Annotated in this window: 53 protein-coding genes and 1 riboswitch (1 of these 54 running past the window's edge); of the genes, 43 read left to right on the forward strand and 10 right to left on the reverse strand. The window is 39.5% G+C overall.

Annotated elements, in window-relative coordinates:
- Positions 1 to 262 precede the first annotated feature (262 nt).
- The 13 genes from xerC (at position 263) to BMG01_RS02905 (ending at position 14,282) form a co-directional block, all read left to right on the forward strand.
- Positions 263 to 1,165, forward strand: coding sequence for a tyrosine recombinase XerC (gene xerC, locus BMG01_RS02845; RefSeq protein ID WP_004914163.1), 903 nt, complete (start codon positions 263 to 265; stop codon positions 1,163 to 1,165).
- Positions 1,166 to 1,205: 40 nt separating this feature from the next.
- Entirely contained in the window at positions 1,206 to 2,084 is an 879-nt protein-coding gene (locus BMG01_RS02850; protein ID WP_084013426.1) for an aldose 1-epimerase family protein, read from the forward strand.
- A gap of 357 nt (positions 2,085 to 2,441) precedes the next feature.
- Positions 2,442 to 4,367: a transketolase gene (locus BMG01_RS02855; protein WP_036068283.1), complete on the forward strand. Its 1,926-nt coding sequence runs from the start codon at positions 2,442 to 2,444 to the stop codon at positions 4,365 to 4,367.
- Positions 4,364 to 5,188, forward strand: coding sequence for a shikimate dehydrogenase (gene aroE, locus BMG01_RS02860; RefSeq protein WP_036068285.1), 825 nt, complete (start codon positions 4,364 to 4,366; stop codon positions 5,186 to 5,188). The genes BMG01_RS02855 and aroE overlap by 4 nt, the downstream gene beginning before the upstream one ends.
- Positions 5,189 to 5,219: 31 nt before the next feature.
- On the forward strand, positions 5,220 to 6,212 hold the full coding sequence (gene aroF / locus BMG01_RS02865) for a 3-deoxy-7-phosphoheptulonate synthase (protein ID WP_036068287.1): 993 nt from the start codon (positions 5,220 to 5,222) through the stop codon (positions 6,210 to 6,212).
- A complete protein-coding gene (aroB, locus tag BMG01_RS02870) occupies positions 6,209 to 7,273 on the forward strand; it encodes a 3-dehydroquinate synthase (protein WP_036068290.1) in 1,065 nt (354 codons plus the stop codon). Before aroF ends, aroB begins: the two co-directional genes overlap by 4 nt.
- 1 nt (position 7,274) lies before the next feature.
- Positions 7,275 to 8,453: a chorismate synthase gene (gene aroC, locus BMG01_RS02875; protein WP_004910406.1), complete on the forward strand. Its 1,179-nt coding sequence runs from the start codon at positions 7,275 to 7,277 to the stop codon at positions 8,451 to 8,453.
- Between the two features lie 46 nt (positions 8,454 to 8,499).
- Positions 8,500 to 9,804 (forward strand): 3-phosphoshikimate 1-carboxyvinyltransferase, encoded by a 1,305-nt coding sequence (gene aroA, locus BMG01_RS02880; protein ID WP_036068293.1) that lies wholly within the window; start codon positions 8,500 to 8,502, stop codon positions 9,802 to 9,804.
- Complete coding sequence (locus BMG01_RS02885) at positions 9,801 to 10,652, forward strand: prephenate dehydrogenase/arogenate dehydrogenase family protein (protein WP_036068296.1); 852 nt, start codon at positions 9,801 to 9,803, stop codon at positions 10,650 to 10,652. Before aroA ends, BMG01_RS02885 begins: the two co-directional genes overlap by 4 nt.
- Before the next feature lie 13 nt (positions 10,653 to 10,665).
- On the forward strand, positions 10,666 to 11,466 hold the full coding sequence (locus BMG01_RS02890) for a shikimate kinase (protein WP_036068299.1): 801 nt from the start codon (positions 10,666 to 10,668) through the stop codon (positions 11,464 to 11,466).
- 4 nt (positions 11,467 to 11,470) lie between these two features.
- Positions 11,471 to 12,025, forward strand: coding sequence for a hypothetical protein (locus BMG01_RS02895; RefSeq protein ID WP_036068301.1), 555 nt, complete (start codon positions 11,471 to 11,473; stop codon positions 12,023 to 12,025).
- Between the two features lie 41 nt (positions 12,026 to 12,066).
- The gene (aroD, locus tag BMG01_RS02900) at positions 12,067 to 12,954 is read left to right on the forward strand and encodes a type I 3-dehydroquinate dehydratase (RefSeq protein ID WP_036068303.1); all 888 of its coding nucleotides are present in this window, start codon (positions 12,067 to 12,069) and stop codon (positions 12,952 to 12,954) included.
- 152 nt (positions 12,955 to 13,106) lie between these two features.
- Positions 13,107 to 14,282 carry an iron-containing alcohol dehydrogenase gene (locus BMG01_RS02905; protein WP_036068376.1) on the forward strand — a complete coding sequence of 392 codons (1,176 nt, stop codon included), beginning with the start codon at positions 13,107 to 13,109 and terminating at the stop codon, positions 14,280 to 14,282.
- Here the strand turns inward: BMG01_RS02905 and BMG01_RS02910 are convergent.
- A complete protein-coding gene (locus BMG01_RS02910) occupies positions 14,279 to 14,857 on the reverse strand; it encodes a phosphoribosyltransferase family protein (RefSeq protein ID WP_036068384.1) in 579 nt (192 codons plus the stop codon). The two genes, BMG01_RS02905 and BMG01_RS02910, sit on opposite strands and share 4 nt — an antisense overlap.
- A gap of 159 nt (positions 14,858 to 15,016) precedes the next feature.
- Here BMG01_RS02910 and BMG01_RS02915 point away from each other — a divergent pair, with 159 nt between their 5' ends.
- Complete coding sequence (locus BMG01_RS02915) at positions 15,017 to 17,200, forward strand: Tex family protein (RefSeq protein ID WP_036068306.1); 2,184 nt, start codon at positions 15,017 to 15,019, stop codon at positions 17,198 to 17,200.
- Between the two features lie 30 nt (positions 17,201 to 17,230).
- Here BMG01_RS02915 and BMG01_RS02920 read toward each other — a convergent pair whose 3' ends face one another.
- Entirely contained in the window at positions 17,231 to 17,530 is a 300-nt protein-coding gene (locus BMG01_RS02920; RefSeq protein ID WP_004910387.1) for a hypothetical protein, read from the reverse strand.
- Entirely contained in the window at positions 17,530 to 18,387 is an 858-nt protein-coding gene (locus tag BMG01_RS02925) for an N-acetylmuramoyl-L-alanine amidase (RefSeq protein ID WP_036068307.1), read from the reverse strand. The genes BMG01_RS02920 and BMG01_RS02925 overlap by 1 nt, the downstream gene beginning before the upstream one ends.
- A gap of 253 nt (positions 18,388 to 18,640) precedes the next feature.
- On the opposite strand from BMG01_RS02925, the gene BMG01_RS02930 reads away from it, so the two are divergent.
- A complete protein-coding gene (locus tag BMG01_RS02930) occupies positions 18,641 to 19,897 on the forward strand; it encodes an acetate/propionate family kinase (RefSeq protein ID WP_036068309.1) in 1,257 nt (418 codons plus the stop codon).
- Between the two features lie 29 nt (positions 19,898 to 19,926).
- Here BMG01_RS02930 and BMG01_RS02935 read toward each other — a convergent pair whose 3' ends face one another.
- Positions 19,927 to 20,865: a dihydroorotate oxidase gene (locus BMG01_RS02935; RefSeq protein ID WP_036068311.1), complete on the reverse strand. Its 939-nt coding sequence runs from the start codon at positions 20,863 to 20,865 to the stop codon at positions 19,927 to 19,929.
- 267 nt (positions 20,866 to 21,132) lie between these two features.
- Between BMG01_RS02935 and BMG01_RS02940 the strand changes: the two genes are divergently transcribed.
- The 5 genes from BMG01_RS02940 to topA all read left to right on the forward strand — a co-directional run bounded on the left by BMG01_RS02940 (position 21,133) and on the right by topA (position 29,305).
- Positions 21,133 to 22,731 carry a glycosyltransferase gene (locus tag BMG01_RS02940; RefSeq protein WP_036068312.1) on the forward strand — a complete coding sequence of 533 codons (1,599 nt, stop codon included), beginning with the start codon at positions 21,133 to 21,135 and terminating at the stop codon, positions 22,729 to 22,731.
- Between the two features lie 8 nt (positions 22,732 to 22,739).
- On the forward strand, positions 22,740 to 24,263 hold the full coding sequence (locus BMG01_RS02945) for a glycosyltransferase (RefSeq protein ID WP_036068314.1): 1,524 nt from the start codon (positions 22,740 to 22,742) through the stop codon (positions 24,261 to 24,263).
- A gap of 102 nt (positions 24,264 to 24,365) precedes the next feature.
- Positions 24,366 to 26,243, forward strand: a complete 1,878-nt coding sequence (locus BMG01_RS02950) for an ABC-F family ATP-binding cassette domain-containing protein (RefSeq protein ID WP_036068316.1) — start codon at positions 24,366 to 24,368, stop codon at positions 26,241 to 26,243.
- 56 nt (positions 26,244 to 26,299) lie between these two features.
- Positions 26,300 to 27,169 (forward strand): DNA-processing protein DprA, encoded by an 870-nt coding sequence (dprA, locus tag BMG01_RS02955; protein ID WP_036068318.1) that lies wholly within the window; start codon positions 26,300 to 26,302, stop codon positions 27,167 to 27,169.
- A 42-nt stretch (positions 27,170 to 27,211) separates the two neighbouring features.
- A complete protein-coding gene (topA, locus tag BMG01_RS02960; RefSeq protein ID WP_036068320.1) occupies positions 27,212 to 29,305 on the forward strand; it encodes a type I DNA topoisomerase in 2,094 nt (697 codons plus the stop codon).
- Positions 29,306 to 29,346: 41 nt separating this feature from the next.
- Here topA and BMG01_RS02965 read toward each other — a convergent pair whose 3' ends face one another.
- Complete coding sequence (locus BMG01_RS02965) at positions 29,347 to 30,237, reverse strand: YitT family protein (RefSeq protein WP_036068321.1); 891 nt, start codon at positions 30,235 to 30,237, stop codon at positions 29,347 to 29,349.
- 96 nt (positions 30,238 to 30,333) lie between these two features.
- Between BMG01_RS02965 and BMG01_RS02970 the strand changes: the two genes are divergently transcribed.
- The 15 genes from BMG01_RS02970 (at position 30,334) to BMG01_RS03040 (ending at position 43,700) form a co-directional block, all read left to right on the forward strand.
- Complete coding sequence (locus tag BMG01_RS02970) at positions 30,334 to 30,804, forward strand: hypothetical protein (protein WP_036068323.1); 471 nt, start codon at positions 30,334 to 30,336, stop codon at positions 30,802 to 30,804.
- 2 nt (positions 30,805 to 30,806) lie between these two features.
- The gene (locus BMG01_RS02975; protein ID WP_036068385.1) at positions 30,807 to 31,607 is read left to right on the forward strand and encodes a bifunctional hydroxymethylpyrimidine kinase/phosphomethylpyrimidine kinase; all 801 of its coding nucleotides are present in this window, start codon (positions 30,807 to 30,809) and stop codon (positions 31,605 to 31,607) included.
- Positions 31,608 to 31,668: 61 nt separating this feature from the next.
- A complete protein-coding gene (locus BMG01_RS02980; RefSeq protein WP_036068325.1) occupies positions 31,669 to 32,865 on the forward strand; it encodes an isochorismate synthase MenF in 1,197 nt (398 codons plus the stop codon).
- A complete protein-coding gene (gene menD / locus BMG01_RS02985) occupies positions 32,858 to 34,489 on the forward strand; it encodes a 2-succinyl-5-enolpyruvyl-6-hydroxy-3-cyclohexene-1-carboxylic-acid synthase (RefSeq protein ID WP_036068327.1) in 1,632 nt (543 codons plus the stop codon). The genes BMG01_RS02980 and menD overlap by 8 nt, the downstream gene beginning before the upstream one ends.
- A complete protein-coding gene (gene menH, locus BMG01_RS02990; RefSeq protein WP_036068329.1) occupies positions 34,486 to 35,283 on the forward strand; it encodes a 2-succinyl-6-hydroxy-2,4-cyclohexadiene-1-carboxylate synthase in 798 nt (265 codons plus the stop codon). The genes menD and menH overlap by 4 nt, the downstream gene beginning before the upstream one ends.
- Positions 35,270 to 36,370 carry an enolase C-terminal domain-like protein gene (locus tag BMG01_RS02995; RefSeq protein WP_036068330.1) on the forward strand — a complete coding sequence of 367 codons (1,101 nt, stop codon included), beginning with the start codon at positions 35,270 to 35,272 and terminating at the stop codon, positions 36,368 to 36,370. Before menH ends, BMG01_RS02995 begins: the two co-directional genes overlap by 14 nt.
- A gap of 11 nt (positions 36,371 to 36,381) precedes the next feature.
- Positions 36,382 to 37,647: a lipopolysaccharide assembly protein LapB gene (locus tag BMG01_RS03000; protein WP_036068331.1), complete on the forward strand. Its 1,266-nt coding sequence runs from the start codon at positions 36,382 to 36,384 to the stop codon at positions 37,645 to 37,647.
- A 37-nt stretch (positions 37,648 to 37,684) separates the two neighbouring features.
- On the forward strand, positions 37,685 to 38,890 hold the full coding sequence (locus BMG01_RS03005; protein WP_036068333.1) for a CCA tRNA nucleotidyltransferase: 1,206 nt from the start codon (positions 37,685 to 37,687) through the stop codon (positions 38,888 to 38,890).
- Positions 38,877 to 39,374 (forward strand): dihydrofolate reductase, encoded by a 498-nt coding sequence (locus tag BMG01_RS03010; RefSeq protein ID WP_004913075.1) that lies wholly within the window; start codon positions 38,877 to 38,879, stop codon positions 39,372 to 39,374. The genes BMG01_RS03005 and BMG01_RS03010 overlap by 14 nt, the downstream gene beginning before the upstream one ends.
- Before the next feature lie 9 nt (positions 39,375 to 39,383).
- Positions 39,384 to 40,238 carry a DegV family protein gene (locus BMG01_RS03015; RefSeq protein WP_036068334.1) on the forward strand — a complete coding sequence of 285 codons (855 nt, stop codon included), beginning with the start codon at positions 39,384 to 39,386 and terminating at the stop codon, positions 40,236 to 40,238.
- A 98-nt stretch (positions 40,239 to 40,336) separates the two neighbouring features.
- Positions 40,337 to 41,242, forward strand: coding sequence for an SGNH/GDSL hydrolase family protein (locus BMG01_RS03020; RefSeq protein ID WP_036068335.1), 906 nt, complete (start codon positions 40,337 to 40,339; stop codon positions 41,240 to 41,242).
- Positions 41,224 to 41,838 carry a YpmS family protein gene (locus BMG01_RS03025; protein WP_036068336.1) on the forward strand — a complete coding sequence of 205 codons (615 nt, stop codon included), beginning with the start codon at positions 41,224 to 41,226 and terminating at the stop codon, positions 41,836 to 41,838. Before BMG01_RS03020 ends, BMG01_RS03025 begins: the two co-directional genes overlap by 19 nt.
- Positions 41,825 to 42,052: a YozE family protein gene (locus tag BMG01_RS03030; RefSeq protein ID WP_004913088.1), complete on the forward strand. Its 228-nt coding sequence runs from the start codon at positions 41,825 to 41,827 to the stop codon at positions 42,050 to 42,052. The genes BMG01_RS03025 and BMG01_RS03030 overlap by 14 nt, the downstream gene beginning before the upstream one ends.
- 17 nt (positions 42,053 to 42,069) lie before the next feature.
- A complete protein-coding gene (ylqF, locus tag BMG01_RS03035) occupies positions 42,070 to 42,915 on the forward strand; it encodes a ribosome biogenesis GTPase YlqF (RefSeq protein ID WP_036068337.1) in 846 nt (281 codons plus the stop codon).
- Positions 42,912 to 43,700: a ribonuclease HII gene (locus BMG01_RS03040; RefSeq protein WP_036068338.1), complete on the forward strand. Its 789-nt coding sequence runs from the start codon at positions 42,912 to 42,914 to the stop codon at positions 43,698 to 43,700. Before ylqF ends, BMG01_RS03040 begins: the two co-directional genes overlap by 4 nt.
- Here BMG01_RS03040 and BMG01_RS03045 read toward each other — a convergent pair.
- The 4 genes from BMG01_RS03045 to BMG01_RS03060 are packed head-to-tail and all read right to left on the reverse strand — an operon-like array spanning position 43,657 to position 46,577.
- On the reverse strand, positions 43,657 to 44,298 hold the full coding sequence (locus BMG01_RS03045; RefSeq protein WP_036068340.1) for an energy-coupling factor transporter transmembrane protein EcfT: 642 nt from the start codon (positions 44,296 to 44,298) through the stop codon (positions 43,657 to 43,659). The two genes, BMG01_RS03040 and BMG01_RS03045, sit on opposite strands and share 44 nt — an antisense overlap.
- Entirely contained in the window at positions 44,298 to 45,671 is a 1,374-nt protein-coding gene (locus BMG01_RS03050) for an ABC transporter ATP-binding protein (RefSeq protein ID WP_036068343.1), read from the reverse strand. Before BMG01_RS03050 ends, BMG01_RS03045 begins: the two co-directional genes overlap by 1 nt.
- Positions 45,672 to 45,708: 37 nt before the next feature.
- The gene (locus BMG01_RS03055) at positions 45,709 to 46,002 is read right to left on the reverse strand and encodes a thiamine-binding protein (protein ID WP_036068345.1); all 294 of its coding nucleotides are present in this window, start codon (positions 46,000 to 46,002) and stop codon (positions 45,709 to 45,711) included.
- Positions 45,999 to 46,577 (reverse strand): ECF transporter S component, encoded by a 579-nt coding sequence (locus tag BMG01_RS03060; RefSeq protein ID WP_004913103.1) that lies wholly within the window; start codon positions 46,575 to 46,577, stop codon positions 45,999 to 46,001. Before BMG01_RS03060 ends, BMG01_RS03055 begins: the two co-directional genes overlap by 4 nt.
- A 148-nt stretch (positions 46,578 to 46,725) precedes the next feature.
- Positions 46,726 to 46,815, reverse strand: a riboswitch (TPP riboswitch).
- Between the two features lie 159 nt (positions 46,816 to 46,974).
- Here BMG01_RS03060 and BMG01_RS03065 point away from each other — a divergent pair.
- The 4 genes from BMG01_RS03065 (at position 46,975) to pepT (ending at position 50,739) form a co-directional block, all read left to right on the forward strand.
- Positions 46,975 to 47,916 (forward strand): DMT family transporter, encoded by a 942-nt coding sequence (locus BMG01_RS03065; RefSeq protein WP_036068346.1) that lies wholly within the window; start codon positions 46,975 to 46,977, stop codon positions 47,914 to 47,916.
- A gap of 69 nt (positions 47,917 to 47,985) precedes the next feature.
- On the forward strand, positions 47,986 to 48,675 hold the full coding sequence (locus BMG01_RS03070; protein ID WP_036068347.1) for a class I SAM-dependent methyltransferase: 690 nt from the start codon (positions 47,986 to 47,988) through the stop codon (positions 48,673 to 48,675).
- Positions 48,669 to 49,496, forward strand: a complete 828-nt coding sequence (locus BMG01_RS03075) for a Nif3-like dinuclear metal center hexameric protein (RefSeq protein WP_051586150.1) — start codon at positions 48,669 to 48,671, stop codon at positions 49,494 to 49,496. The genes BMG01_RS03070 and BMG01_RS03075 overlap by 7 nt, the downstream gene beginning before the upstream one ends.
- Before the next feature lie 4 nt (positions 49,497 to 49,500).
- Positions 49,501 to 50,739 carry a peptidase T gene (gene pepT / locus BMG01_RS03080; RefSeq protein WP_036068354.1) on the forward strand — a complete coding sequence of 413 codons (1,239 nt, stop codon included), beginning with the start codon at positions 49,501 to 49,503 and terminating at the stop codon, positions 50,737 to 50,739.
- A gap of 52 nt (positions 50,740 to 50,791) precedes the next feature.
- Here the strand turns inward: pepT and BMG01_RS03085 are convergent, their stop codons facing one another.
- Positions 50,792 to 50,989: a YjzD family protein gene (locus BMG01_RS03085; RefSeq protein WP_004913117.1), complete on the reverse strand. Its 198-nt coding sequence runs from the start codon at positions 50,987 to 50,989 to the stop codon at positions 50,792 to 50,794.
- Between the two features lie 119 nt (positions 50,990 to 51,108).
- Between BMG01_RS03085 and BMG01_RS03090 the strand changes: the two genes are divergently transcribed.
- From BMG01_RS03090 to BMG01_RS03105, 4 genes are all read left to right on the forward strand, one after another.
- Positions 51,109 to 54,432, forward strand: a complete 3,324-nt coding sequence (locus BMG01_RS03090; protein ID WP_036068363.1) for a DNA polymerase III subunit alpha — start codon at positions 51,109 to 51,111, stop codon at positions 54,430 to 54,432.
- A gap of 95 nt (positions 54,433 to 54,527) precedes the next feature.
- Positions 54,528 to 55,949, forward strand: a complete 1,422-nt coding sequence (gene pyk, locus BMG01_RS03095; protein WP_004913124.1) for a pyruvate kinase — start codon at positions 54,528 to 54,530, stop codon at positions 55,947 to 55,949.
- A gap of 163 nt (positions 55,950 to 56,112) precedes the next feature.
- Entirely contained in the window at positions 56,113 to 57,312 is a 1,200-nt protein-coding gene (locus tag BMG01_RS03100; protein WP_004913126.1) for an ammonium transporter, read from the forward strand.
- Positions 57,313 to 57,413: 101 nt separating this feature from the next.
- Positions 57,414 to 57,671, forward strand: the 5' end (the start) of a protein-coding gene (locus BMG01_RS03105; protein ID WP_004913129.1) for a PhoH family protein. 735 nt of this gene lie beyond the right edge of the window; only the first 258 of its 993 coding nucleotides appear in the window; it begins with the start codon at positions 57,414 to 57,416; its stop codon lies beyond the right edge, outside the window.

A 57,671-nucleotide genomic window follows, 5' to 3' on the forward strand; every position in this document is an offset into this window, starting at 1 on the left:
TCCAAGCTACAACTGATACTACTCAATATCAGTGGCCAGCATAATCGATACAGCATGTGGTTGGCGATTGCAGTGATTGTCAGGGCGGCAGTCTTTTAAAGTAGTTAAACTACAGGGGGATCAAACCTATACCAGTTGACCAAAGCCAATGACAATTAGAGACTATCATACGGTGTTCAATTAGTGAAGAGAAAACAGTCATAAAAATAAAAAATAATGTAAGTCTTTAAACTTACTATACGAGGCGGGTATAATATGAGATATGACAACGAGAGAACTAGAACTATATCATGATTATTTACAAGCGGAGCGCCAATACTCACCGCAAACCTTAAAAGCGTATCTCACTGATATCACCGAATTTGAAACATATTTATCTGAAAATGGCGGATTTACGCAATTTAAAGACGTTCAGGGACTAGATGTTCGCGTGTTTTTGAATGATCTTTACGAACATAATTTAGCACGAACAACCATTTCGCGTAAAATTAGTAGCCTTCGTATGTTTTATCAATTTTTGATTGCGAATAAATTTGCTTTGGATAATCCATTTGATAACGTGGCATTAAGAAAACATCAAAATCATCTACCTGAGTTTTTTTATGAAAATGAAATGCAGGAGTTATTTGATGTGGCCTATGATCATTCAGATAAACTTTGGCAGCGAAATGCTGCTTTACTGGAGTTTTTATATGCAACTGGCGCCCGTGTGGCGGAGATTGCTAGTTTGCAACTTGAGCAAGTCGATTTTTCGCAACGCTTAGTTTTAATTCATGGGAAAGGTAATAAAGACAGGTATGTACCTTTTGGTCATTTTGCATCAATAGCGCTGTCAACTTATATTGATGGATTACGATCAGATTTGACAGCAGGTATGGATCATCGTGTGGTCTTTGTTAATCATCGTGGGCAACCTATCACAACTGCAGGGATTACTTATATTCTTGATCAGCTCATGAAACAATCATCATTAACTGGCAAAATTCATCCCCACATGTTGCGACACACTTTTGCGACACATTTGTTAAATCACGGTGCTGACATGCGTACGGTGCAAGAATTATTAGGCCATGTCAATCTTTCTACGACGCAAATGTATACACACGTTACGCGAGAAAGCTTGCAAAAAAATTATCAAAATTTTTTTCCACGCGCAAAAAAGTAAACGCTTCACAAATGACAAAAAACAAGGTAGAATTATAGTTATGATAACTCTTGAAAATAAAAACCTAATTGTAAAAATCAATGAAGAAGGTGCTGAACTGACAAGCGTTTGGCATAAAGATGCTGAGTTGGAATACATTTGGATTGCTGATCCCAAATACTGGGGCCGTCACGCTTCTAATCTATTTCCAATTGTTGGTCGCTTACGTGGCGATCAATTTAAAGTGGCTGGGGAAACTTACTACATGAACCAACACGGTTTTGCCCCCAACATGGTCTTTGATGTTGTTGAGCAGAGTGAGAATAAAGTTGTTTTTCGTATTGTTGACACGGAAACAACACATCGTGTTTTTCCTTTTAAATTTCAGCTAGATATTAGTTATGAGTTAGGGGACGATGATACACTACATGTGGCCTATATTGTCCACAATCCGGACACTGAAGAATCATTGTTCTTCAGTGTTGGTGGGCACCCAGCATTCAATTTGCCGCTTGATGGCGGTAAATTCTCCGACTATTATTTGTCAATTGAACCAGAAGTCACGTATGATCGTGTTCGCCTCGTGGGACCATATTCAAATCCTAATAACCCAACGCCGTTTAATGCAAGTATTCCGCTTCGTTTACGACAAGAGGATTATCATGATGACGCGATTATTTTGAAGCTAGATCGTCAGAAAACATCATTTTTGTTAGCGCGATTGGCTAATCAGCACGGTTTACGCATGGTTTTGGATAATGCACAGTATATTGGTGTGTGGACACCAGCCGGCAAACAAGCACCGTTTATTGCACTTGAACCATGGTGGGGTATTGCTGATACAGTTGACGCTAGTGGTAACTTCAAGGAAAAGTTTGGTGTCAATGTTTTGGCAGCAGGTGACACGTTTGAAGGCACTTATAGTCTACAATTCTTTTAAAAAATCAAGACGTTTTAGCAGGTAGAGTTAATTTATTTTTTTATGAGAATTTAATTAGTTGTTGACAACTTTATTAAATTCCGTTATGATAAATAACATCAAATATTAAAGGTTAGGAAAAAATGAACAAAACAATCTTAAACAACAATAGTTATTTTTACTTCTGGTTTATGTAAACCCGTCGCACGCTGCGTGTGTCGGGAACGACGCACTTGGCGACCAGAAGTTTTTAAAGGTTGGGTCACTAGGTTGTAATGAACACTTAGTGACGTTCTATTTTTTCAGATAATGAATTTTCTGTTAAACCGAACTAAGTGTTATGCACTTAGTTCGGTTTTTTATATTACGGAGAATGATATGACAACAAATATTAGTATTGAAACGCAGACAATTAATACGTTGCGATTACTTTCGAATCAAATGATTACCAAGGCTGGCTCAGGGCATCCTGGTATAGCGTTGGGAGCGGCTCCTATTCTGTATGAATTGTATGCTAATCAACTTAAAATTAATCCAGAGAATCCGAAAATGATTAATCGAGATCGTTTTGTCCTCTCTGCTGGACATGGCGCTGCCTTATTATATGCAACTTTGCATCTGGCTGGTTTTAATATTTCTAGTGATGATCTGCAAGCTTTTAGGCAACCTTATTCGATAACTCCGGGCCATCCAGAAGTTGGCGTGACACCTGGTGTTGAAGCAACAACTGGTCCCTTGGGACAAGGATTGGGAATGGCTGTGGGAATGGCGATGGCGGAGGAACATTTGCGGGCTCATCACCCTGAGGTAATTAATCATTATACATACGCATTGGTCGGTGATGGTGATTTGATGGAAGGTGTTAGTCATGAAGCGGCTTCACTTGCTGGTCAACAACAGTTAGAACGGCTAATTGTTTTGTACGATGACAACCAAGTCAGTTTAGATGGACCAAAAAAGCGCACTGATGTGACTGATAACATTGCCCGTTTTCAGAGTTATGGTTGGCAAACATTACAGGTTGATGATGGTAATGATTTACACGCAATCCATGACGCAATTGAAATAGCCAAAAAGAGTAATACACCTACCTTAATTGCAGTTAGGACAGTTATTGGTGATTTTGGACCATTTGCCGGTTCAAATAAAGCGCACGGCACACCATTACAATCAAAGGATCTCCTTGATTTAAGTCGAAACTTAAATGTTACCATTGAAAATTTCAAAGTACCTGCTCAGTTGCTATCAGACATGAAAAAGCGAATAGGACAACGTTTGAATCAAGAGAAACAGCCATCTCTTTCAGCCCTGCAAGCTTATGAGTTGTCAACAAAAGCAGGCAAGCTAAAAGTACCAACAATTGATGATGATTTGAAACAGCAAGCTGGTCGTAAAATTTCTAAGAATATTTTGCAAAAATTTGCGCAACAACTACCCAATTTGTGGGGTGGTTCAGCTGACTTAGTGGCTTCAACCAATGCTGAAATCGTTGAGTCGGATTTGTTTGATGCACAAAATCGTGCCGGTCGTAATATTGCGTTTGGTGTTCGGGAGTTTGCGATGGGCGCAGTGATGAATGGTATTGCGTTACATGGTGACACAAAAATATTTGGCGCAACATTTTTAGCTTTTTCTGATTATATGAAGGCTGCAATCAGATTGAGTGCACTTCAAAAATTACCTGTGATTTATGTTTTCACGCATGACAGCGTAACTGTTGGTGAAGACGGTCCAACGCATCAACCAGTCGAACAATTAATGGCGTTACGTTCTATTCCAAATGTCGATGTTCTTCGACCAGGGACGGCCAATGAAATAGCATTAGCTTGGCAACAAGCTTTAACGTCAATTGACAAACCAACAATCTTGATTTTGAGTCGTGGTAATTTAGGCACTCAAGGTAATCAAGTACAAGCCAGCACTGCTCAGAAATATGGCGCTTCAGAGATTATTCATAACGAACGGGCTAAAATCAATTTGATTGCTACGGGGTCAGAAGTTCAAATTGCCATAAAAGTCAAAGAATTGTTACCTTTTCCTGCAAATGTCATCAGTATGCCCAATCTTAGGAAATTTCAGTCATTAGAAAAATCTAAACGGCATAACATTGTTGACGAATATGCTACAAAAAATGTCATAATAGAAGCAGGAACTCGTCTGGGATGGCGCGAAATCGCACAGGATAATGGGCTGATTTTTGGGCTTGATGATTTTGGCATGAGCGCTGCACCAGACATTGCGTTACGCGAATTGGGATTTGACGCTCACGCAATCAGTGCACGAATTATTGAGGACTTAAAATGACTTTATATGGTTTATTGGCTTACCCAGCAGGACACTCATTATCACCAAAGATGCAAAACGCTATGATTGACGCAGCTCACATTGATGCTTATTATCAGTCATTTGAGGTAGCACCACAATTATTTGAGCAGGCGATTGTTGGTTTAAAGACGTTACAAATTAATGGCTTTAATGTTTCAACACCATATAAAAATCAAATTATCGACTATTTGGACGATATTTCACCGTTGGCACAGAGATTACAGGCCGTTAATACAGTGAAACGCATAAAAAACAGACTAGTAGGTACGAACACTGATGGGGATGGGTTTTGGCAAAGTATTAAACGTCAACAGCCCAAAGAAAACATTGTAGTCATCGGTACTGGTGGTGCTGCTCGTGCCATTATTGCTAGTGCACGAGAGTATGGGGTTAGAAATATATCTGTTTTCAATCGTGCACATCAAAATTGGTCGCAACGCGAGACTGAAATTGCCTATTTGAGTCAAGGCATCGGACATTTGGAAGACTTGGCTGACAATCAGGCTTTAACACAAGCATTGCGCCAAACAGATATGCTAATCAATGCAACAACTGTTGGCATGAACGATGCGCGAACTTTGCTAACAGATTATCAGTTATCACTCATGCCTTTGCATAGTCTGGTAGTTGATATTATTTATCGCAATCAGCAGACTGCGCTTTTAAAATCAGCGTCACAACGTGGATTGTTGACGATGAATGGTGTATCTATGTTAGTTAATCAAGGCGCGCTAAGTTTTGAATATTGGTTTGACCAGCCAGCGAATCGACGTCTAATGGCAGCAGCCATTACATCTTAAAGACATTATTATAAAAAGTGGAGAATAAAACATGATAATTATTGCAAAATCAAAAGAATCTGCTCAGCATATTGCTGAGATGTTAGACCATCAAAACCCAATTAAACCAGTGTTTGTTCATGATAACCGCGTTGCTTTAGCAGGTGTCAAGACTTTGTCTGAAACTGAGTTACATGAAGTAAAATCAGAAATTGTAGAGATTATTACCAACCATCATTCAGCAATTAAGTCGTCACGTGATTTTCATCCAGAAGATACGATCATTAAAACACCTCACAGCGTCATTGGTGGACAACATTTCACATTGATGGCAGGACCTGATTCAATTGAGTCTCCAGCTCACGTTGAGGCCATGGGAAAGGCAGTTAAAGCAGCTGGGGCTACCGTGTTACGCGGTGGCGCATTTAAGCCTAGAACCTCGCCATATTCTTTCCAAGGTAATGGTGAAGCAGGGTTGAAAGCCCATCGCGCGGCCGCTGATGCCCTTGAGATGGATATGGTGACCGAAATACTGGACACTCGAGATGTTGACTTGGTAGATTCATATACCGATATTTTTCAAGTTGGTACACGTAATATGCAAAACTTTGCATTGTTGAAGGCACTAGGCAAGAAACAAAAACCGGTAGTATTAAAACGTGGTATGTCAGCTACGATTGACGATTTGTTGAATGCTGCAGAATACATTGCTGCAGGTGGCAATGACCAAATTATCTTGATGGAGCGCGGTATCCGTACCTATGATAATAAATACACACGCAATACCTTAGATGTCTCTGCAATTCCTGTTTTGCAATCGTTGACGCACTATCCGATTGTAGCTGATGCTTCTCATGCGGCTGGTGTCTCTAAATTTGTGACGCCCCTAGCATTAGCTGCTGTGGCAGCAGGCGCACAAGGACTGATGACAGAAATTCATGATGATCCTGCACATGCCTTTGTTGATGGTGCTCAAGCTTTGACGCCGGATGAATTTAAACTGTTAGCAGACAAGATACGTCAAATTCGGGAGGCAATTAAATGAGTCAAGTGATTGTTGAATTAGCAACAAAAACTTACGAAGTTAAGATTGATAAACAACTACACAAGCACATTGGTGAAGAACTGAGTCAAGTTTGGAGCAAACGTAAAATAGCATTGCTGACAGATAGTAATGTTGGACCGGTTTACTTATCAGATACTGAAATGCAATTACGTTCTGCAGGTTATGAGGTATTGCCGCTGACTGTTCCAGCTGGAGAATCATCAAAATCATTGCCTGTTGTTGGTGAATTGATTTCAAAAATGGCTTCGGCAGGATTCACACGTGGCGATGGTGTTATCGCTCTGGGCGGTGGTGTCATTGGTGATTTGGGTGGTGTGGTCGCTTCCTTATATATGCGAGGCATTGCCTTTGTACAAATTGCCACATCGCTCACCGCGCAGGTTGATTCGTCTGTTGGTGGCAAAACAGCTGTTAATTTAGGTGACACAAAAAATATTGTGGGATCATTTTACCAGCCAGATCTTGTATTAGTTGATACGACTTATTTGGACACGTTGTCTGATCGTGATTTAGTCGAAGGATATGGGGAAGTGGTCAAAACATCAGCACTGACTGGTGGCGATTTTTATCAATTGACCGGTACAATCAAGAGTGTTTCAGACATACGTGGTCAAGCACAGACCTTGTCTGAGCGAGCAATTACTTACAAAGCATCAGTGGTAATGGCTGACGAAAAAGAATCTGGGCAACGTCAGTTTTTGAATTTTGGTCATACGTTAGGTCATGCGATTGAGTTACTGGCACACGGTCAACTCCGTCATGGTGAAGCAGTAGCCATTGGTATGATTGCCATTAGTCAACGCTTTGAGCGTGACGGTATAACCCCCAGTGGCATGACTGATTCATTGCGCGATCGTTTGACAGCAGTTGGATTACCGACAACCTCACCGTTGATTGGCACACCTAATTTTTTCAAACATCTAGTGAACGATAAAAAAAATCACGGTGGCGTGTTAAACTTAGTTGCACTTGCTAAGATTGGTGAGCCAATTATTGTTAAGAAAAATATAGCCGATATGCCGGCATTTATGGAGAATTAATATGCGTTATACAACTGCTGGCGAAAGCCATGGACCGGAAGAAATTGCCGTCATTGAAGGCATTCCGGCTGGATTACATATTACACAAGCTGATATTGATGAGCAACTGGCGCGCCGCCAACAAGGATATGGTCGTGGTGAACGACAAAAAATTGAAACAGACACCGTTACTTTTCTCACTGGTGTTCGCCATCAACTGACCTTAGGTTCGCCAATCACATTAAACGTTCATAACGACGACCATAATAACTGGTCTAAAATTATGGCGCCAGATGATCCGGCAACATCAGAAAACACACTACGAAAAGTTTTACGTCCACGTCCTGGTCATGCTGATTTGGTAGGTGGTATGAAGTATCGTCATCATGATGATTTGCGTAATGTATTAGAACGATCATCTGCCAGAGAAACAACAATGCGAGTAGCAGTAGGTGCAGTCGCCAAAAAGTTACTATCAGAAATTGGTGTGGATGTTCATGGCTTTGTGGTTAATGTTGGACCCGCTAAATCGGATTTGAATGACTTAACAAAGTATCATGATTTAAACGAATTACGTTTAGTGACAGAGAGCTTTCCAACACGAGCGTTATCAGCTGAGGCCGACGCAGCAATTCGCGAAGTAATCGATCAAACAAAACGGAATGCTAACACTGTGGGTGGTCAGGTTCAGGTTATGGCCACTGGAATGCCAGTTGGACTAGGTTCGTACGTATCGGCTGATACAAAATTAGATGCTAAAATTGCGCGCGCAATTGTTGGCATAAATGCCTTTAAGGGTGTTCAATTTGGTGGCGGTTTTGATAATGCTGAAAAATTTGGCGACCAAGTTATGGATGAAATTTTTTGGGATGAAAAGCGTGGCTTTTATCGTGGTTCTGATAATCTGGGTGGTTTTGAAGGAGGCATGACGACTGGTGAGGCGATTGTTGTGAGAGGCGTTGTGAAACCTATCCCAACACTTTATCGTCCTATGCAATCAGTTGACATTGATACACATCAAGACCACAAGGCGTCAATTGAACGTTCAGATACGACGGCCGTGACAGCTGCAGCAGTTATTGCTGAGGCGATGGTTGCTATTGAATTGGCCAAAGCGGTGTTAGACAAGTTTGATGCAGATAATATTGATCGAATGAAAGAACAAGTTGAACGTTATCGTGACGAAATTAGATCATTTTAAAAATAAGCGGTTTTCACCGCGTACATAAAAATTGGAGACATAAACAATGATTAAATTGACACAAGCCCCTAAATCTGGCCTTCATGGTGAAATTATCGTGCCTGGCGATAAATCTATCTCTCATCGCGCGTTGATGTTTGGCGCAATCGCAACCGGTGAAACAAATATTGAAAATTTCTTGCCGTCTGATGACGTGATGCATACAATGAGAGCTTTTCAACATTTGGGTGTTTCGATTACACAAAATGGCCGAAAATTGCATGTTGTTGGACGCGGGATTAAGCAATTTAAGGTACCAAAACAAGCACTGGATATGGGAAACTCGGGGACATCAACACGATTGTTAATGGGGCTACTCAGTCGCCAGCCTTTTGATATCCAATTATTTGGGGATGATTCTCTTAGTCAGCGACCCATGAAACGCGTCGCAACACCTCTACTACAAATGAGTGCCAACATCGCGTTAGCTGAGGATGGCACTTTGCCAGCCACACTTCATGCGAATAAGACATTAAAAGGGATAACTTACGAAATGCCAGTTGCTTCTGCGCAAGTAAAAAGTGCTATATTACTTGCGGGTATGCAGGCTGACGGTGTGACTAGAGTGATTGAAAAGTTGCCAACTCGTGACCACACAGAGCGAATGTTAAAACAATTTGGTGGTGTAATTAACAGTAAAAATGGTGTTATTGAAGTGACAAAACAACCAGAGATATTCGGGCAAAACGTCATCGTGCCGAGCGATATTTCAAGTGCAGCATTTTTCATTGTGGCGGGTCTAATTACGCCTAATTCAGACATAATCCTCAAAAACGTTGGTGTTAATCCAACCAGAGATGGGGTACTGAAGTTGTTAAAACGCATGGGTGCGAGCATCAACGTGAATCAGATACAAAATGAAGGCGAACCAATGGCTGATATCATGGTTAAAGCACAACCGCTTCATGGTATTGAAATTACAGCTGAAGATGTTCCCGGCGCTGTGGATGAATTGCCAATTTTAGCATTGGCTGCTACGCAAGCGATTGGTGACACCGTTATCACTGGGGCTGAAGAACTTCGTGTCAAAGAAACGGATCGAATTGCCACAGTGGTAACGGAGCTAAGTAAAATCGGTGCAGATATTCAAGAAACGCCAGATGGCATGATTATACATGGTAAAACACCATTACACGCGCTTAACGAGTCAGCATTGCTCGATTCTCACGGCGATCACCGCATTGGTATGATGAATGTCATTGCTGCCTTAATTACTAAAGGTGACGTTGTATTGATGGGTGAAGATGCAATGAGCGTGTCATATCCAGGTTTTTTGGAAGATATGAACGCCTTAATGAGAGAGAAAAAATGACAAAAATAGCAATAATCGGTTTAGGTGAGATGGGCGCCTCAATAGCGGCTGTATTATCTCAAAATGCTAATCACGAAGTAACTGGTGTTGATTCAGATACTAAAGCAGTAGACTTTGCTTTAAAAACAGGGATTATAACTAAAAAAGCGTCAAATATCGAACAAATAGCATCGCAAATGGACGTTATTATTCTAGCAACACCAGTGAATATTATTAGCCAACTAATCGTTCAGTTGAGTCATTTGACGTTGAAAAAGCGCGTGATTATTACTGATACGGGGTCAACAAAACGTGAGATTATGGCGTTAGCAGAAAAATTGTTAACGCCACAAAATATCACTTTTATTGGGGGTCATGCCATGGCTGGCACGCATAAAAGTGGTGTGTATGCGGCAGACATAAACTTATATCATAATGTTATTTACTTTTTGATGCCAAGTACCATTAGCACGAGCGATCCCTTAATTGACTTATTCAGGCCACTTGGCGCAAATTTTAAAACGATGTTAGTCGATGAACATGATGATTTAATGGCTATGATCAGTGATGTGCCACATATTGTGGCTTTTGCACTGGTTAACGCTGCCACTAGCCGTTTGGGCGCAGCAAATAAATTCGGTCAGTATGTGGCTGGTGGTTTTAAAGACACAACTCGTATTGCTGCTAGCGATCCAGAATTATGGACAGACGCTTTATTGAGTAATAGCGCTGCTGTTTTAGATAGTCAAAAACAACTGATAGTTGAATTGGAAAAGTTTAATACGGCCATTCTTGCCAATGATCGTTCTAAACTGATGGCAATGATTACTGAAGCAAAAGCGTCACGAGAAACATTATTAGACAGATAATTAGGGAAAAATCATGATTAAAGAACCAGATACACTGATGCTAGTGGGATTTATGGGTGCTGGAAAAACTACCGTTGGTAAAGAAATCGCACGTCAGCATCATTCACAATTTATTGATATTGATTCGGAAATTGAACGCGTTGCAGGGAAAACAATTCCTGAAATTTTTATAGAACGTGGTGAGATTGGCTTTCGAGCGCTTGAGACGCAGGTGTTGGCGTCAGTGCAAACTTTTAATGGTGTGGTGGCAACAGGTGGCGGTGTCGTTGAGCGACCTGAAAATATAGCTGTTTTAAAAAATTCACCCGCAACAATCATTTATTTGCACGGCAACTTAGAGAGTACAATCGGTCGGCTTATCATTGAAGGGCAAAGGCCACTACTGCAAGAGAAGTCCACCGCAGAATTTTTTGCGCTCTGGAAAGAACGTGATCCAAAATATCAAAGTGTTGCCAACATGACGGTAGAAACGGTCGGAAAAACACCTGCACGGATTGCAGCTGAAATCATTGCCTTATTTAGTGCAAACGAGGATGAGTTAGCTCTATTGGCACTTCGTTCACAAATTGATGCTTTTGATCGTCAAATTTTTAAAATCATTGCACAGCGATTAGAGGTAGTCTCATCAGTAGCGCGATATAAAGAAAAATTTGGGATAGCAACAGTTCAAAAAAATCGAATGGTCCGCTTGCGAAATGATTTAAAAGCAGATTTTGCATTTTCAGAGGACATTACGGATGATATGATTGATGCTGTGATGGCGATTCTCATGCAGGCGGCGATTGATAAAGAAAACCGTCAACTAAACAGGTGAAACTATGAAATTACACACTTTGGGACCAGTTGGTACAGATTCACAAATTGCTGCAACGCATTATATGACGAATCAAACTTTGATTTTGCATGATACTTTTGAAGAAATATTAACGCATTTATCAGATTTTAGTGGGGACGAACTTATCATGCCAGTGGCTTTTAAGTCCAATCAGGAGCAAAATCTAAACTGGGTTGATTTCAATTATCTATCATGGGAAAATATAACAGTACGCGCCACATTTTCATTACCATTGATGCCATTAATTGTTGTGGAAAATTTGGCGTATCAGCGAAATATCGCCTTAACACATGCAGCAACGGAAGGCCTGATGAAGCGCTATTTAACTAAGGTTGGGTTAGATGATGCTTGGGGACCATCAGTTATCTTTTCCCCCAGTAAAATGGTGGCGATGACAGATTTTATCCATGACCAAGACCGTCTGACTATTATTTCTGCTGATCAATTTAATAAATTACCTGAGAGTCGTGACTCACGTTACGTCGTGCGACAAACTTTAAAACCACCGATGATTTGGGTAGTGTATCATATTAATTAGTAAGTCATTTTGAACAATGACTCAAAAAAAGGATTAAAGGCATGACACTAAGACAACTACTACATATTCCAGCAACAACTGACAAGCCACTCATTGCAGTGCCATTGATGCTAGGACCAACTGGTAAACTAACACCTTTTGCCCAAAAATTGCAGGCACAGAACCCAGATATTGTTGAATGGCGAGCTGATTATATCGCTGATGATTTTAGTCAAGCAGTGGTGTGGCAGCAGGTAAAAGCTGGTGCGCAGGCGGAACTGAATCAAAAAAATGTCTCGACAATGACTGAAGCTAAAATGCTGGCAGAAATTGACAACGCTAAACAAGAATTTTTGGCAAATTGGCCGATGATGAATCAGCAAGTAATCAAGGAATTGACTGCTGCCGTATTTAACAGTGTTGGTGAGTTTCCAGTATTGTTAACTTATCGCACTCAGTCTCAAGGCGGAAAAGGTGAAATGTCACCAGTTGAAGTAGCCACATTTTTAACTTTTGCTTTACAATCTGGTTATCCTTTTGCTGCCGTGGATATTGAATATACAATGCCTGAAGAACTGCGCGCGAAGGTGATTACCACTGCCCGACAACAGCAGGTACCCGTGATTTTGTCGTATCATGACATGAATCAAACTCCCGATGATTTGCACGCGCAGCTGGTAGATATGGCTAGAAGTGACATTGATGTTATTAAATTAGCAGTGATGCCACAAAATGACAATGACGTTGATCGCTTATTGTCAGCAACGCGGGCCTTTTCGGAATCACAAGATAAGCCACTGATTACAATGAGTATGGGCCAATTAGGTGAAAAAACTCGGATTATTGGTTATCAATTTGGCTCTGAATTAACGTTTGCTGCGTTAGATGGGACACCAATTAGTGCACCAGGACAGATATCGATAAGCGAATTGTTGCAAGCCTGGCAGTAATTTGCTATAATTGTCTTGACCAACTGGGTAGTATCTATCTACCTACCCGCCACTTCTTAGGAAGTGGCGTTTTTTGTTGTCTACTGATAGCGATATTGTCACGTGACTCGCGTGTTATAATTGATGTACAAAATAGTAAAGGATTTGAAGAAATGAATAATTTTACATTTAAAAATACGACAGATATCCACTTTGGAGAAAATAGACTGGACACTGAGTTGGCAGGTGTCGTTGCACCTTTTGGTAAAAAAGTCCTACTGGCTTACGGTGGCGGCTCAATTAAAAAGAATGGTCTGTATGACCGTGTTAAGCGTGCGCTGAAAGATTACGAGGTTTTCGAACTTTCAGGCATTGCACCTAATCCTAAAATTGACTCAGTGCGTGAAGGACAACAACTTGTCCAAAAAAATGATATTGATGTGATTGTTGCAGTAGGTGGTGGGTCAGTGATTGATGCAGCCAAAGTTGTGTCGGTCGCCAAAAATTATGATGGGGATGCTTGGGATTTGGTGCTAGATTCCCAAAAAGCGACAGCGCAAATGCCGTTGATTGATATTTTAACGCTCTCTGCTACCGGAACAGAAATGAATAAAAATGCTGTGATTAGTAATCCTGAAACAAAGCAAAAACTGGGCACGCGAACATTACGCCAGCCCGATGTATCATTTTTAGATCCAAGTTTGACATTTTCAGTTTCAAAATGGCATACTGCTGCGGGAGCAATTGATATTTTTAGTCATTTATCAGAACAATACTTTGATCAGTCGGAAGATAGTGATATTTCACGTGGCATGATTGAAGGTATTTACCGTGCCGTTATCAAATGGGCACCTGTTGCGCTGGTAGAACCTGAAAATTATGAGGCACGCGCTAACTTGATGTGGGCGTCAACCATGGCATTGAATGGCACAGTTGGACTTGGTAATGTTAATGGCTGGACAGTACACCCAATTGAGCATGAATTGTCAGCGTATTATGATATTACACACGGTGTCGGATTAGGCATATTAACACCGCGCTGGATGAAAAAAGCGCTTTCTGCGGAGACGCTTCCTCGTTTTGCAGCATTTGGGCGCCATGTTTGGGGATTGTTGGGAGATGATGAATCAGTTGCAGGTGAGGCAATCCAGGCCACATTTGATTGGATTAAATCACTAGAAGTGCCAACGACATTACCTGGTGTTGGCATTACCGACACGACAAATTTCAAAGCAATGGCAGATAGTGCTGTTGCCGTTGGTAGCCTAACTACGAATGGTTATGTTAGCCTTAATAGTGAAGATGTTGTTACTTTATTTGAAGCTTCAATGGATAATGATGGCTTTTAAGCCTTAATAATATGATATTGACCATCAGCACCTAATTTGAAAAGAGGCAGTGCTGCTAAAAAAGTAATGTCGTCACGTTGACTGGCTTGCCCTTCAGCTAGAATTGCAAATTTTCCAACAATGTGTGCGCCTGCTTGTGATAAAATTTTTTCAACGGCTGTCAGAGAACCGCCGGTTGAAATCACATCATCAACCACTAGCACCTTTTTGTTATGAATTATTTTAGCATCTTTACCATCCAAAACTAGTGTCTGGGGTGTGGCTGTGGTGATTGCTGACGATTCGACTACGAGCGGTGAAGTCATATACGACTTCACATTTTTGCGTATGACAATGTAGTTGCTTTTGCCAGTTTGCCTAGTCATTTCTTGAGCAAGTGGGATGCCTTTAGTTTCAGGTGTCACAATATAGTCAAATTCAAAATCAATTGCTTTAGACAATTCAACCGCAGCTACGTGTGCTAATTCAGCATCACCTAGCAGTACAAAAGAAGCAATCGCTAGATCTGATTTGATAGGGACAATTGGTAGGTCACGTTTTAATTTGGAAATGGTGATTTGATAGTTTTCAGACATGATATGTTGTTCCAATCTCATTAATGTTCGTTTTTTAATTAATATATCCATATTTTTATACTGAAATTTTATCATTTTACGAATCATTGGGCAATAGTCACGATTTTAAATATTTTTTGAGGAGAACAAACTAGATCAGACAGATCTATAATCAAGCGTATGACAACTTATGAATTAACAGAACAAGAATTAGTGCGTCGAATTAGCGATTCATTACCAAGTATGACGATTAAACAGGTTGGTGCAACGCTGACATTATTAAGCAACGCGGCCACCGTACCATTTATTGCAAGATATCGTAAGGAAATGACTGGTAACTTAGACGAAGTGCAAATTCGTCAAATACAGGTTACAAGCAAGAAAATTCAAGAACTGTCCGAACGAAAAAATACAGTCTTACGTGCGATAGATGAGCAAAATAAGCTCACGCCAGTACTGTCTAAAAGTATCATTGATGCAGAAAATATACGTGAAGTTGATGATATTTATTTGCCATATAAACAAAAGCGACGTACAAAAGCAATGATTGCCCGTGAAAATGGGTTACAATCGCTGGCTGACTGGTTATTGAACCATTTAGGTATGTCTGTTAATGAACGTTTACACGCATACTTTAATGAGACTATAAAGAGTGACGCGGATGCAATTGCTGGTATACATGAAATTTTGGCGGAACAGTTTGGCGAGGATCAGAGTTATCGGCAATGGCTTCGGACTAGAATGATGCGTGATGGTCACATCCTGTCGACGTTGAAAAGAGGTGCTAATGCCAAAGATGAACAAAAAATATATGAACAATACTATGATTTTGATGAATCAATTCAATCGTTGAAAGAAAATAAATTTCGAATTTTGGCAATCGATCGTGGTGAAAAAGTAGGCGTATTATCCGTTAAAATTGATTTTCCGGCTACTCGATTGTTGCATTTTATGAAAATTAAAATTATTGGTAATCAACAGATTGAAAGTGGCAATGCCGAGATGATTCAGTTTGCGATTGAGGATGCATACAAGCGCTTTATTCAGCCGGCCATTGAACGAGAAATTCGACAAGAATTAACACAAATTGCGCAACAACAAGCCATTCAAGTTTTTGGTAATAATTTGTATCATTTGCTGATGCAAGCACCTTTGAAAAATAAAATTGTGATGGGATTTGATCCGGGCTTTCGAACTGGTTCAAAATTAGCCATTATAGATGGTAACGGTAATTTTTTGATTAAGCAAGTTATTTTCCCTCACTTACCGGCAAGTAAGCATGAACGAGAGCAAGCAGCAACAACATTTAAAAAATTATTGCAAGATTTTAATGTTGACCTAGTGGCTATTGGGAATGGTACAGCATCGCGTGAATCGGAAGAATTTGTTGCTGAAAACCTGATAAAGGGTGTTCAGTACACAATTGTTAATGAAGCTGGTGCATCGGTTTATTCAGCTTCTGTGGCTGCTAGAGCGGAATTTCCAGATTTACACGTTGAAGAACGCAGTGCGATTTCGATTGCTCGAAGAATTCAAGATCCTTTAGCAGAACTAATCAAAATTGATCCGAAATCCGTCGGTGTTGGTCAATATCAACATGATTTGAATGCGAAAGCACTTGATGAACAAGTTGATGCTGTTGTTGAAACAGCGGTCAACCAAGTGGGTGTTAACTTAAATACAGCTTCAGCAAAATTATTGACGCATATAGCTGGGCTTAATCAAAAATTAGCAGAAAATATCGTGGCTTATCGTCAAAACGGGCGACCATTTACGTTGCGCACACAGTTAAAGGACGTTCCGCGTTTAGGACCTAAGGCTTATGAGCAGGCGGCAGGATTTTTGCGAATTGTTGATGGCAAAAACATATTGGACAATACAGATATACATCCTGAAAGTTATCACATTGCGACTCAAATCATTGATATGGGGCGATTGTCAATTCATGAATTATCATCTTCAACAGCCAATAAAACTTTAAGTCTTTTGGATAACTCAGACACTGCTGCTAAATTAGGTGTTGGTGTTCAAACACTACATGACATTATCACGAGTTTACAAAAGCCAGGCCGTGATGGTCGATCTGAAATGGTTAGTGCGTTATTGAAATCTGATGTGCTACATATTGCAGACTTGAAAACGGGCATGAAACTACAAGGAACAGTTCGAAATGTGGTTGATTTTGGTGCATTTGTGGATCTAGGAGTAAAACAGGATGGTTTGGTGCATATTTCTCATTTGAGCAAGAGACGTATTAAACATCCGGCAGAAGTTGTTTCAGTTGGTGATATAGTTGATGTTTGGGTACTATCTGTTGATGAAAAACGTCAAAGGATAGCACTGACGATGTTAGCGCCCAAATAAAAAAATCGCATCATTTTGATGCGATTTTTTTTAGTCAACTAGAGGTAAAATGTTGACGATTGAAATACGATCACTCTCATCGTTTTTTAATCGTTCAATTATTTCGTGATAGCGGCGCTCAGATAGCGGTTCCTTCTGATCAAATGTTAAAATTTTGTTGTCGATATGATTACTAGTGCTTGGATATTGTTCGATACGATAAATGATTAACAACTTTTTGTAGGCGAATGGCTGTACAATCATGCCTTCAAGCTTTTCTTCGACATGTTCCGTTGCCTGATTAGTTGCATTTTGTTCAATTTTTGTTTGTGTTTTTTTGAATAGGGCCATTATTTCATCTCCGTATTTTTGGTGAAGTAGTTTGTTAGTCCAGCAACAACATTTTTTGCGATTTTCTTTTGATAACTGGTTTTGCGAATGTATTTGAGGTCTTTGTTATTATTGATAAAGCCATTTTCTAGCAGAACAGCAGGTTGTGTGGTGTCTTTGAGTACAATATATGGTGCTGTATCAACACCACGATTAGTCAGGGGCATATTGTTGAGGCTGTCACTTAATGCCTGAGCTAGGCTTTGACCATTTTTATGGTAATAAAATTGAGAAATGCCTGATGCACTAACTGTGGATGAATCAAAATGAAACGAGATTTGTGCATCTGCCTTATATTTTTCACCAACCAAAGGAATTTTGAGTAAAGGTACAATATTATCACTGTCTCGTGTCATCAAAACGCGAGCACCACTTGACGCTAGGGCGGAGCGGACTAGTCTAGCAGTTCGTAGGGTGTAAGTTTTTTCTTTATACTTGCCGTTTTTTGATAAGGCGCCAGTATCAGTACCGCCGTGACCTGGATCTAATACAATAGTGGCTTCACTCAATGCAGTAGCACGTTTCAAGCTAACAGAATTTGCGACCCAACTTGCAACCCACCCAGTTTTTTCGTTGTCAGAGCGTCGTACGTGCCACCAACCATTTTGTTTGTCCATGATAATCAGTTTTGTACCGCGCTTGAGTGAGGCAGTCGAACGATATTGCCGGCCGGGACCTGTTCGTAATTGTACGTTATCGGGTCGCGTAAAGGTTTCAGTTTTTGAGATAAGCGATATAATTAATCCCAAAGTCGTTAATAGGACAACTGTGGTGATAATCACACCAATTAAATTACTAAATAGCCACTTTTTTACCATAATTATCCTAAAATATGTTTCTTTGCTTGCGCTAATAATTGTAACATATTTCTTTTTTTAACGTGGTAAGAAGTTTTAAAATGCCATGTAAGAACATTTATCAACATAAAAAAGCGCAGTTAATTTGAAAAAAGTTTTGAAAAGAAATTTTGTGTAAACGTTTTCATTATTGATGAAATATGTTACAATAAATAAGCATAATTCCTAAATTAGGAACAATAGTATAAACAAAGGATTAAAAGAGTAGACGCAGATGTCAAAAACAATGGCAGTAAACGCCGGTAGTTCTTCACTGAAATTTCAATTATTAGAAATGCCCGAAGAAAAAGTAATTACACAAGGTATGATTGAGCGGATTGGGATGCCTGATGCCGTTATTACTATTAAATATGGTGCAGATATTGAACCTGTTCGTTTGATTGGTGCCGAAGAAGGACAAATTTCGCTCACTAAAAATGGTGGTCAAAAATATGAACATGTTTTAGCTATTAAAGATCATCATGAAGCAATTGATATCATGTTGCAAAAGTTGTCGGATCTGGGTATTATTAAAGATTTTCAGGAAATCACTGGTGTTGGTCATCGCGTTGTTGCTGGCGGTGAGTGGTTTAATCAATCGGTAGTGGTAACAGATGAAGTCTTAGCAAAAATTGATCGTTTGGCAGCTTATGCACCATTGCACAATCCAGCCAACGCAATGGGAATTAGAGCGTTCCAAAAGTTATTACCTCATGCAATTTCTGTGGCCGTATTTGATACGTCATTCCATCAAACTATGCCAGAAAAAAATTACTTGTATAGCTTACCTTATGAATATTATGCGCGTTATGGTGCAAGAAAATATGGTGCTCATGGTACTTCACATCGCTATGTCGTGGAACGAGCAGCTGAAAAGTTAGGTATACCATTAAACGAATTCAACGCTATTTCCCTTCATCTTGGTGCTGGTGCGTCTGTAACGGCTATCAAAAATGGTAAATCATTTGATACCTCCATGGGATTCACGCCATTAGCTGGTTTGACAATGGCAACTCGTTCGGGAGACGTTGATCCATCTTTGATTTACTATATTCAAGAACGTGAAGGCCTTTCCAATGAAGAAATGTTGAAAGTGCTAAACACAAAATCTGGCTTGCTTGGTGTCTCAACAATTTCTAGCGATATGCGTGATTTGGAAGATGTCCAAGAAACAAACATTCACGCTAAGTTAGCTTTGGACATGTTTTATGACCGCGTGATTCGATATGCTGGTCAATATTTTGCTGAATTGGGACGTGTTGACGCTATCATATTTACTGCTGGTATTGGTGAAAATGACCCTGTAATCCGTGCAAAAGTTTTGAATGCCTTGAAATTTGCTGGTGTTGTCTTGGATGAGACGGCTAACAATGTTCGTGGTAAGGAGAGTGTCATTACAAAACCAGAGTCAACGGTTACAGGTTTGTTAATTCCAACAAATGAAGAATTAATGATTGCGCGTGATGTTGAACACTTGAAAAACGACCAATAAAAAAGTTGCCATTAATTTGGCAACTTTTTTTATGCAATCACCTTTAATTGACCGCGGAAATCCGCAAGTGATGTGTAACCTTTTTCTATTATGATTTCGGATAATTCACGTTCGAGTCGTTCAAAGACGGCAACGCCTTCAATGGCTAACTGTGAGCCAACTTCTACTAAATCAGCGCCACATAAGATATGATCATACACATCACGGCCAGAAGTAACGCCACCTGTCCCAATAATTTTGATTTCAGGATTTAAACGCAAGCGAAGGGCGCGAACGTTTGCAAGTGCAGTCGCTTTTACCAGTGTTCCGCCTACACCACCAAATCCGCCTTTTGGTTTGATGACAACAGTGTCGGTTGCGTCGTCAATGACCAAACCATTGCCAATTGAATTGATGGTGTTAACAAAGGCCAATGGGAATTGGTTTAAAATATTAGCAATGTCATCGAAATGGACGATATCAAAATAGGGGGGCAACTTAACACCTAGTGGTTTTGTGAAAAATGTGAAAGCTTCAGTCAGAATTGCTTGTGTTGCTTCAAAATCATAAGCAGTTTGTGGCTTTCCGGGAACATTTGGGCAAGAAAGATTGAGTTCAACTAAACCATTGAAGTCTGAATCTTGTAATTGATGCAACATCTCAAGATTTTCTTGCTTTGATAATCCAGCAATTGAAAAGAAAATAGGCTTGTGAGTTTGTTTTTTTGCGACATAATCCATATAGTAGTTAAACCCTTCGTTAGGGAGCCCCATCGAATTAATAGTGCCAAGTTTGTTAGGTAATTCGTAATAGCGAGGCGCTGGATTCCCGGGACGTAAGCTAGATGTAGCTGATTTTGTCACCACAGCTCCTGTATGAGCTGATGCCAGCACACTATCTAATTCTTCGGCAGTTTGACACATCACACCGGCCGCATTTAACATAATATGTTCAAAGTTAAAACCAGCAATCGTAGCAGTTAAATTCATAGTAGAAAATCCTTTCAACCCTTGTGAAATATTTATTTAATTATAGCTGAAAATATCAAAAATAAAAACCCTCAATATGATGATATTTTTGTAATGATTGGTGACGGTTATTCGCAATTTAAGGTTGATTTTGCTAAACTTATGAATAGATATTTGATGTTAAGTACAGATACAATTTGACCGATGTATAAATTCTTAGTTGGTTGATGAGCCCGATTAATTGACATTTCTGTTCAAAAATAAGTGTCCAGAAAAGGAGAATGAATCATGATTTTTCACATTAATGCGACCATGCCAGAACAAAAATCAGGCATTGAGCATGCTGAAATTCAGCGGTTTATGTTATTTAAAAAAAATCATATCACTCAAAAACTAGTTTTACGTGATTGGGATCCTGAATGTCATCGTCAAACCATAGCGGCTGGCATTGATGATGATGACTTAATCAATATGTTTGATTATTTTCAAAAGACGACGATTGTTGCAACGCAACTGTTGACGGTGAAAGATCTTGATTTTGGCGTTGCTGGTTTAGTTTTTAATGATGAGCCGAAAAATGCTCGATATTTAGTAGTTGACAACAATCAAATGTTGGTGGCACGTGTTAACTATGTCAATTCAGAAAAACAACGTGTGAAATCTGTTGAGCTTTTCGATGGCTTTGGTAATTTGTATCGTGTTGATCACTATGATGTTCGAGGTTTCAAGTCGTTACAGCAATGGTATACACCAGACAACAAAATTGAATCAGAAACATGGTTAGATGTTCATGGACAGCCAGTTTTGGAAAGCTTTTTTAAAACCACTAAGGCAGTTAATCACCAGTCCGAATTAACTCGAACCAATTGGCATTTGACTTTTAATGATAAAAGTTATGACTTTGATACAATAGAAGACTTAACTATCCATTTTTTAGACGCAATTAATCAAACTTTTTTTAGTGCTTCAGAGCCCAATATCTTTATTTTAGATCGCAGTCATTTAGCTGATTATGGTCTGTTACAGCTTAAAAATCCAGCTTATACCGTCTTACATTTACACAATTCACACGCTGGTGATGCACAAGAGCCGATGCAGTCAATTTTGAACAATAATTATGAATTTGCTATGAATGCTTTGGATCAATACGATGCGGTTGTATCAGCTACGCCGCAACAAACGCGTGATATTCAATTACGTTTTCAGCCTAATGTGCCATTATTTACAATTCCTGTTGGTATCGTCAAGGATACATTACTTCATGCCAAACATGTGAGTGTTGGCCAACGACAATTTGGTAAAATCGTTGCGTTTGCAAGAATTGCTTGGGAAAAGCATTTAGATGACTTAGTTAGGGCTGTTGGTATTGTGAAACAAGAAATACCAGAAGTTAGTTTAGATTTGTATGGTTATGCCGATACAACTGATAATTTTCGAGCAAAGCGTGCTGTCGAAGCTGTGATTGACAAATATCATCTCGCTGATTCTGTCACAATGAGAGGCTATACAACCAATATTGATGCAGTTGAAAATCAAGCCATGATTTATGGCTTAACTTCAAGAATGGAAGGCTTTAATTTGGCAATTATGGAAGGTATTGCCCACGGGTTGATTGCATTGACTTACGATGTCAATTACGGACCAAATGAAATTGTCCAAGATAATATTAATGGCAGAATTGTCCCATATGGTGATTATCGTGCTATGGCTGATGCTATTATAACTGTTTTACGCGATCCTGAATTGGCACAGCGCTATTCTGAAGGTGCTTATCAATCGGCTGAACGATATAGTGAAACCAATGTTATGGCTGCTTGGCAAAAATTAATTGATGATGCTAATCAAAAATGGCAGCACAAAATAGCGGCGACTAATTTAGGGAGGTAAGTGACAGCATGAATTTTTTTATTAGTGAAAATATCTTTTCATTTAACTCTGGCACTGAGCACGCCCAAATTAAACGAACGAAGCTGTTCAATGCATTTGATGATGCTGCTAAATATGTGACTCGCAACTATAATCGCCTACTTGATCGCGATCTTAAAGCGGTTGGTTTGACACCGGACGTGGTGCTAAATATGTATGATTTTTTTCAGGGTACGACTGACGTTAAAAGAATAGAACAAAACTTGCGTTTGCTAAAAATGCTGCCTTTGGATACATATCATATTGTAGCTGATGGGCCTAATCAAAGTTTTTTGAAACATAATGGGCGTAGAATTGCCACGATTACGGTAATGCCTGAGACAGTTGGGCTAGTCAATGAAGTCATTTTTGAAGATCGTGCTGGTAATCCCACTATTCGTGAAAATTGGGATTGGCGCGGATTTAAGTCGAGTGTGGATACTTTTCATCCGGATGGTAGTTTAGCCACACAACGTTTTTTGAACTTAAATGGTGAGGTGGTCCTTGAGATAACACACATGGCTATAAATGGTATCGTTCAACCCACAATGTGGCAGCTACTAAATTATCAAGGACATCATTATCGCTTCAATTCAGAAAACGAATTGATGACATTCTTTTTAAATGAAATTGTGAAGCAATATCAAGAGGTTACACTGATTTCTGATCGACGTACACTTGATGAACCTATCGGTAAAGTGAGTGGTGCCAAACAAAAATTTGCTTATTTTCATGATATTCATACACCAAACGTGGTTCAACCTCGTGTCGGGGTGCCTTATCCAGTTTACGAAATGGCTTTGTCCCAAAAAAATCAACAATTTGATGCAATTTTAGTACCAACTGACGCACAACAGCAAGATATTCAAGCAGTTTATCCTAATCTTAATGTTAAAACTGCGCCAGATACTTTCATATCGCCGACAATGCTAACGCAATCTCAGATTAGTTTTAAAGATCGTGTGAATCATCGTATTTTGTTCTTAGGGCGCTTAAGTCCGGAAAAAAATCCCGAAGCGGCTGTAGAAGTTTTGGCAGTGACGAGACGCTATGTGAACGATGCGACCTTAGAATTCATGGGTTATCCCGCTAATGAAGAAATCGTGCAAAAATTACGGCAATTAGCGCGTGATTTAGGAGTCGAATCATCCGTCATTTTCACACCGTATGGTAATTACGCAGCCGTAAGTGAAGCTTTGTCGCGAGCGCAAGTCATTATTGAAACGTCTCATGGTGAGGGATTCGGAATGAACTTGGTTGAGGCACTGGCTTTTGGGTTACCAATTGTTTCATACCGGATAAATTACACAACGACCACTCATGAAATTGTAGAAAATAACAGCAACGGTTATGTGGTTCCAAGCGCGTCGCCCAATATTATGGCTCAGCGAGTGGCAAACATTTTGAATAATCCTTCAAAATGGACCAATATGAGCACTGCTTCATATCAAAAAGCCAAGTTTTTTTCAGCTGAAAAAATGTACAAAGTTTGGCAACAAGTTTTTAAAAACTAATGAACACCCAATCACTCTGACGTTTGCAGCAATAAAAATCGTATTAGATTTTTGTCAATATTTGGTCAGTTGATTTTGGGTAAAAAAAGGTAAAATAGTACCATGAAACAATTTAGAGTAGAAAATTTAAACAGTACGTATGGCGAAAAGGTCTTATTCAACGATGTCTCTTTTTTAATAACGGCGGGTGATAGAGTTGGATTGATTGGCGTTAATGGTAGTGGTAAAACATCATTATTAAACGCAATATCTGGTGTTGCGCCAGCAGATTCTGGCACAGTTACAACACAAAATGATTACCGTATTGGTTACTTGACGCAGAGTCCAACCTTAGATGACAATGCTTTAGTAATGGATGCTATTTTGTCAGGTGAACAGCCCGTTTTTCAGACTATTCGCAATTATGAAAATGCTTTGCGCCAATTTAGTAATCAGCCGACTGATGAAAAAGTTGCTCAAAATTTTGAAAAAGCACAGGATGCTATGGATCGTGATGATGCTTGGACAACCGAGTCACAAATTAAGACCATTCTAACACAATTGCACATGCCAGATTTACATCACAAAATCAGTGATTTATCCGGTGGTCAGCGTAAACGTGTTGGATTAGCTCAAGTGCTCATTGAAGCACCTGATTTGTTGATTTTAGATGAACCAACCAATCATTTAGATTTTGATTCAATTGCTTGGTTAGAAAAGTACCTCAGTTCATACAAAGGGGCAGTTTTAACTGTCACACATGACCGGTATTTTCTTGATGCAGTTGCCACAAGAATATTTGAGCTATCATTTGGCGATTTGTTTGAATATCAAGGTAATTATCAAGATTATATGCAAAAAAAAGCTGAGCGTGTTGCCCAAAATCAACTGGCAGAACACAAGCAACAGCAATTATATAAACAAGAATTAGCATGGATGAGAAAGTCAGCTCGGGCACGCACAACGAAGCAAAAAGGACGTGAGAACGCGTTTGCCGAATTAGCGTCACAAATGGGAACACTACAAACTGACGAAGATGTAACCGTCAATTTAGGACAACAGCGCTTGGGCAAAAAAGTGATTGTTATAGAACACGCTGGTATTCAGTTTGGCGATAAAACGATTTTGAATGATTTTAATTTGCGTGTGTCTGCTGGTGACCGTATAGGAATTACAGGTGCTAATGGCGCCGGTAAATCAACATTCTTAAATGCGATAGCTGGTCTTGTACCATTGACGAGTGGCATGATTGAGCTTGGTGATACGGTGAAAATGGCTTATTATAAACAAATGACTGAAGAAATTCCAGATGACAAACGGGTGATTGCTTATTTGACAGATGTTGCTGGTTCGGTTAAAGATAAAGATGGCAATCAAATCAGTGTTTCTGAATTGCTAGAACAGTTTCTGTTTCCACCCTTTATGCATGGTACTTTAATTCGTAAACTGTCTGGAGGAGAAAAGCGCCGATTATATCTACTTAAACTGTTATTACAGCAGCCTAATGTGTTATTGCTTGATGAGCCGACCAATGATTTAGATATCGGAACCTTAACAGTATTAGAGGACTTTTTGTCCAACTTCGATGGCGCTGTTATCACAGTTTCTCATGATCGTTACTTTCTAGATAAAGTGGCTAACCAATTGTACATGTTTGAGGGCAATGGTGTGGTCAACAGATTTGATGGCCTATTTAGTGCCTATCTAGCGACTCATGAAACGGTAAACCAAGTTAAAGTTAACAAACCAAAGCCAATAATAGTCAATCAAAGCACCAAAAAAAAGCTCACATATAACGAAAAAAAAGAGTGGGAAACGATTGAAACAGATATTGAGAAATTAGAAAATCGTATTAACGAAATCCCCGACGAAATGGCAACATTTGGTACGGATTATGTCAAGCTTGGTGATCTACAACAAGAATTAGATCAATTAAACGAGAATCTTGAAAATAAAATGGATCGCTGGGAATATTTAAGTGATATCGTAGAAAACTCATAATTTATTTATGAGTTTTTTTGTTTTGTAGTTCGTATTATAAAAGCGAGGGAGATAAAATGAAATTAAAACAATTTCTATTAGCATTACACTTAACTCGTGGTATAGGGCGTGCGGCAGAAGCCAAAATTATATATGCAATTGTGAATGATTTAGCACCCACTCATTATCCTTGGTCTTTGGATGAGGTCTTTTCAATTATTGAAAATTATCAGCAAGCTGATAATATCAAATCTAGCTATCATCTGGCTTGTAATCGAGCAGAGACGATAGCATCTGACTATCTGACATATTTTGATGACGATTATCCACCACAATTAAAAGAAATCTATGAGCCGCCATTAATACTGTTTTACGTCGGGAATTTAGCAGCGTTAAGGTTACCTAATGTTGCTGTCGTGGGTACGAGAACGGCGACACCATACGGTTTAGCGGTAATGAGACATCTATTACCCGAAGTAGTCAAATCAGGTATTGCAGTGGTTTCTGGTTTGGCAAAAGGCCTTGACGTGATGGCACATCAAATCACTTTTGCCAATTCAGGTGTACCAATTGCAGTTATTGGTACAGGCATTGATATGACATATCCGGCACAAAATCAGGCACTGCAACAGCAAATAGGGCAACAAGGACTGGTATTGAGTGAATACCCACCTGGGACTGGTCCACAGCGATCACATTTTCCAGCGAGAAATCGTATTATTGCAGGGTTATCATCAGCAACACTTGTCATTGAGGCGCAACAAAAATCAGGTAGTTTGATTACTGCAAACCTGGCCCTCCAAAATAATCGAGAAGTGATGGTTGTGCCAGGCTCAATTTTTTCTGAAAATTCTTTAGGTGCAAATGAACTATTAAGATTTGGTGCAAAAATGGTCACAAAATCAACTGATATCATGGAAAGCATACAATTATTTGACACAATTTGATACACTATATACTATAGAAAACAAATTGTGAGGCATATCTCATTGGCAGATACAAAAACAAAGACAACACCAAAGAAAAAAACATCAAAAGTTAAAAAAAATTTAGTTATTGTGGAAAGCCCATCAAAGGCTAAGACAATTGAAAAGTATTTGGGCAGCACCTACAAAGTTGTTGCCAGTTTAGGGCATATTCGGGATTTGCCAAAATCAACTTTAGGTGTTGATGTTGAACATGACTATGATCCTAAATATATTAACATTCGTGGTAAGGGTGATATTATTAAAGGTTTGCGCAAAGAGGCCAAGGCTGCGAAAGCTGTTTATCTGGCTTCCGATCCGGATCGTGAAGGTGAAGCTATTGCGTGGCATTTGCAACATATTTTAGACCTTGATCCAGAAAAGCCTAACAGAGTTGTCTTTAACGAAATTACGAAAGATACCATTAAGAACGCTTTTAAGACACCACGTACAATTAACCAAGATTTGGTGGATGCGCAACAAGCACGCCGCATCTTAGATCGATTAGTTGGCTATTCAATTTCACCAATTCTCTGGAAAACTGTGAAACGCGGACTGTCGGCTGGACGTGTGCAATCAGTTGCTTTGGGTTTGATTATTGCACGTGAACGTGAGATTCAAGCCTTTGAGCCAGAAGAATATTGGACTTTGGATTCCGAGTTTAAAAAAGCGCGGAGTAAGTTTAAGTCAGTTTTCTATGGATTCGATGGTAAAAAGCAACCATTACCAGATAACGACAGTGTTCAGTCAGTTTTGAAACGAATTGATAAAAATGGTGATTTTGATATTGTTAAAGTTGACGCAAAGGAACGGAAACGTCAACCACAACCGCCATTTACAACATCAACAATGCAACAAACGGCCAACACACAGCTTAATTTTAGAACACGCAAGACAATGATGGCTGCTCAACAGTTGTATGAAGGTATTAATTTAGGGCGCGGATTGGGCCAAGTCGGTTTAATTACCTATATGCGTACCGATTCAACCCGAATTTCTTCTGTTGCTAAAAATGCTACGGCGCAATTTATTCATGACACATGGGGCGAGGAATACTCTCAACATAAGCCAATTCAAGGTAAATTACCTGAAGGTGCACAAGATGCCCATGAAGCCATTAGACCTTCTGATGTTACGCGAACGCCAGAATCGATTAAGGACAAACTTACACCTGATCAATTTAAGTTATATTCATTGATTTGGTCACGCTTTGTAGCCAGTCAAATGACGCCTGAAATTTTAGATACAATGGCGGTCACGATTGAACAAAATGGTGTGATATTTAGAGCTAATGGTTCTAAGACAAAGTTTCAGGGCTTTACGAAAGCTTATCCAGCGGCCAAAGTTAAAGACAATGCTTTGCCTGACTTAAATGCAGGAGATAAAGTTAAATTAGCGAAAACTGATCCACAACAGCATTTCACATTGCCACCAGCAAGGTATACAGAAGCCGCCTTAATTAAAGCATTGGAAGAAAATGGTGTTGGACGCCCTTCAACTTATGCACCAACATTAGATACAATACAGCGAAGAAACTACGTGCGTATTGATGCCCGGAAATTTGTACCGACCGAACTAGGCGAAATTGTGCAGACTATCGTTGAGGAAAGTTTCCCAGACGTCACTAATACAAAATTCACGGCTGCTGTTGAACATGAGCTAGATGAGGTAGAAACAGGTGATAAACAATGGGTTCCGGTGATTGATTCGTTCTTTAAGCCTTTCCAAAAAGAGGTTGAGACAGCTGAAAAATCTCTTGAAAAAGTTATTATGCACGATGAATTAGCAGGTATGGATTGCGAAATTTGTGGTGCACCGATGGTTATTAAAATGGGAAGGTATGGTAAATTTTACGCATGTTCTCGTTTTCCCGATTGCCGAAATACCAAAACAATTGTGCAGGAAATCGGCTTGACATGCCCAAAGTGTCATAAGGGGCAAGTCGTTTCTCGTAAGACAAAGCGAGGCCGGACATTCTATGGTTGCTCTCGTTACCCTGATTGTGATTTTGTAACATGGGATAAACCAACAGAAAAAACATTAGCTGATGGTACGACTCCTAAAGAATCGACCGATAAAGCAAATAAATCAACGGCAAAGCAAAAAGCGACCGAATAATTTTTTGGAATACGTGAATTATTTCAAAAATTGGTCGCTTTTTATTTGAATTTAAATATTGATTTTTTGGGGCGCAAGTAGGAAAAGCCTTCGCCTAATTGTTCTTGTGTGTCAAATACGGAAACAAATGCTTTTGGATCAATTTGATTAATGATGTGCCTGACCATGTTGACTTCCGAAGGATCGACGACAGCATAAACGACGCGCTGATCAATGTGTGAGTAGCCACCTTCTGCTTTTAACAGACTGGTGCCGCGATCGAGTTCTGACATAATCGCATGGGATATTTCTTCAGGATACTGTGTAAAAATCATAAATGATCTTGCTGAGTATGCAGCACCTTGCTGTGTAAAATTAACAACTTGTGCAAATACAAATGACGCTATCAAAGTATACATCATGTGTACAATGTCGATATAAATTAAAGAAATAATCAGAACAACTGCATCAAGCGCAAACATTGTTCGACCAATTTGGATGCCTAGTTTTTGTTCTGTAATTTTTGCAACGATGTCTGTACCACCTGATGTACCGCCAAATCGAAAGACAATGCCTAAACCTAAACCAGAAATAAATCCTGCCAGCAAACCTGCGATTAGCATGTCGTGATCAAGTGCGGGTGGTGTCGGGACAACTTGCCATAACCACAACCAAAATGAAAGCGATGAAATACCCCAAATTGTATAAATTAAAGATCGTCTACCGAGTACGCGATAGCCAATAAAAACAAGCGGAATATTCAATAATAGTGTGGTATAAGCTGGGTTCCAACCAAAAAGCACGCGTAAAATCAACGTGATACCAGAAACGCCACCTTCTGCCAGTTGATTTGGAATATTAATGTTGATTAAACCCCAACCATAAAGGGCTGTTCCCAATGCAATCATACCAATATCACGCACAGAAATGCGTTCTAAATTTGTTACATTCATCGTAAAACCTCGCTAATGTGTTCAATTTCCATGATAACATATTGGCTAGTAAAAACATTGTTATGTTTGGTATAATAGGACTAATAAGAGGTAAATATGGCAGATTATAATTATTATCAAAGACCAAGATTTTATAAAAAAAAGCATCCGATTCGCAATTTTTTTATTGTGTTGGCTTTACTAATTGTTGTTGCGTTAGGCGTTTTTGTTTATATCGGTTATTCTGATTCTCAAAAAACAACTACACCTATTCAACAAAAAGTGTCAAAGAGTAGCACAGTTGACGAAAAAATTGACTCTAATAGTAGTTCTTCAGATGATTCAAGTAGTAGCAGTGAGACATCAAGCGAATCGTCATCATCATCTTCAAGTGCTTCGTCGAGCAGTCAAGATACTGCTGCAGAAATTAAAGAATCAGCTAAATTGAAAGGAAAAACGCTAGCCGAAGCAAAAAAATGGGCGATTGCCCATAATCGTTATTATTCATGGGTTGGCAGTGATAGTGATATTGTTACTAAAGTGACTGATGACGGTCATAATATTAGCTTTGTAGCGTCGAGCAATTAATGATGGTGAACAAGGTTTTGACGATTGCTGGTTCTGATTCTCTATCTGGCGGAGGCATTCAAGCTGATTTAGCGACTTTTGAAGAGTATGGCGTGGTAGGATTGAGTGTCATTACAAGCATTGTTACTGTACAAGCTGATAGTTTTCAAATTTTTCCAATTGACATTAATGTGATAAAAGCTCAGTTGGCTTCTGTTATGTCATTGAATCAAATTGTTGCGATTAAGGTTGGTCTTTTACCAACAGTAGACATTATCAATGTGGTCGCCGATTGTTTAGAGACAATTAGTATTCCTATCATCATTGATCCAGTGATGATTTTTAAAGAAAGCGCTTTAAAAGCTGGTAAAAGTGAATTAGCTCAGGCAATTCATAATCGATTATTACCATTAGCAACAGTTGTGACGCCTAATTTAAATGAAGCACAGTTACTTACCAATAGTGTCATTCACAATGTAGATGATATGAAGCAGGCCGCACGACTTTTAGCTAATGAAGGCGCTAAAAATGTTGTTATAAAGGGTGGTGCGAGATTGTCTGGTGATTTGGCGGTTGACGTTTTATTTGACGGTGAGGAATTTACAATTTTCCAGAACGAGAAAATTAAAACACCAGTGCCCTATAACAATGGTGCCGGATGTACTTTTTCGGCTAGTATTGCTGCTAATTTGGTAGAAAATGATATGCGAGATACGGTACAAGATGCCAAAGAATTTGTGTTGGCGGCTATCAAAAACGGTGTTGTGCTGAACGATAAGTTCAATGTTGGCAATGTTTGGCAAGCAGCGCGGCGTTTGGGATAAAGTAGAACTAAGCGACAGGCGAGTGTCTGTTGCTTTTTAATCTAGTTGTTAGGGAAGTAACATGAAAAAGAGTGACAATCAGTTTTTTAAATTTGAACGTGAGGTGACTTCGCAGGATTATCAAGTATTAAACCAAATGCTTGATTATTTTCGGGTGAGCGCTTTTTTTGAAAATAATACAGCAACACAAATTTTTTACGCTTTTGGATTAAAAAATTCATGGCAAACGTTGCCTCAAAAGGTTAACACGATGGTGTTTGGCGCCAACGCTTTTGATGGTCAGCATTCAAAGGAAGAACTAATGAACGGCTTTTGGTTTGAACCTGAGATTGTTGTCTCGATTGCCAATGGGCGGTTACAATCTAACACAGTAGAGTTAGATAGCATCCTAGCAAATCACCAACAAACCCACGATATTAAAAGGGTACAAATAAAAAAAATTATCTCTGAAACAGACTGGATTCAACGCGTAGATGATTTAATAAAAAATCTCAATGATGTTAAATCGCCGATCGACAAAGTCGTGTTTGGTCGGCAGGAGATGATTGAATTGTCCAATCAGAATCGTGCTTCATGTTTGTTACAAGCATTAAGAATGCAACACAATGTTTATCATGTCATTTTGAAACGAGAAAATGAAATTTTTGTTTCTGCGACACCTGAGCGTCTCGTATTTGTCTCTCAGGGCGAAATTCAAACAGCAGCTGTTGCCGGCACCACACCACGAGATCGTGATCCACATCGTGATCGTGAATTAGGCAATAGCCTATTACATAGTTTAAAAAATCAGCGTGAACATCAGTTTGTTGTTGATAGTATCAAAATGAAATTAGAAGCGATAACAACGCAGTTAAATGTACCATCTAATCCAATACTGTTACAAAATAAACAGGTTCAGCATCTTTACACGCCGATTAGTGGCACATTGTCTGCAAATATGTCTGTCAAAGACCTAGTTGATAATTTACATCCAACGCCAGCTTTAGGTGGTGTACCACAAAAAGAAGCTTTACAATACATTGCGCAGCATGAGCAACAACCTCGTGGCTTATTTGCAGGACCAATTGGTTATGTCACAGCCGATAATACGGGTGAGTTAGTAGTGGGTATTCGTTCGATGTATTGTGAACAGACCCGTGCACGTTTATTTGCTGGCGCCGGTATTGTTGCCGGTTCAGAAGCACAACAAGAATATGACGAAACGGCGTTGAAATTTAAGCCAATGCTACAATTGTTAGGAGAATTAACGCATGATTGATGCTTTAACTTACAATACCAAACACTTAATTGGCGCTTTAGTAGCTGGAGGTGTTAAATATTTTGTCCTTTCTCCGGGGTCACGTAGTACGCCAGTTGCATTATTAATTGCTGAGTATGTCAAGTATCATCCAAATGTGAAACTCTATGTTGATGTTGATGAACGATCAGCAGGCTTTTTTGCGCTAGGAATTGCTAAAACGACATTATCACCCGTGGTTCTACTAGGTACTTCAGGGACTGCTATTACAGAATATACACCGGCAGTAGCAGAGGCGTCAGTGTCAGAAGTACCACTGATTATTTTGTCAACTGACCGGCCACAGGAATTACAATATAATGGTGCGCCACAAACATTACCACAGCAAAATATATTTGGAAAATTAACGAAAGCAGATCTCGCTTTTAATTTGCAGGAAACACACCAAGACATAACTGAATATATTGATTTTGCAACACAAAAGTTTGTTCATTTGGCGAATACGGCACCTTGTGGGCCAGTGCAATTTAATTTACCGTTACGCAAACCTTTGATGCCAACATTAGGAAATCAGGATAACGTGTTAGTTAAGCAACTATCCTTTTCAAAACCATCTCAGATTAAAATTGACATACCACCAATCACAGCAAAGCGTGTGTTAATTCTTGCCGGTCCAAATGTTGCAGAATCATATAGCGATGCTTTATTGGCATTTTCGCAACCCTACCATGTGCCAGTGATTGCGGATATTTTAAGTCGTGTCCGTACCCCAGAAACGATTCATGGTATTGATTATTTGTTGAAATTTGATCAAGTGACCGACGAGTTAAAACCAGATTTAGTCATTAGATTTGGTAAAACGCCAGTTTCTGCGAAAGTTTTGCAATGGCTAAAGCATGCCAATATTGAGACTTGGCATGTTGATTTAAATGCTGGAACTGATCATTCACGACATGTTTCTCGTGCAATTTTAATGCCACCACGTGACTTTTTGAGGCAAGCAAAAGTGGTGCTTAGTGAAGAACAACAAGCGTTCGAAACAAACTGGCAATTAATCAACCAAAAGGATAAACAATTAGTACATGAAATGGCGATTGTTTCAGCATTGAATCGTGCTGTATCGCCAAAAACACCGATTTTTGTTGCCAATAGTATGCCCATTCGCGATATGGATGATTTTTTTACGGGTTTTAATACACAAACAATCTATGCTAATCGTGGGGCAAATGGTATTGATGGTGTTATTTCAACAGCTTTGGGGATGAGCGTCACGACAAAACAACGTAGTCTATTATTGACGGGAGATTTGACACTTTTTCATGATATGAACGGTTTAATGATGGCCCGCAATTATCAGTTACCGCTTGATATTATCGTCATTGATAATAATGGTGGCGGTATTTTTTCATTTTTGCCACAAGCCGAAGCAACAGAATACTTTGAAACACTTTTTGGGACACCGTTAGAATTGGACATCAGTAAAATTGCATCCTTGTATCAGCTGTCATACGTATTACTCAAGCAACCGGAAGATCTGCGAAAGGTGCTTAACCAACCAACAGACGGCACGAGAATAATTGTTTATCCCAGTAACCGCACTCAAAATGTGCGTGATCATCAAAAATATATTGGAGAAAGCCTATGATGATCAACAACTATCCCTATCAGATTTTTCTAACTAAAAATGATGCACGTCCATGTCAATGGTTACTGTTGCACGGCTTTATGGGATCACATCATGACTTTGATGATATCAAATTGGATTTGCCCGGTGAAGTTTTGACAGTTGATTTACTTGGTTTTGGTAGTCGGGTACCAGATGTCGTCGATGTGAGTCGTTTTAAGATGGCTAATCAAATTGATGATTTAAGATCAATTTTGGTTTCACTTCATTGGCAAAATGTTAATTTGCTAGGCTATTCAATGGGTGGTCGTTTGGCGTTGGGATTTGCTTTAATGTATCCCGATTTGGTAAAAAATCTTTATTTAGAAAGCACCACAGCGGGACTCAAAACTGTATCAGAAAGGCAAGCAAGAATAACTGCGGACGAGATTAAGGCGCAAGCTATTTTAGAGAATTTTCCAAAGTTTGTGGATAATTGGGCTCAACTCCCATTATTTGAAACGCAACAATTGTTATCATCATCAAAAAAAGACCATATTCGGCAACAACGCTTGTCACAAAACCCAACAAATGTCGCTAATTCATTGCGAAAAATGGGAACAGGGGCACAGCCTGATTTTTGGTCGAAGCTGTCGGATTTAGAAATACCAACGCAAGTGATTGTTGGCGAATTAGATAATAAATTTAATGCTATCGCCAATCAAATGGTACAATTGATTCCCAACGTTCAAAAAGCAGTTATTCCTAATGCAGGACATAACACGCATGTTGAGCAACCAAAGCTATTTGTTGAGGCATTAAATGTATCAAATTAAAAGTGTGACACTCACGCCGGTTATTTTGACCTTAAAACAGTCATTTAAAACGGCCCATACAGAAACAAAACGGCGACCATTAACGATTGTACAAGTGACATTATTTGATCATCTGACGCAACAAGAGGTTATGGGATACGGCGAAATACAATCGTTTGATGATTTCACTTATGCGCCAGAAAATCAAATCAAGAGCTTGTCAATTGTCCAAAATATTTTATTGCCCCAGCTGCAGGACTATCAGTTTAAATCGCCCGAGGAGTTTGCTGGTCGTTTAAATAAGCTAACAGCGTACGGGTCATTTGCTAAATCAGGACTTGAAATGGCAATCTGGGATGCTGTTGGTCATTTGAAAAAGAAATCTTTGCAAAGGCTCATTGGTGGCACAGGCACAAAAGTACCAGTTAGTGTCGCAATTGGATTGGCAGATGATTTTAAGGCTATGATGAAAGCGCAGTATCAACGTCATAAGTTGAAAATTGATGGCGCTACGAACAATTGGCAAAAGTTGATTGATTTATTGCATGATTACCCGAATCAACATTTTTCTATTGATGCCAATTGTAGCTTTCGTGATGAAGACTTTTCCTTTTTAGCCACGTTGCCTGATAATGTTGATTTTATTGAGCAGCCTTATAGCGCTAACGATTTTGTTAAACATGCGCAACTACAAGCCCGTATTCAACAACACTTGAGTCTAGATGAATCCGTCAATAATATAGATGATATCGCCACAATGCTTGACTTACACGCCGCTGACGCGCTAACTGTCAAGCAGGGCAAAATAGGGGGCATTTCAAATGCTATTATGGCGATCAAAATGGTTGATAAGCCTTGGATTGGCGGTATGTTAACGAGTGGGTTAGGACGAAGTGTTGATTTGGCGCTAGCAAGTTTGCCAAATATTGCTTTTCCAAGCGATATATCCGACAGTAGTCGCTATTTTGAACGGGACATCATTAAAGAAAAGTTAGTTGTTGATCGTGGTTATATCACAGTGCCAATAGGATTTGGCATTGGTGTGACAATGGATTTTGATGCCATTGCTGATATGCAGTCTGCCAACACAATTAACATACAATATTAGAAGGAACTCCTATGACAGAAAATTATGCAGAAAAAATGTTGGATGCCTTATCCAGTGGGCAGCTAGACACGGCGCAAAAGTTATTTGCACAATCACTGCGGCATGATAGTGATGAAATGATTTATAGTTTGGCCGAAGAATTATACGCGTTAGGATTTTTGAATCAGTCGCGCAGAGCATACAAAAAATTATTAGATAAATTTCCTGATGAGGATGACATTCGTACTGCTTTGGCTGACATCGCCATTGAAGATGGTCAAATTGATGAAGCCCAAGACTACTTAGCACAAATCAGACCCTCATCATCGTCTTATTTACAAGCGCTTCTTGTGAAAGCTGATATTTACCAAACTGAGGGATTGAATGAATCGGCTGAGTTAAGCCTGTTACAGGCAGAAAAAATCGCACCAGATGAAATAATTATCCAATTTGCATTAGCCGAATTTTATTTTGCTAATCAGAGTTATCATCAAGCCATTCCACGCTATCGATCGTTGTTACTGAAAGGTGAACGTGAAATTAGTCGCGTTGATTTGGTTGCTCGGATTGGGGTCGCGTATGCACAAATCGGAAATTATGAAAACGCAGTTGGTTATTTGGAACAAATTAAACCGGAACAAATGACATTAGACACACAGTTTCAATTAGGCGTATTGTATCAAGAAAATGGTCGTGAAAACGAGGCAATTAAGCTGTTTAACAATATCTTGGAAGCTGATCCTAAATATACCTCTATATACCCATTATTGGGACAAGCGTATGAACATCAGCAAGATTTCGATAATGCCTATCGTACCTATCAAGCTGGTATAGCCCAAGATGAAACGAATACACTTTTGTACCGTTTGGCTGGGTTGGCGGCAGACAAGCAAGGTGATCTAGCGGCCGCACAATCCTATTATCAAAAAGCACTAGCATTAGATGAAAATGATGTGATGACTATTATTACGTATTCTGAGTTACTCTTGTCGCAAAATTTGTATGAAGATGATGTGAAATTAATTGAAAAATATATTGCTGAGGATGTTGTTGACCCACAGTTTTATTGGGATTTGGCACGAGCTTATCAAGCTTTAGGTCAAGATGACAAGGCTAACAAATACTGGCAACAAGCGTCACCGCTTTATAACGATGACGTAGCATTTTTGCACGATTTGGTTGACTGGTATCATGAACAGGGGATGCGTGAACAAGAATTAGTCACAATGAAACAATATTTAAAGATTGCACCTGACGATGATGATATGCAAATGCGCCTTGAAAGTGTCGAATATTAAACCCACAGTTGTCTTTTATTTGATAAAATAAGATGATATGAAAATTGAAAAATTACCACAAGAATTTGTACAAGCGCAACCTATTTTAGCTACCTTGGAGCAAGCTGGCTATGAGGCTTATTTTGTTGGTGGTTCTGTTAGAGATACACTTTTGGGTGCGCCAATACATGATGTTGATATTGCCAGTAGTGCTTTTCCCGAAGAAGTTAAAGCATTGTTCAACCGGACAGTTGATACGGGTATTCAGCACGGCACTGTGATGGTGCTTGACCATGGTGAAGGCTATGAGATTACGACATTTCGGACGGAGTCAACTTATACTGATTTCAGGCGACCCGATAGTGTGACGTTCGTGCGTAGTTTATCAGAAGATTTGAAGCGTCGTGATTTTACGATTAATGCTCTGGCAATGCGTCATGATGGTGAAGTTGTTGATCTATTTGATGGCTTATCTGATATGACAAACGGTATTATTCGTGCTGTTGGTGATGCAGAAACACGTTTTACTGAAGACGCGTTAAGAATGATGAGGGCGCTAAGATTTAGCGCCCAGCTAGGTTTTCGTATAGCAGATGACACACGTCAAGCGTTACGTGATTTGGCACCTAATTTAACTAGAATAGCCGTAGAGCGTATACGGGTAGAATTTGAAAAAATGTTAATGGGCGGCAATGCCGCTGAGAGCTTAAAATTGGCTTTAGATGATGGTGTTATCAACTACCTGCCAGGTGAGCCATTGAAAATTTGGGATAACATCATTCAACATATGGCAACACATCAACCTGCTGATACTTTCGCAGTTTGGTCGCTGGTATTGGCCGAAACAGATTTGACTTCATCTCAAATCAATCGTTTTTTAAGGAATTGGAAATTAAGTCGAGAAACAATAACAACGGTGATGACTGTCGTGCCATTGATTCGCCAAATTGATAAAGTTTCTACTTTTGATTTGTACCAGGCACTACCTTATCAAAAAACGTTATTCGAGCTTTTAACACTGCTAGATGTTTCAAACGCGACAATTGGGCAGATAAGGCATATAATAGATATGTTACCGATTACAAATTCGTCAGAATTAGCTATTCAAGGCGGCGATTTAATTCGTGAAGGTGTTATGATGCCCGGGCCTAAATTAGGCCAATGTCTGAAAAAAATTGAGTACGCAGTGGTCAATGGTGAGCTGGAAAACACCCGTGAATCCCTTATACAGTATGCGAAGGAGCAGGTAAATGACGACAATTAAAATGGTATGGGCGCAGGATAAAAAGAACGCCATTGGTAAAAATGGCAGCATTCCATGGCACATGCCCGATGATTTAAAACTCTTTCGTGACGAGACAATGAATACACTAATGATCATGGGCCGCCCAACTTGGTTGAGTATTGGACGACCACTGCCTAACAGAACAAGTGTTGTGATGACTACGGACTTAAATTGGCAGACAAACTATCCTGAAGTAAAAGTTGTGCATTCACTTGATGATGCATTGGCGCTTATTAAAAACGAATCGCGTGACATATCAATTGCTGGTGGCTCGGTTATTTACAAAGCGTTTATGCCATACGCAACTGATCTCGTTGTCACTAAGATTGACGGTATAATTGATGGTGACACATTTGTTGCGCCAATTGATTTGTCACAATTTAAGCTGACCTCTAGTGAGGCACATCCCAAAGATAACAATCATGATTACGCGTATGTGGTTGAACGATACAAGCGTAAGTAAGGAAAAAACATGTCAAATATTAAAATAGTAACCGATTCAGCTGTTGCATTGACACCTGAAGAAATAGCATTTTATGATATCAAAATTGTACCGCTTTCTGTCCAAATTGACGGCACCGTTTATGAGGATGGCGTGACGATACAACGTGATGAATTTTTAGAAAAAATGGCCGTTAGTAAGAGTTTACCTCAGACATCACAGCCATCAATTGGGGCGTTTCAGCTTGCCTATGATGAGATTCACCAAAAACATCCTGATTCAGAAATTTTGAGTATACACATGTCTTCAGGATTATCGGGGACAGTTCGTGCCGCTGAACAGGCAGCGGCTTTAACAAGTGCAAAAATTACAACATTTGATACACTGGCAGCTGATCGTGCACAAGCATTTGTTGTCTTGCAAGCTGCTGAGATGGCAAAACAGGGGGCAACAATGGCAGAAATTATGCCAGCGATTGAACAGGCTCGTGATGAATCCAATATTTATTTGAGCTTCACTTCCTTAACAAATATGGTTGCCGGTGGTCGCTTGAGCAAAACACAGGGCATTATTGGTAATCTGTTGAATATTAAGGTTGGTGCGGGTGTGACACATACTGATGGCACTGTCGATGTTTTATTGAAGGGGCGAGGTATGAAAACTATTGCTAAATTCAATAACAACGTGATTGCAAAAATGCAAGAATACAAAGAAATGGTTGCGATTGGTATTTCACATGCTGGTATTCCGGAGGAAGCCACGCAATTAGCCGAAAGGTTAAAAGCAATCTGGCCAGACTTGGAAATTCCAGTTTTGAACACGACGCCGATTATATCCACCCATACAGGTGTGGGAGCACTGGCAATTTTGTATCGTGCCCGTTGATGAATAATTATCTTAAAAGCGAGTCTAGCTCGCTTTTTTTGTAACTAACGCTTTTTTAGGCTATAATAATTACCAGTAAAGTTTCAGGAGAATTACGAATGCGAAAGGTACTAATCAGCTTCATTGCCATCGTGATTGTTGGTGCTGGCGTACTTTTTGGTATTAAAAACTGGCAACATCATTCACTCAATCAATCATTGTCAAAAACTGAAAAAGTGTCACATGTCAATTTGGTAGCATTAGGTGACTCGCTAACCGAGGGCGTTGGTGATACACAAAAATTGCAAGGCTATTCTGGTAGAATTGCTAAAGAGATTCGTGAAAAATATGATATTTCTGTAACCATGAAAAATTTTGGCAAAGCAGGTGACCGCTCAGACCAAATTAAAAAAAGATTAGTGGCACAATCAAGTTTTCAACACAGTGTTAAAAACGCTGATGTATTAGTCATGACAGTTGGCGGTAATGATTTACAGCAATTGTTACTCAAAAATATGACGGCTTCTTCTCCAAAAGCATTGTCTGAAGCAGTTGTTAAAGGAAAAGTGAACTATCAAAGCAGGTTAGCAAAATTGCTAAAAACGGTTCGTGGTTATAACAAACAAGCGCCAATCTTTATTTTTGGTAACTATAATCCGCTCTATGTTCACTTTGCTAATCGTGAAGATTTCAATGCTGATGTTAAAAATTTCAATGCTATCAATGCTAAAATGGCAACAAAAGATGGTAATGCTTATTATGTCAGTTCGTTTGATTTGACATACGGTCAATTCAAGACAAAATCACAACGTCAAAAACTTGTTAAGCAAATTGAAAGTGATAGTTCAGAAAAAAATGCAACGAAAGCCATGACGGCTGTTTTGACGGGAAAAACAAGTGTTGACAATAATTGGATTTCAAAAGATGATAATTATCATCCTAATGACAAAGGTTATCAATATATGACATCACAATTGTTGCATGTTATGAAGCGAGAGGAAAAACATTGGTTAATCAAACACTAAAAAGACCAGCTATGACACCAAAAAAACACCGTTCAATCTGGTTTTGGTTTTTTTGGGTATTAGTAACTGGGCTCGTTCTGACCAGCTTTTGGTTCTTTCATCAGGCGTCAGGTCCAATCAAATATAGTGATAGTCAGTCAAAAATAGCAAATTCTGACGCAACATTTGATATTACACTAAACAAAAAACAAATTAATGCCTTAGTAGCCCACTATCTTAACGATTCTGATAACAGTGGTTTTACGTTTGATGTTTCTGACAAAGTCATGATGTATGGTAGCACTAAATTTTTAGGGCAAAAATTTAACTTTGGCATGGCGCTTGACCCACAAGTAACGGCTAATGGCAACATTATTTTAAAGGCAAAATCACTAGCAATTGGTAATTTGTCGCTGCCTGTGTCCACTGTTATGAGCTTCGTTCGGTCTAGTTATGATGCACCAAAATATGTAACTATTATGCCTAAGAAAAAAGAAATCTTTATTAATATGAGCCAATTGCCAACGACGCAGGGCTTAACATTTCGGGCCAAAATTATTGATATGAAATCAGATCAATTTGTATTTGAAGGAGGCTTAGTAGATGAAAAAAAGTGATCGCTCTTTTTATAATTGGTTAATGACAAATCGTAATCCAATAGCCGCGGATGATGTTCAGCAATTTGCTAACAACGCCTTTTTGGATTCGACATTTCCCAAACAAAGTACGGACTTTGATGATATTTCTAAGTATTTAGAAGAAAATACGACTTACTTGATGAGCATGACGACGTTTGATGAAGCGTGGTCAATGTATATCGCAGATCGATAAAGAGGAGTACGCTCAAAATGGCACAAATTATTCAGTGGTTTCCTGGTCATATGGCCAAAGCCTTCCGTTTAATGCGAGAAAACTTAAAATTAGTAGATGTTGTCTTTGAATTAGTTGATTCACGAATTCCGGAAAGCTCACGTAATCCCGAGATTGATAAACTAATTGGTCAAAAACCACGATTGTTGATTATGACGAAGGCGGACTTAGCTGACCCAGAACAAACGCGTGCTTGGAAAAAAAAATTCGAAGAACAGGGTTATACAGTTCTGGTGTTGGATACGCGTGATCCACGAACACCGCAATTAGTTACTAAAGCCGCTAGAAGGGCTGTTGAAGCAAAAAAAGAAGCCCAGTTGGCACGTGGTATCCAAGATCAACCAATACGTGCAATGATTACTGGTGTCCCCAATGTTGGTAAATCAACGTTGCTAAATCATTTAGTGATGAAAAATGTTGCACCGACTGCCGATCGACCAGGTGTCACCAAAAAAGTGGCTTGGCTGAAAACCCCAACTAAGTTAGAATTACTAGACTCGCCTGGTGTTTTGTGGCCAAAATTTGAAGATCAAACAATCGGTATGAAATTGTCCTTAACTGGTGCTGTCAAGGATACAATTTTTGCCAAAGATGACGCCGCGCTTTTTCTAATTGCTTTCTTCAGGCATTATCGTCCTGAAGCCGTGATTGAACGTTATCATTTGTCAGCCGATATTTTTGAGCAAGAGAATGTCGATGTTTTGTTAGCAATTACGGCAAAACTTGGTTTCAAAGATGATTATGATAAGGCAAGTGAACGATTATTAAACGACTTGCGAAAAAATAAGTTGGGTGCATTTACACTGGATTTGATTGATATATGAGTGAGACAATAAAGGCAATTCGGACACAACTTGAGACGATATCACCTGGTGATGAACGGTTATTAGTTTGGCAGCAAGATTCACGCGTAGGCGTGCAAAAAGCCATCCAGAATTGGCGGAAAAGCCAAGACAGGACGGCTAAAAAACAGACTGCATTTGTGCATAGATTTGATATTGAACGACAATATTGGGAACAAGGCTACGACAATATTGCAGGGATTGATGAAGTTGGTCGTGGACCATTAGCAGGACCAGTAATTGCAGCAGCCGTGATTTTACCTCATAATTTCAATGTTATAGACGTCATTGATTCAAAACAATTATCGGCTAAGAAGCGATTAGATTTGTACGAAAAAATTATGACACAGGCTCTGGCTGTTGGCATTGGAGAGGTCGAAGCTGCTACCATCGACGACATTAATATTTATGAAGCAGCTCGCATGGCGATGACGATTGCTGTTTCTAAATTACAGCTTAAAGCCGAGGTGCTATTGATTGATGCTATGCGGTTGGACCTTGATATCCCGCAAGAGTTTCTCATTAAAGGTGATGCACGTAGTAATAGTATTGGCGCTGCTAGTATCGTGGCAAAAGTCACCAGGGACCGTTTAATGACTGACTATGGTCTAAAATATCCCGGTTATGGCTTCGAGAGAAACGCCGGTTACGGGACAAAAGAACATCTCCAAGCCATTGAAACGAAAGGCATCACGCCAATTCATCGCAAAACGTTTGCACCAATTAAAGATATGCAATCATCAATTGCAAAATCACCAAGAGACTGATAGCTATTAGCCAGTCTCTTTTTTGTATGATAATCGACTGAAAATGAGTGCGTGGTGCATTTTCTGTAAAACCATGTGAAACCATTGCCGTTGATAACCGTGTTGACCATTGCAGAGAAACCAAAATCGCTTTGAAAAATAATTGAGGTGAATAAAATGATAAGTGTTCACCTCTCATGAGAGCAGCGATATGGATTGTTTTGATTTCTTGTTTGACGCGGGGGACGAATGTCAGTGCACCTCGTAATCCGTAGACAAAGGTCGTTGGTAAATGCCACTTTTGCTCTAGCGTATTTAATAAATCAACCATGTTCGTTGTAAATGAGAAAGCAGCACCAAGATAAATGTAAGCCACAATACGGGTCGCCATGACGATTGCTATGTTGTGAGTGCCATACGTATTAAATGATGTCCATGCACCCAAAACGGGCAAAATAGGCATTAGCACGAGCAATAAATAGCGTTGACATGTTAATCTTGATAGCATTAAATAAATTGCAGCAACGATCGCTACTATAAAATTAATACGGGCGTTTAATATAAAGGTTAATTCAATACTGACGATTAAAATAAAGACGAATTTAACACCGGAATTCATTAAAGTTGCTCCTGATAGTATAATGTTTGGTGATCAAGGTGTAGATGGTAGTTAATGACTGGTAGTAAGGCATCCAGTTGGTGACTAATAATGATGAAACGCTGCTTACCTTGAGCCGAAATTTCTTGTAATATTTCAGAGACTACACGTACTGAGGCAACATCAAGTCCAGCAATTGGTTCGTCAAGCAACAAAACGGGCGTGCCAACAATTAACATCAGTAACAGTTGCAGCTTTTTCTTTTGGCCACCAGAAAGTTGATAGACAATGTGTTGACGTAAATGATTAAGATTGAGGCGCGTGAGATAATGATCAATTACTTTGGAAGACCAAAATGATTGATGTTGGCTATGTTGGTAGCTCAACGCTAATTCTTCATCGACGGTCATTCTAAGAAACTGGCGCTCGGGACTTTGAAATAATAGCGCCACTTTTTGAACATATTGTGCAACTTTTAATTTTTGAATATTTTTTGATTGATAAGTTATCTGCCCATCAAAAGATTTCAATTTAGTTAACGCATTAAATAAAGTTGATTTGCCACTACCATTTGCGCCAGTTAGAAGGGTAATGCCAGGTGCACCAATCAAGAGTTGGGGAACAGTGATTAATGTCCTTTTTTCGGCCGATAATTTAAAATGAGTCAGTTCAAAAATACCCTCATTGGTTGTTTTAAAAATATGATGTTGTGGTTTGGAAATGCGTTGCATAAATTGATCATGTTCAAGTGTTGAGATTGTTTGATGTTGAATTTCCCATACATTGTTTACAATGTCTTGATAACCTGAAAAATCATGATCTGCCACAAGAATGGTAACGCCATCAGCCTGCAATGTTTTTATTTTTTTTAAAATTTCCTGCCGTGCTATTATATCGACATTGGCGAAAGGTTCATCTAATAGCAACAATTTACTTTTCATTGCGACAATTATTGCTAAAGCAACTTTTTGCTTTTCACCACCTGAAAGCGTGGCAATCTGTTGGTCGGCTAGTTGTTTGATGCCGACAAATTCAAGTGCCGCCGTCGCACGTTTAGCTATTTCATCAGCCGGAATTTGTAAGTTTTCTAGTGTAAACGTCAATTCCTCAAAAGGGGTAGGCATCGCAAACTGTGTGTCGGGATCTTGAAATAAAAAACCAACATGCTGTGCTCTCTGATTAGCTGGTAACTGGCTAATGGCGGTATTGTCAACCAAAACAGTGCCTTTAAGTTGAGGGAATAAACCGGCAATGATTTTTAACAATGTTGATTTACCAATACCTGATGGTCCAATTAAAAGATTGAAACTATTTTCTGGAATGGATAGTGTCAAGTCGTTAAATATTTTTGTTTTGTCGTAGCTTAAATTAATATGTTCTAGAGTAACAATCATCGGTTTAGAATATCCTATGTACGCGGAAAACACCGCTTCATTTATATTTATCTGTTTTTTTTGCTATTGTAAGCACATCACTTGTGGTTGCCATGTTGATTTTGCTATAAACCATTACAGGTATGTCTGTGATTTCAGCAGCCACTTTTGGCAATTGTGCTAAAAGTGACATCAGTTGATCATAATCACCTTCTAATGTTGATTCAAACGCACCAACTTGGTAATTAACACCACTAGCATCAATGTAAGCGATGACGTGATCAACGATTTTAATAACATCGTTTTCATTTGCAGTCATTGGCAAAACTTGAACAGCAATACTTGAAATCATGAGATCACCTCTGATTGATGCGTTGTTAAGATACCTGATTTAGCAATTAGCTTTTGCGTGAAGTAAACAATGACACCAGCAAAAATGGCTGATGAAATCAGGCGAGTGATAAACAAACCAACTAGTAGACCAAACGAATATTGTGCATAGCCATTACGAAGTAGGTCCCAACCAAAGGTTACAATTGTGACGGTAATGACTGAAGCAGTTAAGCTAGTTTTATCCCAGCGACGGTAACCAAAAATAGCAAATCCAATTTCGGTTCCCAGTCCTTGAATAGCGCCAGCAACGATGTTCATGACGCCCCATTGTGAACCAAAAACCATTTCAATTGTGCCGGCAAGCGTTTCGCCAATAATCGAAGCACCGGCACGACGAATGATGTAGCCCGCCATTGGACCAGCCATTAACCATGGACCAATTGTTGCATCATTAGCATATGGACTTAAACCCATAGGCGTTAATATTGCTGCAATGACGTTATAAGCAAATGCCCAAGCCCAGAAAATAAAACCGAAAAACACCGCGATGAGCGCGATAAAGATAACGTCACGTAGTGACCATTTTGTATGCATGTTGCACACCTCCGAATTTGTTGTGAAAACACCGCAATGAGGTTAGACATACAAAAAGCCAATCTCCATAGGAAGATTGGCTTTGACATAATATCAATTACAAATGCTAAAACAGACTGACGATTAGTAGCTTGTGTCTGTATAGAATTAATATTCAAGTAAATCTCCCTACGCTAGTACGATCTAGATCAGGTTATATGGGTATTATCTCAGCCATTCGGCACCCCAGACTTTGGTGTTTTCAATTGTTTGTGATTATCTCACAAACAGAGTGTACCACAATCCATTTTTACCTGCAATAGATGAAAGTCGTTTGGCTTGCAAAAACGGCACCTATGGGTATACTTATTACGCATGAGTTAAAATTAAAAAAGTTATATTTAGGAGTAGTATTGAGATGCTTTATTTTATTGGATTGGCTGCTGGATTTTTATTAGCTAATCAAAGTGCTATTAATGCAAAATTAGGTGCAGCGGTACGTTCACCATTTAGGTCGAGTTTAATTTCATTTTCAGTCGGGACAATATTTCTGATCGCCGTCTTTTTGGGGACCAATCAACACATTGTTCCTATTGGCACTGTTTTATCGCATAACCCGTGGTGGATTTGGTTGGGCGGAATTTTGGGTGTCTTCTTTTTAACATCTAACATTTTAATGTTTCCCAAATTAGGGGCAATTCAAACGATTATTTTGCCCATTTTAGGTCAAGTTTTGATGGGAGAAGTGATTGATATCTTTGGGCTTTTTGGGGCACAGCAGCATCCTTTGACATGGCTTAAGTCTATGGGAATTTTGATTTTATTCTTAGGTATTTACATTGCTGTTGTGTTGGCCAGCCGTGGGGTTGCTAAAATTGAAGAAAAAAGCGACAAAGATCATGAAAATGCCGTTACGTTGAATTTATGGCGTTTGTGGGGGATAGTGGCAGGTGCTATTTCAGCTATTCAACAAGCCATTAATGGCCACTTTGGCCAATTAATGCATTCCTCAGTCGGAGCCTCGGTGTTTTCTTTTTTGACAGGCACAATCTTGATTCTTCTGGTTGTGATTATTCGTGATAAGTCCTTTTTGCCAAAAGAATTTCATGCGAATGGGCAGCCGTTTTGGTTGTTCATTGGCGGTGTATTAGGTGCTGCATTTGTTTTTGCAGCCGCCTATTTAGTCCCACAACTTGGTACGGGGGTAACAGTTACTTTGGGCTTATTTGGTTCAATCGTTGGATCAATGGCTGTTACACAATTTGGTTGGTGGCGTTCACCGCAAAGACAAGTCACAAGGGCTCAAATATTTGGTATTATGGCGATGGCAATTGGTGTGTTATTGATAAAATTTGGATAAGGAAAGTCAGCGCGTAGCTGGCTTTTTTGCTATACTGATAGGAGTAAAAAAATTTTTTTAGGGAACATTATGGATAGTATTCATCTTTCGCCACGCCTTGAAGCGGTGGCTAAACATGTGCCACAAGGCGCAATAATTGCTGATATAGGTTCAGATCATGCCTATTTACCCGCACATTTAATCTTGAACAATCATGTCCAGCATGCCATAGCTGGTGAAGTCGCTCAAGGGCCGTTTGAAAATGTTCAACATGAAATTAACAAACGACATCTGAATGGCAAACTTGAGGCGCGATTAGCGAATGGTTTAGCTGCCATTGACATAGCTGATAAGGTTGACACGGTTGTAATTGCTGGCATGGGTGGGATTTTGATTCAAGACATTTTGTCAGCTGGTCAGTCAAAAAATCATCAGTACAATACTTTGATTTTACAACCAAATACTGATGAGAATGTTGTCAGATCATGGTTAAACAACAATCACTATTTGATTATAGCGGAAGACATTGTTCAGGAAGGTTCGCATTTTTATGAAGTGATCGTTGCCACGCCTGGTGAATCCAAATTATCTGAGCGTGAGATTGATTTTGGTCCGTATCTGTTGCAATCAAAATCACCAATTTTTGTTGCCAAGTGGCAAAAAGAATGTGATCGTATCAAAGTTATTTTGGCGCATTTGGAAAATTCAGGCAACCAAGACACGCCAACCTACACAAAATGGCAAACAACTTATGATCGTATCAAGGAGATGATATCGTGATTGCACAAGAATTAATTGATCAAATTGAACAGTTTGCGCCACTTTCCTTGGCAGAAGCAGGTGACCCCACTGGTTTACAAATTGGTAATCCGAATCAACAAATTAGTCGCGTTATGACAACATTAGATGTGCGACCTGAGGTCGTCAAGGAAGCCATTGCTGCTAAGGTAGATTTCATTTGGGCACATCATGAGGCAATGTTTTTCCCAGCTAAAAACTTAGATTTATCCGTCCCACAAAATCAAATGTATGCAGATCTTATTACCCATCAAATTGTGGTTTATGCATCACATACCAATTTGGATAACGCTTTTGGTGGGATGAATGATTGGTTGTCGGCAGCACTTAATATTGAGCACACAGTGCCTTTAATCCCTAATGCAGATGGTAAAACAGGATTAGGTCGGATTGGTAAGTTAAAGAAACCATTGACAGTAGCAAATTTTGCGAAACAAATGCGTGATATTTTTCACGTTGAAGCTGTTCGTGTCATAGCCAATGACCTTAATCGTGTCATTTCAACGGTGGCAGTTCTAGGTGGAGATGGTGGTAAATTTTGGCAAACAGCTAAACAATCAGGAGCTGATGCTTTTGTTACTGCTGATGTATATTATCATGTTGGCCATGACATCTTAGCAGATGATTTTGTAGTCATTGATCCGGATCATCACATGGAAGCCATTGCTAATCAAAAAATGGCTGAGCAAATAAAAGCATGGTGTGATGACCAGCTTGATGTTTTTGCCACCAAGCTGAATACAGATCCTTATACGTATATTTTGGGACCGTCCGGACAGCAGCAGTCGACCAAAAAGGAGTGAAAATATGACAAAATACCCAGAACTAACAGACCGATTTTTGAAATACGTCAAAATTGATACGCAGTCAGACGAAAATTCAACGACGGTGCCTTCTTCGCCCAAAGAAGTGGCGTTTTTAGCTGAATTGGCTGAAGAATTGAAGCGCATTGGCCTTGAAAATGTGCGTACTATGGCTGATGGTTATGTGTTTGCCGAACTGTCAAGTAACATTGAAAATGCAAACATACCTACAATCGGTTTCATTGCCCATGTAGATACCGCTGACTTCAATGGGGCCAATGTGAATCCTCAAATTGTTGCTGATTATGATGGCCAATCTGCCATTAAGCTTGGGACAAGTGGTTACGAACTAAATCCGTCTGAATTTCCAAGTTTAAAAAAGTACGTTGGGCACACGTTAATCACAACCGATGGTACGACACTTTTGGGTGCTGATGACAAAGCCGGAGATGCTGAAATTATCACAGCAGCAGCATATTTAATTGCTCACCCAGAAATCAAGCATGGTGATTTACGTTTTGCATTTGGTCCTGATGAAGAAATTGGTATTGGCGCAGATAACTTTGATGTTGCTGCTTTTGGTGCAGACTTTGCATACACGATGGATGGCGGCCCATTAGGTGAATTAGAGTGGGAAACCTTCAACGCGGCAGCCGCTACAATCAATATTAAAGGACGCAACGTGCACCCAGGAACAGCAAAAGATGCTATGATTAACGCTATTCAAGTGGCGTTTGATTTTCATGCAGAATTGCCCGTACATGATCGCCCAGAACATACTGAAGGCGTTGAAGGCTTTTGGCACGTCATCTCAATTGAAGGAAATCCAGAATCGGCAACAATGCGTTATATTGTGAGAGATCATGATCGTACAATATTTGAAACACGTAAGCAGAAGTTAATGGATATCGCTGCAACTTTTAATCAAAAATTTGGTGAGGATCGGATTTCAGTGACACTCAATGATCAATATCACAATATGGGTGAAGTGCTCAAAAATGATATGAAATCGGTTGAGTTAGCTGAAGAGGCAATGAAAAAGTTAAACATTAAACCTATCATTGAACCGGTTCGTGGCGGAACAGATGGCTCAAAGATCACTTTCTTGGGGCTACCAACGCCAAATATTTTTGCAGGTGGCGAGAATATGCATGGTCGCTTTGAATATGTTTCCACAACTGTTATGGAGCAGGCAACAGATGTTATTTTAGAAATTGTGACATTGGCCGCTGCAGAAAAGTAATAAAAAAGAAGCCGTATCGGCTTCTTTTTTGATGTGATGATGTGAATTGAAATTATTGTTCAGATGATATTTCCTTAGGCGCTGCTGAACCTGAAATAGCTGGAATTGCCACGAGGGCAACTTCTCCAACAACGATAGCAATAACTGCGACACCAATGTAGTTATAAGTTCCTAAAGTTAGTTGAGAAACAATGTACCCTAGGATTTCGCCAAATATTGCCGACCAAATGGCCACCATGATATATTTCATAATTTTCACCTCTTTACTTAAAGTTATAATACACTTAGATTTGATTAAGTGCAACCCATTTACTACAAAATCCTGTATAATTAAGTAAATAAAACAGATGTTCGTATTAGGGAGGAAAAATGTACGCACCGCTTCAGATTTTGAGCAGTTATAGCTTACTAAAAAATCCAAATACAATTGAACAAATTTTACAGACAGCTAAGTCACGTGGTTATGAGGCAGTTGCGTTGACAGATGTTAATGTCATGTATGGGGCAGTTGCGTGGTATCGCAGTGCTCAGAAATATCAGATTAAACCTTTATTTGGACTGACATTAATGGTGAATGGCTTAGTCAATACTGCCACTACTTTCCCTTTGGTATTGATTGCCGAAAATCAAACTGGGTATCAGAATCTGATGTGGTTGTCTTCAGCACGCATGACAAATGATTCTGAAATGTTATTTTCAACTTTAGTCGATCATTTATCAGGCATCAACGTCATTTTGCCAAGTACAAGTGAGCTTAGCCAATTGATTAGTGCTGAGTATGAAGCAACTGGTGATTACTGGCAACAACTGATTCAGTTAATTGATTCAAGTCATTTATACCTTGGCATTAATACACAAATGGCACCAAAGACGCAAGAACAATTAATTGCATTCAGTAAGCAAAACAATACGCAAATTATTGCGGCTGATGACGTTGATTATTTAAATCCTGACGATGATTTTACGTCACAAGTACTCAAGGCGATTGACTCTAATTCCAAATTAACGGACATTGTGTCAATGTCGCATCAACGTGGTACTCATATTTTACAAGATATTTCAGCAATTCAGTCGGCCTATGCAGCGAACGCTGATTTGCAGAAAGCTTATCAAGCCAATGAACAATTAGTTCAAAAGAGCCAAGTATCCATTTCGTTTTCCGAGACAGCTTTGCCACCATTCCAAACGCCACAAGGGTTAAGTAGTTCACAATTTTTGAGACAAACTGCGTTTGACGGCCTCAAAAAGCGTTTACAAAAGCGTGATGTATCTGTTGCACAGTATGAAAAACGGTTGTCGCATGAATTAGATGTTATTGATCAGCTTGGTTTCAGTGATTACTTTTTGATTGTTTGGGATATTGTCAATTTTGCTTCAAATAATCATATTCAAACTGGACCGGGGCGTGGGTCTGCTGCCGGTTCTTTGGTTGCTTATAGTTTAAGAATTACGGATGTAGATCCAATCCAATTCAATTTATTGTTTGAGCGATTTTTAAATGCTGAACGTGTTCAAATGCCTGATATTGATATTGATTGGCCACCTAGCCAACGTGAGGCAGTTTTTGAGTATCTTCATCAAAAGTATGGCAAACGTAATTTTGGTCAGATTATCACATTTGGTACGTTGGCAGCTAAGCAAGCGTTGCGAGATGTTGGGCGTGTCTTTGGTTTGACGGTACCGACATTGAGCAAATTGAGCTCTAGCATACCGGATGGTAAAAACGGTCGCAAAGTTTCAATTGCGTCAGCCTTAAAAGAGCCCAAATTATTAGCAACCATTCAAACGATTGATCATGGTGACTTGCTACTCAAAACGGCCCGTCAAATTGAAGGACTGCCCAAAAATTATTCTACCCACGCCGCAGGCGTTGTGTTGAGTGCTCGGCCACTAGTAAATACATTACCAGTTCAGTCAGGAACTGAGGGGCGATTATTAACACAGTTTGAAAAAGATACTGTTGAGCAACTCGGCCTACTGAAAATTGATATTTTGGGATTGCAAAATTTAACTATCCTGAGTCAAGCGCTATATCACGCTCGGCAACACCTGCCACAAAACTTCGATATTAGTCAAATTCCATTAGATGACGAGCAAACAATTGCGTTGTTTGCTAAAGGTGATACAAACGGTGTCTTTCAATTTGAATCTTCTGGTATTAAGCACGTCCTGCGTGATTTGAAGCCGGTGATGTTTGAGCATATCGTTGCCGTTAATGCTTTATATCGTCCTGGCCCTTCGCAAAACATTCACCAGTTTGTAGCGCGTCGTCATGGCCGTGAACTGGTCACTATTCCTGATCCAACGCTAAAAACAATTTTGGCACCGACATTTGGTATTATTGTTTATCAAGAGCAGGTAATGTTGGTTGCTGAAACCTATGCTGGTTTTACACTAGGTGAAGCTGACGTTTTACGTAGCGCTATGTCCAAAAAGAAACTAGACAAAATGCAGGCTTTGCATGAGCAATTTATTGATGGTGCAACGAAAAACGGTCATACTGAAGCTCAGGCTGAGAAAATTTTTTCCTATGTTGATGAGTTTGCTAATTATGGCTTTAATCGCTCTCATGCCGTTGCATATAGTAAATTAGCATTTCAACTTGCCTACATGAAAGCGCATTATCCTGTTGCATTTTATACGGCACTTTTAAATGCTAATATCGGTGATCAACGCAAGGTACAGCAGTATGTGTCTGAGGCTAAATCACGAGGGATAGTTGTTTTAGCCCCGAACATTAATTTATCGCAGCGATTTTGGACATCCAATGATGGTCAACTGCAAATGGGATTAAACAACATTCGTGGTATTCGCAGCGATTTTGTTAAGGCTGTTCTAGATGAGCGACAACAAGGAAACTTCCAAACCATTCAGTCGTTTGTACGAAGAATGCCTGAAAAGATGCGGAAAACAGAAACATTAGCGCAACTCGCTTATTCAGGCGCGTTAGATGGATTTGGTTACAATCGTAATGAATTGATTGAAAATAGTAATAGTTTGATTGAAGGTGCGGCATTTGGTGACCTCATCTTACAAGAAACAAAAATTAAAAAATTTCCTGAATTACCATTACAAGAAAGATTAGAACGCGAAAAGCAAGCCATCGGTGTCAATTTATCTGGTCATCCGCTTGACGCCTACCGAGAGTTAATCCTCAATGAAAATTACAACCTGATTGGTGATTTAACAGTGCCAGATAAATCGGTCCGTTTTTTAGGAATTGTGGATAAAATACGACAAATTCGTACAAAAAAAGGTGATGATATGGCATTTGCTACCATATCAGACTTAACAGGCGCTATTAGTGTCACGATTTTTCCAAATTTGTTTAAAAACATTCAAAATATCTTAAATGTTGGTACAGTTCTTCAATTTATTGGCAAATCAGAGGTAGATTCTCGTGGTGAATTAGCAATTGTTGCAAATCAAATTCAAACAATAACAAAGCCACACTCAAAAGGAACGTGGTACTTGCAGTTTGATGTTGCGCACGACACACCAGATAATCGAAAAAAGTTGATCAAGGTATTAGCGAAACATCATGGTAATAATCCAGTCATCATTCACTGGCAACAAGAGGGTAAGAATCAACAATTAGATGAATCTTTTTGGATGACTGATGAAACCGTTATCATACTTGAAGTAGCGCCAATCATAGGCGAAGAAAACGTTATATTCAGAAAAACTCGTTGATATTATGACTTGTACAAATGCTTAAGAATGTATAAAATAGAGTTTGGGTAAAGTTGCACAAGCAACAACCAAGATAATTAAGGAGCTATTTAACCATGAAAAAGACGAAAATCGTCTCAACACTTGGTCCGTCATCATCTGATGTCGAAACAATTGTCAAGTTGATCCAAGCTGGAGCCAATGTGTTCCGTTTCAACTTTTCACACGGTGACCACGAAGAACATTTGGGTCGCATGAATGCAGTTCACGAAGCCGAAAAGATTACTGGTAAGACAGTAGGTCTATTGTTGGATACTAAGGGTGCCGAAATCCGTACAACAAAGCAAGCCGATGGAAAAATTGAATTCCATACTGGTGATACTTTGCGCATTGCAATGGATGAAAACCTTGAAGGCACAAAAGACAAGATTGCTGTTACATATGCGGGCTTGTTTGATGATGTTAAAGAGGGTGGTCAAGTTTTGTTTGACGACGGTTTGCTTGGTACAACTGTCATTGAAAAAGACTCTGCTAACCGTGAGTTGGTTGTTCGTGTTGATAACGATGGTATTTTGGGATCACGTAAAGGTGTTAACGCACCAGGTGTTTCAATTAATTTGCCAGGTATCACTGAAAAAGATGCCGATGACATTCGTTTTGGTTTAGATCACGAAATTAATTATATTGCAGCTTCATTTGTTCGTAAGCCTGAAGACGTGCTTGAAATTCGTGCATTGTTAAAGGAAAAGAACATGGAACATGTTCAAATCATTCCTAAGATTGAATCACAAGAAGGTATTGACAATCTTGATGCTATCTTGGAAGTTTCAGATGCTTTGATGGTACCACGTGGTGACATGGGTGTTGAAATTCCTGCCGAAAACGTGCCTTTGGTTCAAAAAGACATGATTCGTAAGATGAACAAAGCTGGTTTGCCAGTTATTACTGCAACACAAATGCTTGACTCAATGGAAGAAAATCCACGTCCAACACGTGCCGAAGCTTCCGATGTTGCCAATGCTGTGTTTGATGGTACTGATGCCACAATGCTATCAGGTGAGTCAGCAAATGGTGACTATCCAGTTGAAGCAGTTGCTACAATGGCTGCTATCGATGAAAAAGCTGAAACATCATTACGTGAAAACGGCCGTCATGAAGACATCATCTTTGATGAAACAGACTCAACTGAGGCCGTGGCTGCATCTGTTGCCCGTATTGCACGTAACGTTGGTGCTAAAGCCGTTGTTGTTTCAACTAACTCTGGTTACACAGCTCGTATGGTTTCAAAGCACCGTCCAGATGTTAACATCTTGGCCGTTACTTATTCAGAACGCGTGCAACGTGGTTTGACTTTGAATTATGGTGTGGTGCCTGTTGTTTATGATGCGCCACAGACCATTGATGAAATGGTTGATTTGGCTAAGAAGGCTGTTAAAGAACAAGGATTAGCTAACACTGGTGATACAATTGTTATTGCAGCGGGTGTACCAATGTCACAATCTGGTACGACTAATATGTTAACTGTTCAAACTGTTTAATATTACTTTTTAATCCACTTTAAACTACTGTTAAGCGAATGTGCTTAGCAGTAGTTTTTTGAAAAATTTTCAGAAAGTTCGTGTAAGCTAACCTGCCATAATTAATTCCTGAAATTGGTATACCTGTTAATATTGATAGTAATTAGAAATTAGGAGTAGGTGTATGAATAGTGGAGATTTGGCGTGGGTATTAATTTCAGCAGCACTTGTTTGGGTTATGACGCCTGGACTTGCGTTGTTTTATGGTGGATTAGGTGAAAGACGTAATTTGTTACATACAATGTTTGTGCCAATTATGATTATTGGTATTGCAACATTGGTGTGGTTTGTCATTGGATATTCTCTTGCTTTTGGTGGTTCTGGTAGTGTCATTGGTAATTTTAAGCACTTGTTTATGACAAATGTTTCCTTCACACACTCCACTAAGAGTTTAACGATTCCTGATGGTGCTTTTGCACTATTTCAAGGTATGTTTCCAATAATTACAGCTGCAATCATTACCGGCTCTGTTATTGGTCGTGTTCGTATCAAGGCAATGCTTGTGTTCATCACTTTGTGGTTGATTTTTATTTATTCGCCACTAGCTCATATGGTTTGGGGCGGCGGATTACTTGCACAATTGGGTGCAATTGATTTTGCTGGTGGTACAGTTGTTCATATTTCCAGTGGTGTTACTGGTCTGGTATTGGCATTAATGATTGGGCACCGTCATAATGATCAACATGTACCCGTTCGACCTTCTTATGTTTTAATCGGTGGCGCTTTACTTTGGGTTGGTTGGTTTGGCTTCAACTCAGGATCAGCATTAGCGGCCAATGGAACGGCTGTTTTAGCACTGGTAAACACATGGTTGGCGTCTGCAGTTGCGGTATTAACTTGGGGATTAGCTGAATATCAATGGCACAAACGCGCGACTTTGTCCGGTATCACGAGTGGTGGTGTTGCGGGATTGGTGGCGATTACACCAGCTGCAGGGTTTGTGGATCCGTGGGCAGCAGTAATTATGGGTCTCCTTGCAGGATTTGTTGGATTCTTTGGCATTACTTTTGTAAAAAACAGTTTTGGTTATGATGACACCTTGGATGCATTTGGTATTCACGGCATTGGTGGCACAGTTGGTGCTATTCTAACTGGTGTATTCGCTGACAAACAAGTCGGAGCTGTTGCGGGTTTGATTAACGGTGATGCCTCACTAGTCTGGAAACAGCTTGTTGCAGTATTGTTTACAGTTGCTTTTGCAGCAATCGGAACATTTTTACTAGCCAAAATAACTGAGATTATTGCAGCACCATTACGCTTAACACCCGAAGAGGAATCAAAAGGTTACGATACATTGATGCATGATTTAACAGTAGAATCATAAGAGCCATTGGCTCTTTTTTTATTCATAAACTAGGACATTAACTACCATCAACCTTGCTAATATGGTAAAATGAAGGAAATACATTTAAGGGGAATTGCTTTTTGACAACGCAAATTCAGCAATTTTTTACATTTGAAAATTCCGAACAACAAACAAAATTGGTCGGTGTTAATGATAGTTTTCTGAGATTGATTGAAGAGAGCTTGAATGTACAGCTTCATGCCCGTGGGGATCAAGTTGCTATATCTGGTGACGAGGACAAGGTTGCGCTCGCCAAGGCAGTTTTACGAGAACTGACTGATTTAATTAAGCATCAAATTAGTATTTCGGCGACTGATGTTGTCAGCGCTACAACGATG

The sequence above is a fragment of the Leuconostoc sp. BM2 genome, from assembly GCF_002095565.1.
In the GTDB taxonomy this organism is placed as follows: Bacteria; Bacillota; Bacilli; order Lactobacillales; family Lactobacillaceae; genus Leuconostoc; species Leuconostoc falkenbergense.

Coding starts and splice junctions, on each gene's coding strand:
- xerC (WP_004914163.1), top strand. CDS start 263: ATGACAACGAGAGAACTAGAACTATATCATGATTATTTACAAGCGGAG.
- BMG01_RS02850 (WP_084013426.1), top strand. CDS start 1,206: ATGATAACTCTTGAAAATAAAAACCTAATTGTAAAAATCAATGAAGAA.
- BMG01_RS02855 (WP_036068283.1), top strand. CDS start 2,442: ATGACAACAAATATTAGTATTGAAACGCAGACAATTAATACGTTGCGA.
- aroE (WP_036068285.1), top strand. CDS start 4,364: ATGACTTTATATGGTTTATTGGCTTACCCAGCAGGACACTCATTATCA.
- aroF (WP_036068287.1), top strand. CDS start 5,220: ATGATAATTATTGCAAAATCAAAAGAATCTGCTCAGCATATTGCTGAG.
- aroB (WP_036068290.1), top strand. CDS start 6,209: ATGAGTCAAGTGATTGTTGAATTAGCAACAAAAACTTACGAAGTTAAG.
- aroC (WP_004910406.1), top strand. CDS start 7,275: ATGCGTTATACAACTGCTGGCGAAAGCCATGGACCGGAAGAAATTGCC.
- aroA (WP_036068293.1), top strand. CDS start 8,500: ATGATTAAATTGACACAAGCCCCTAAATCTGGCCTTCATGGTGAAATT.
- BMG01_RS02885 (WP_036068296.1), top strand. CDS start 9,801: ATGACAAAAATAGCAATAATCGGTTTAGGTGAGATGGGCGCCTCAATA.
- BMG01_RS02890 (WP_036068299.1), top strand. CDS start 10,666: ATGATTAAAGAACCAGATACACTGATGCTAGTGGGATTTATGGGTGCT.
- BMG01_RS02895 (WP_036068301.1), top strand. CDS start 11,471: ATGAAATTACACACTTTGGGACCAGTTGGTACAGATTCACAAATTGCT.
- aroD (WP_036068303.1), top strand. CDS start 12,067: ATGACACTAAGACAACTACTACATATTCCAGCAACAACTGACAAGCCA.
- BMG01_RS02905 (WP_036068376.1), top strand. CDS start 13,107: ATGAATAATTTTACATTTAAAAATACGACAGATATCCACTTTGGAGAA.
- BMG01_RS02910 (WP_036068384.1), bottom strand. CDS start 14,857: ATGTCTGAAAACTATCAAATCACCATTTCCAAATTAAAACGTGACCTA.
- BMG01_RS02915 (WP_036068306.1), top strand. CDS start 15,017: ATGACAACTTATGAATTAACAGAACAAGAATTAGTGCGTCGAATTAGC.
- BMG01_RS02920 (WP_004910387.1), bottom strand. CDS start 17,530: ATGGCCCTATTCAAAAAAACACAAACAAAAATTGAACAAAATGCAACT.
- BMG01_RS02925 (WP_036068307.1), bottom strand. CDS start 18,387: ATGGTAAAAAAGTGGCTATTTAGTAATTTAATTGGTGTGATTATCACC.
- BMG01_RS02930 (WP_036068309.1), top strand. CDS start 18,641: ATGTCAAAAACAATGGCAGTAAACGCCGGTAGTTCTTCACTGAAATTT.
- BMG01_RS02935 (WP_036068311.1), bottom strand. CDS start 20,865: ATGAATTTAACTGCTACGATTGCTGGTTTTAACTTTGAACATATTATG.
- BMG01_RS02940 (WP_036068312.1), top strand. CDS start 21,133: ATGATTTTTCACATTAATGCGACCATGCCAGAACAAAAATCAGGCATT.
- BMG01_RS02945 (WP_036068314.1), top strand. CDS start 22,740: ATGAATTTTTTTATTAGTGAAAATATCTTTTCATTTAACTCTGGCACT.
- BMG01_RS02950 (WP_036068316.1), top strand. CDS start 24,366: ATGAAACAATTTAGAGTAGAAAATTTAAACAGTACGTATGGCGAAAAG.
- dprA (WP_036068318.1), top strand. CDS start 26,300: ATGAAATTAAAACAATTTCTATTAGCATTACACTTAACTCGTGGTATA.
- BMG01_RS02965 (WP_036068321.1), bottom strand. CDS start 30,237: ATGAATGTAACAAATTTAGAACGCATTTCTGTGCGTGATATTGGTATG.
- BMG01_RS02970 (WP_036068323.1), top strand. CDS start 30,334: ATGGCAGATTATAATTATTATCAAAGACCAAGATTTTATAAAAAAAAG.
- BMG01_RS02975 (WP_036068385.1), top strand. CDS start 30,807: ATGGTGAACAAGGTTTTGACGATTGCTGGTTCTGATTCTCTATCTGGC.
- BMG01_RS02980 (WP_036068325.1), top strand. CDS start 31,669: ATGAAAAAGAGTGACAATCAGTTTTTTAAATTTGAACGTGAGGTGACT.
- menD (WP_036068327.1), top strand. CDS start 32,858: ATGATTGATGCTTTAACTTACAATACCAAACACTTAATTGGCGCTTTA.
- menH (WP_036068329.1), top strand. CDS start 34,486: ATGATGATCAACAACTATCCCTATCAGATTTTTCTAACTAAAAATGAT.
- BMG01_RS02995 (WP_036068330.1), top strand. CDS start 35,270: ATGTATCAAATTAAAAGTGTGACACTCACGCCGGTTATTTTGACCTTA.
- BMG01_RS03000 (WP_036068331.1), top strand. CDS start 36,382: ATGACAGAAAATTATGCAGAAAAAATGTTGGATGCCTTATCCAGTGGG.
- BMG01_RS03005 (WP_036068333.1), top strand. CDS start 37,685: ATGAAAATTGAAAAATTACCACAAGAATTTGTACAAGCGCAACCTATT.
- BMG01_RS03010 (WP_004913075.1), top strand. CDS start 38,877: ATGACGACAATTAAAATGGTATGGGCGCAGGATAAAAAGAACGCCATT.
- BMG01_RS03015 (WP_036068334.1), top strand. CDS start 39,384: ATGTCAAATATTAAAATAGTAACCGATTCAGCTGTTGCATTGACACCT.
- BMG01_RS03020 (WP_036068335.1), top strand. CDS start 40,337: ATGCGAAAGGTACTAATCAGCTTCATTGCCATCGTGATTGTTGGTGCT.
- BMG01_RS03030 (WP_004913088.1), top strand. CDS start 41,825: ATGAAAAAAAGTGATCGCTCTTTTTATAATTGGTTAATGACAAATCGT.
- ylqF (WP_036068337.1), top strand. CDS start 42,070: ATGGCACAAATTATTCAGTGGTTTCCTGGTCATATGGCCAAAGCCTTC.
- BMG01_RS03040 (WP_036068338.1), top strand. CDS start 42,912: ATGAGTGAGACAATAAAGGCAATTCGGACACAACTTGAGACGATATCA.
- BMG01_RS03045 (WP_036068340.1), bottom strand. CDS start 44,298: ATGAATTCCGGTGTTAAATTCGTCTTTATTTTAATCGTCAGTATTGAA.
- BMG01_RS03050 (WP_036068343.1), bottom strand. CDS start 45,671: ATGATTGTTACTCTAGAACATATTAATTTAAGCTACGACAAAACAAAA.
- BMG01_RS03055 (WP_036068345.1), bottom strand. CDS start 46,002: ATGATTTCAAGTATTGCTGTTCAAGTTTTGCCAATGACTGCAAATGAA.
- BMG01_RS03060 (WP_004913103.1), bottom strand. CDS start 46,577: ATGCATACAAAATGGTCACTACGTGACGTTATCTTTATCGCGCTCATC.
- BMG01_RS03065 (WP_036068346.1), top strand. CDS start 46,975: ATGCTTTATTTTATTGGATTGGCTGCTGGATTTTTATTAGCTAATCAA.
- BMG01_RS03070 (WP_036068347.1), top strand. CDS start 47,986: ATGGATAGTATTCATCTTTCGCCACGCCTTGAAGCGGTGGCTAAACAT.
- pepT (WP_036068354.1), top strand. CDS start 49,501: ATGACAAAATACCCAGAACTAACAGACCGATTTTTGAAATACGTCAAA.
- BMG01_RS03085 (WP_004913117.1), bottom strand. CDS start 50,989: ATGAAATATATCATGGTGGCCATTTGGTCGGCAATATTTGGCGAAATC.
- BMG01_RS03090 (WP_036068363.1), top strand. CDS start 51,109: ATGTACGCACCGCTTCAGATTTTGAGCAGTTATAGCTTACTAAAAAAT.
- pyk (WP_004913124.1), top strand. CDS start 54,528: ATGAAAAAGACGAAAATCGTCTCAACACTTGGTCCGTCATCATCTGAT.
- BMG01_RS03100 (WP_004913126.1), top strand. CDS start 56,113: ATGAATAGTGGAGATTTGGCGTGGGTATTAATTTCAGCAGCACTTGTT.